The sequence below is a fragment of the Afipia sp. GAS231 genome (genome assembly GCF_900103365.1).
GTDB lineage: Bacteria > Pseudomonadota > Alphaproteobacteria > Rhizobiales > Xanthobacteraceae > Bradyrhizobium.
Genome location: NZ_LT629703.1, coordinates 3758375 through 3815530, shown reverse-complemented (window position 1 = coordinate 3815530; position 57156 = coordinate 3758375). Strand labels below are relative to the sequence as shown.

General features: G+C 63.7%; 50 protein-coding genes, 2 tRNA genes and 1 riboswitch (2 of these 53 only partly in view). Of the genes, 26 read left to right on the top strand and 26 right to left on the bottom strand.

Annotated elements, in window-relative coordinates:
* Positions 1 to 730: the 5' portion of a S9 family peptidase gene (locus BLS26_RS18035; RefSeq protein ID WP_092513313.1), read on the bottom strand. It extends 170 nt beyond the left edge of the window; 730 of the gene's 900 nt are visible here — the first part of the coding sequence; it begins with the start codon at positions 728 to 730; its stop codon lies off the left edge, out of view.
* A gap of 287 nt (positions 731 to 1017) precedes the next feature.
* Here BLS26_RS18035 and BLS26_RS18030 point away from each other — a divergent pair, with 287 nt between their 5' ends.
* The 3 genes from BLS26_RS18030 (at position 1018) to BLS26_RS18020 (ending at position 3794) form a co-directional block, all read left to right on the top strand.
* Positions 1018 to 1527 carry a GNAT family N-acetyltransferase gene (locus BLS26_RS18030; protein WP_074831403.1) on the top strand — a complete coding sequence of 170 codons (510 nt, stop codon included), beginning with the start codon at positions 1018 to 1020 and terminating at the stop codon, positions 1525 to 1527.
* Between the two features lie 99 nt (positions 1528 to 1626).
* Positions 1627 to 2157, top strand: coding sequence for an inorganic diphosphatase (gene ppa / locus BLS26_RS18025; protein WP_092513310.1), 531 nt, complete (start codon positions 1627 to 1629; stop codon positions 2155 to 2157).
* A gap of 143 nt (positions 2158 to 2300) precedes the next feature.
* Entirely contained in the window at positions 2301 to 3794 is a 1494-nt protein-coding gene (locus BLS26_RS18020; protein WP_092513308.1) for a M20 family peptidase, read from the top strand.
* A gap of 118 nt (positions 3795 to 3912) precedes the next feature.
* On the opposite strand, the gene folD is transcribed toward BLS26_RS18020, so the two are convergent.
* Genes folD through BLS26_RS18005 form a run of 3 tightly spaced genes read right to left on the bottom strand, consistent with a single transcriptional unit; the run spans position 3913 to position 5441 of the window.
* Entirely contained in the window at positions 3913 to 4797 is an 885-nt protein-coding gene (gene folD, locus BLS26_RS18015; protein WP_092513306.1) for a bifunctional methylenetetrahydrofolate dehydrogenase/methenyltetrahydrofolate cyclohydrolase FolD, read from the bottom strand.
* A 1-nt stretch (position 4798) separates the two neighbouring features.
* Complete coding sequence (locus tag BLS26_RS18010) at positions 4799 to 5125, bottom strand: DUF167 domain-containing protein (protein ID WP_092513304.1); 327 nt, start codon at positions 5123 to 5125, stop codon at positions 4799 to 4801.
* A 25-nt stretch (positions 5126 to 5150) separates the two neighbouring features.
* Positions 5151 to 5441: a YggT family protein gene (locus BLS26_RS18005; protein WP_092513302.1), complete on the bottom strand. Its 291-nt coding sequence runs from the start codon at positions 5439 to 5441 to the stop codon at positions 5151 to 5153.
* Between the two features lie 195 nt (positions 5442 to 5636).
* On the opposite strand from BLS26_RS18005, the gene BLS26_RS18000 reads away from it, so the two are divergent.
* Positions 5637 to 5712, top strand: a tRNA-Ala gene (locus BLS26_RS18000).
* 133 nt (positions 5713 to 5845) lie between these two features.
* On the opposite strand, the gene BLS26_RS17995 is transcribed toward BLS26_RS18000, so the two are convergent.
* The 7 genes from BLS26_RS17995 to BLS26_RS17965 form a co-directional block, all read right to left on the bottom strand.
* A complete protein-coding gene (locus tag BLS26_RS17995) occupies positions 5846 to 6655 on the bottom strand; it encodes an enoyl-CoA hydratase (RefSeq protein WP_092513300.1) in 810 nt (269 codons plus the stop codon).
* Positions 6656 to 6786: 131 nt separating this feature from the next.
* A complete protein-coding gene (locus tag BLS26_RS17990; protein ID WP_092518196.1) occupies positions 6787 to 7587 on the bottom strand; it encodes a glutamine amidotransferase in 801 nt (266 codons plus the stop codon).
* A gap of 163 nt (positions 7588 to 7750) precedes the next feature.
* Positions 7751 to 8530, bottom strand: a complete 780-nt coding sequence (locus BLS26_RS17985; protein ID WP_092513298.1) for an SDR family oxidoreductase — start codon at positions 8528 to 8530, stop codon at positions 7751 to 7753.
* 210 nt (positions 8531 to 8740) lie between these two features.
* Entirely contained in the window at positions 8741 to 9244 is a 504-nt protein-coding gene (locus BLS26_RS17980) for a TerB family tellurite resistance protein (protein WP_092513296.1), read from the bottom strand.
* A gap of 224 nt (positions 9245 to 9468) precedes the next feature.
* Positions 9469 to 10878 (bottom strand): adenylate/guanylate cyclase domain-containing protein, encoded by a 1410-nt coding sequence (locus tag BLS26_RS17975; protein ID WP_092513294.1) that lies wholly within the window; start codon positions 10876 to 10878, stop codon positions 9469 to 9471.
* A gap of 93 nt (positions 10879 to 10971) precedes the next feature.
* On the bottom strand, positions 10972 to 12357 hold the full coding sequence (locus BLS26_RS17970) for a cytochrome P450 (protein ID WP_092513292.1): 1386 nt from the start codon (positions 12355 to 12357) through the stop codon (positions 10972 to 10974).
* A gap of 102 nt (positions 12358 to 12459) precedes the next feature.
* A complete protein-coding gene (locus BLS26_RS17965; RefSeq protein ID WP_092513290.1) occupies positions 12460 to 13833 on the bottom strand; it encodes a hydrolase in 1374 nt (457 codons plus the stop codon).
* A 149-nt stretch (positions 13834 to 13982) separates the two neighbouring features.
* Here BLS26_RS17965 and BLS26_RS17960 point away from each other — a divergent pair, with 149 nt between their 5' ends.
* Positions 13983 to 15674, top strand: coding sequence for an MFS transporter (locus BLS26_RS17960; protein ID WP_092518194.1), 1692 nt, complete (start codon positions 13983 to 13985; stop codon positions 15672 to 15674).
* 257 nt (positions 15675 to 15931) lie between these two features.
* Here BLS26_RS17960 and BLS26_RS17955 read toward each other — a convergent pair whose 3' ends face one another.
* Positions 15932 to 16144: a hypothetical protein gene (locus tag BLS26_RS17955; protein ID WP_092513288.1), complete on the bottom strand. Its 213-nt coding sequence runs from the start codon at positions 16142 to 16144 to the stop codon at positions 15932 to 15934.
* A 213-nt stretch (positions 16145 to 16357) separates the two neighbouring features.
* Positions 16358 to 16639, bottom strand: a complete 282-nt coding sequence (locus BLS26_RS17950; protein ID WP_092513286.1) for a hypothetical protein — start codon at positions 16637 to 16639, stop codon at positions 16358 to 16360.
* 209 nt (positions 16640 to 16848) lie between these two features.
* Here BLS26_RS17950 and BLS26_RS17945 point away from each other — a divergent pair, with 209 nt between their 5' ends.
* A complete protein-coding gene (locus BLS26_RS17945) occupies positions 16849 to 17868 on the top strand; it encodes a polysaccharide deacetylase family protein (RefSeq protein ID WP_092513284.1) in 1020 nt (339 codons plus the stop codon).
* A 172-nt stretch (positions 17869 to 18040) separates the two neighbouring features.
* On the opposite strand, the gene BLS26_RS17940 is transcribed toward BLS26_RS17945, so the two are convergent.
* Together BLS26_RS17940 and BLS26_RS17935 are read right to left on the bottom strand one after the other, a co-directional pair.
* On the bottom strand, positions 18041 to 18433 hold the full coding sequence (locus BLS26_RS17940; RefSeq protein WP_092513282.1) for a hypothetical protein: 393 nt from the start codon (positions 18431 to 18433) through the stop codon (positions 18041 to 18043).
* A gap of 205 nt (positions 18434 to 18638) precedes the next feature.
* Positions 18639 to 20279: an isocitrate lyase gene (locus BLS26_RS17935; RefSeq protein WP_092518192.1), complete on the bottom strand. Its 1641-nt coding sequence runs from the start codon at positions 20277 to 20279 to the stop codon at positions 18639 to 18641.
* Positions 20280 to 20426: 147 nt separating this feature from the next.
* On the opposite strand from BLS26_RS17935, the gene BLS26_RS17930 reads away from it, so the two are divergent.
* Positions 20427 to 21863 (top strand): short-chain fatty acyl-CoA regulator family protein, encoded by a 1437-nt coding sequence (locus tag BLS26_RS17930; protein ID WP_092513280.1) that lies wholly within the window; start codon positions 20427 to 20429, stop codon positions 21861 to 21863.
* A gap of 176 nt (positions 21864 to 22039) precedes the next feature.
* Complete coding sequence (locus BLS26_RS17925) at positions 22040 to 24940, top strand: DNA methyltransferase (protein WP_092513278.1); 2901 nt, start codon at positions 22040 to 22042, stop codon at positions 24938 to 24940.
* 82 nt (positions 24941 to 25022) lie between these two features.
* On the opposite strand, the gene BLS26_RS17920 is transcribed toward BLS26_RS17925, so the two are convergent.
* From BLS26_RS17920 to BLS26_RS17905, 4 genes are all read right to left on the bottom strand, one after another.
* Positions 25023 to 25098: transfer RNA gene (locus BLS26_RS17920), tRNA-Thr, on the bottom strand.
* 180 nt (positions 25099 to 25278) lie between these two features.
* Entirely contained in the window at positions 25279 to 27018 is a 1740-nt protein-coding gene (locus BLS26_RS17915) for a heme biosynthesis protein HemY (RefSeq protein ID WP_092513276.1), read from the bottom strand.
* An 8-nt stretch (positions 27019 to 27026) separates the two neighbouring features.
* Positions 27027 to 28244: a COG4223 family protein gene (locus BLS26_RS17910; protein ID WP_092513274.1), complete on the bottom strand. Its 1218-nt coding sequence runs from the start codon at positions 28242 to 28244 to the stop codon at positions 27027 to 27029.
* 108 nt (positions 28245 to 28352) lie between these two features.
* A complete protein-coding gene (locus tag BLS26_RS17905) occupies positions 28353 to 29120 on the bottom strand; it encodes a uroporphyrinogen-III synthase (protein ID WP_092513272.1) in 768 nt (255 codons plus the stop codon).
* 139 nt (positions 29121 to 29259) lie between these two features.
* Here BLS26_RS17905 and tsaD point away from each other — a divergent pair, with 139 nt between their 5' ends.
* Both tsaD and BLS26_RS17895 read left to right on the top strand, forming a co-directional pair.
* A complete protein-coding gene (tsaD, locus tag BLS26_RS17900) occupies positions 29260 to 30333 on the top strand; it encodes a tRNA (adenosine(37)-N6)-threonylcarbamoyltransferase complex transferase subunit TsaD (RefSeq protein ID WP_092518191.1) in 1074 nt (357 codons plus the stop codon).
* A 1-nt stretch (position 30334) separates the two neighbouring features.
* Positions 30335 to 31315 carry an NAD(P)H-dependent glycerol-3-phosphate dehydrogenase gene (locus tag BLS26_RS17895; protein WP_092513270.1) on the top strand — a complete coding sequence of 327 codons (981 nt, stop codon included), beginning with the start codon at positions 30335 to 30337 and terminating at the stop codon, positions 31313 to 31315.
* A gap of 66 nt (positions 31316 to 31381) precedes the next feature.
* Here the strand turns inward: BLS26_RS17895 and BLS26_RS17890 are convergent, their stop codons facing one another.
* A complete protein-coding gene (locus BLS26_RS17890; RefSeq protein ID WP_092513268.1) occupies positions 31382 to 32149 on the bottom strand; it encodes a haloacid dehalogenase type II in 768 nt (255 codons plus the stop codon).
* A 209-nt stretch (positions 32150 to 32358) separates the two neighbouring features.
* Here BLS26_RS17890 and BLS26_RS17885 point away from each other — a divergent pair, with 209 nt between their 5' ends.
* On the top strand, positions 32359 to 32772 hold the full coding sequence (locus BLS26_RS17885) for an EVE domain-containing protein (protein WP_092513266.1): 414 nt from the start codon (positions 32359 to 32361) through the stop codon (positions 32770 to 32772).
* A 126-nt stretch (positions 32773 to 32898) separates the two neighbouring features.
* On the top strand, positions 32899 to 34254 hold the full coding sequence (locus BLS26_RS17880; protein WP_157676485.1) for a diguanylate cyclase: 1356 nt from the start codon (positions 32899 to 32901) through the stop codon (positions 34252 to 34254).
* 51 nt (positions 34255 to 34305) lie between these two features.
* Here BLS26_RS17880 and BLS26_RS17875 read toward each other — a convergent pair whose 3' ends face one another.
* Positions 34306 to 35394 (bottom strand): adenylate/guanylate cyclase domain-containing protein, encoded by a 1089-nt coding sequence (locus tag BLS26_RS17875; protein ID WP_092513262.1) that lies wholly within the window; start codon positions 35392 to 35394, stop codon positions 34306 to 34308.
* Between the two features lie 113 nt (positions 35395 to 35507).
* Between BLS26_RS17875 and BLS26_RS17870 the strand changes: the two genes are divergently transcribed.
* Positions 35508 to 35966 (top strand): SRPBCC domain-containing protein, encoded by a 459-nt coding sequence (locus BLS26_RS17870; RefSeq protein ID WP_092513260.1) that lies wholly within the window; start codon positions 35508 to 35510, stop codon positions 35964 to 35966.
* A gap of 62 nt (positions 35967 to 36028) precedes the next feature.
* Here BLS26_RS17870 and BLS26_RS17865 read toward each other — a convergent pair whose 3' ends face one another.
* Positions 36029 to 37204, bottom strand: a complete 1176-nt coding sequence (locus tag BLS26_RS17865; RefSeq protein ID WP_092518189.1) for a DNA topoisomerase IB — start codon at positions 37202 to 37204, stop codon at positions 36029 to 36031.
* A gap of 374 nt (positions 37205 to 37578) precedes the next feature.
* Between BLS26_RS17865 and acs the strand changes: the two genes are divergently transcribed.
* The gene (gene acs / locus BLS26_RS17860) at positions 37579 to 39531 is read left to right on the top strand and encodes an acetate--CoA ligase (RefSeq protein ID WP_172804624.1); all 1953 of its coding nucleotides are present in this window, start codon (positions 37579 to 37581) and stop codon (positions 39529 to 39531) included.
* A gap of 372 nt (positions 39532 to 39903) precedes the next feature.
* The gene (locus tag BLS26_RS17855) at positions 39904 to 40416 is read left to right on the top strand and encodes a L,D-transpeptidase (RefSeq protein ID WP_092513256.1); all 513 of its coding nucleotides are present in this window, start codon (positions 39904 to 39906) and stop codon (positions 40414 to 40416) included.
* Positions 40417 to 40460: 44 nt separating this feature from the next.
* Here the strand turns inward: BLS26_RS17855 and BLS26_RS17850 are convergent, their stop codons facing one another.
* Complete coding sequence (locus tag BLS26_RS17850; RefSeq protein ID WP_172804799.1) at positions 40461 to 41048, bottom strand: thermonuclease family protein; 588 nt, start codon at positions 41046 to 41048, stop codon at positions 40461 to 40463.
* Positions 41049 to 41101: 53 nt separating this feature from the next.
* Positions 41102 to 41308 carry a DUF1674 domain-containing protein gene (locus BLS26_RS17845; RefSeq protein ID WP_092518185.1) on the bottom strand — a complete coding sequence of 69 codons (207 nt, stop codon included), beginning with the start codon at positions 41306 to 41308 and terminating at the stop codon, positions 41102 to 41104.
* A 172-nt stretch (positions 41309 to 41480) separates the two neighbouring features.
* On the opposite strand from BLS26_RS17845, the gene BLS26_RS17840 reads away from it, so the two are divergent.
* The 4 genes from BLS26_RS17840 to BLS26_RS17825 all read left to right on the top strand — a co-directional run bounded on the left by BLS26_RS17840 (position 41481) and on the right by BLS26_RS17825 (position 47701).
* Entirely contained in the window at positions 41481 to 42827 is a 1347-nt protein-coding gene (locus BLS26_RS17840) for an RsmB/NOP family class I SAM-dependent RNA methyltransferase (protein ID WP_092513254.1), read from the top strand.
* 158 nt (positions 42828 to 42985) lie between these two features.
* Positions 42986 to 44701, top strand: a complete 1716-nt coding sequence (locus BLS26_RS17835) for a heparinase II/III family protein (RefSeq protein ID WP_172804623.1) — start codon at positions 42986 to 42988, stop codon at positions 44699 to 44701.
* A 74-nt stretch (positions 44702 to 44775) separates the two neighbouring features.
* A riboswitch (ZMP/ZTP riboswitch) is annotated at positions 44776 to 44856 on the top strand.
* 23 nt (positions 44857 to 44879) lie between these two features.
* Complete coding sequence (purH, locus tag BLS26_RS17830) at positions 44880 to 46472, top strand: bifunctional phosphoribosylaminoimidazolecarboxamide formyltransferase/IMP cyclohydrolase (protein ID WP_092513250.1); 1593 nt, start codon at positions 44880 to 44882, stop codon at positions 46470 to 46472.
* Between the two features lie 284 nt (positions 46473 to 46756).
* A complete protein-coding gene (locus tag BLS26_RS17825) occupies positions 46757 to 47701 on the top strand; it encodes an IS110 family transposase (protein WP_092513248.1) in 945 nt (314 codons plus the stop codon).
* On the opposite strand, the gene BLS26_RS17820 is transcribed toward BLS26_RS17825, so the two are convergent.
* Positions 47677 to 49113 carry an MFS transporter gene (locus BLS26_RS17820; RefSeq protein ID WP_092513244.1) on the bottom strand — a complete coding sequence of 479 codons (1437 nt, stop codon included), beginning with the start codon at positions 49111 to 49113 and terminating at the stop codon, positions 47677 to 47679. The genes BLS26_RS17825 and BLS26_RS17820 overlap by 25 nt on opposite strands.
* Positions 49114 to 49238: 125 nt before the next feature.
* Here BLS26_RS17820 and ggt point away from each other — a divergent pair, with 125 nt between their 5' ends.
* From ggt to BLS26_RS17805, 3 genes are all read left to right on the top strand, one after another.
* Complete coding sequence (gene ggt / locus BLS26_RS17815) at positions 49239 to 50981, top strand: gamma-glutamyltransferase (RefSeq protein WP_092513243.1); 1743 nt, start codon at positions 49239 to 49241, stop codon at positions 50979 to 50981.
* A gap of 127 nt (positions 50982 to 51108) precedes the next feature.
* Positions 51109 to 52407: an MFS transporter gene (locus BLS26_RS17810; RefSeq protein ID WP_092513241.1), complete on the top strand. Its 1299-nt coding sequence runs from the start codon at positions 51109 to 51111 to the stop codon at positions 52405 to 52407.
* A 67-nt stretch (positions 52408 to 52474) separates the two neighbouring features.
* On the top strand, positions 52475 to 53860 hold the full coding sequence (locus BLS26_RS17805) for a serine hydrolase (RefSeq protein ID WP_092513239.1): 1386 nt from the start codon (positions 52475 to 52477) through the stop codon (positions 53858 to 53860).
* Positions 53861 to 53958: 98 nt separating this feature from the next.
* On the opposite strand, the gene BLS26_RS17800 is transcribed toward BLS26_RS17805, so the two are convergent.
* A complete protein-coding gene (locus BLS26_RS17800) occupies positions 53959 to 54624 on the bottom strand; it encodes a glutathione S-transferase family protein (protein WP_092513237.1) in 666 nt (221 codons plus the stop codon).
* Positions 54625 to 54760: 136 nt separating this feature from the next.
* Here BLS26_RS17800 and BLS26_RS17795 point away from each other — a divergent pair, with 136 nt between their 5' ends.
* The 4 genes from BLS26_RS17795 to panE all read left to right on the top strand — a co-directional run.
* Positions 54761 to 55366 carry a DUF2239 family protein gene (locus BLS26_RS17795; protein ID WP_092513235.1) on the top strand — a complete coding sequence of 202 codons (606 nt, stop codon included), beginning with the start codon at positions 54761 to 54763 and terminating at the stop codon, positions 55364 to 55366.
* Positions 55367 to 55469: 103 nt separating this feature from the next.
* The gene (locus BLS26_RS17790) at positions 55470 to 56075 is read left to right on the top strand and encodes a 2-hydroxychromene-2-carboxylate isomerase (RefSeq protein ID WP_092513233.1); all 606 of its coding nucleotides are present in this window, start codon (positions 55470 to 55472) and stop codon (positions 56073 to 56075) included.
* Positions 56076 to 56185: 110 nt separating this feature from the next.
* On the top strand, positions 56186 to 56923 hold the full coding sequence (locus BLS26_RS17785) for an SDR family oxidoreductase (protein ID WP_092513231.1): 738 nt from the start codon (positions 56186 to 56188) through the stop codon (positions 56921 to 56923).
* A gap of 188 nt (positions 56924 to 57111) precedes the next feature.
* On the top strand, positions 57112 to 57156 hold the beginning of the coding sequence (panE, locus tag BLS26_RS17780) for a 2-dehydropantoate 2-reductase (RefSeq protein ID WP_092513229.1). It continues 876 nt past the right edge of the window; only the first 45 of its 921 coding nucleotides appear in the window; the start codon lies at positions 57112 to 57114; its stop codon lies off the right edge, out of view.

The window sequence follows — 57156 nt, the reverse complement described above, 5'->3', positions numbered from 1 at the left end:
GTTGCTTCGACAGCGCCGGCGAGAAGTAGCTGTCATTGGCCGCCACCAGCCACGTCACCTTGACGTGCGCGGCCTTGCCGAACGCGCCCGCCGCGGAAACCAGGGTGTGCGGCGCGCAGACCTGATTGGGAAAATCATTGGCATGGCCGCCGCGGCCGGGCGCGAAGGCGATGATAACAGCGATGTCCCTGGGGTCTTCGCTCGCCAGCGCCAGCGCGCCCCAGGCACCGGCCGAATGGCCGATCACGACCATGCCGCCCGGCCGGATGAAGGGTTGGTTGCGCACAAAGCCTGCGGCCGACGCAATCTCGTCGGCGGTGGCGCGGCCGGATTTGGCGTAGTCGGCATCGTCGCAGCCGCCCTGGTCTTCGAGGTACTTTCCGCCGGTCGCGCCATGGCCCAAACGCTCGGGAACCAGCACGGCATAGCCGCGCGCCACCAGCCATGCTGCCAGCGCCCGGTATTCCGGCTGCGGCATTTGCGCGCGGCGCAGCACGTTCTGGGTGGTGGCGTGCGCGATCAGGACAAGCGGAAACGGACCGTCGCCGGGTGGGCGAAACAGCACGGCATGCGCCGGCGTGGCCGGATCCGGCGACGGCACCAGCCATTGCTGCAGGCGATTTGGCTCTCCCTCGGCACCCTGCGGGCCGAAAGCCGGTTGCGCCGACCCGGTCGTCACGCCGAGCGCGACGACGGCCGCGGCGATAAGAAACACTCTGACTGGATGCATGAACGGGCCTGACGCAGCCAAGGAAGGGGACGCGGATGGACCAACAGAATACCGGCGGCGAATCAAATCCGGTGCATTTTTCCGTGAACGGGATTTCGCGACGGCGTTCCCCGAAGGGATTCCCGGAGGGTTTTGCCCTTCCTCGCATCAGCGAAATGCCGGGCAAAGCAGCGCTTTGTCCTCTTTCGGTACAGAAGGGTTAAGAAACTGATGCAGAAAATCCACAGGTTAACCCATAATTAACGATGGACCTTGAAGCCGGGCCGCTGACTTGCTTTGATTGGATCATGAGCACAACCCTGATCGAGGTTCGACCGGCCAAAGCTGCGGATGCAGCCGCGGTGGCGTCTACCCATGACGAAGCCTGGCGCTCGGCGTATCAGGGCATCATCCCCGGCGCAGAACTTGAGAAGCTGATCAACCGTCGCGGCCCGCAATGGTGGGACTCAGCGATCCGCAAAGGCAGCCGTGTCAGCGTGCTGGTGTTCGGCGACAAGGTTGCCGGCTACGCCAACTATGGCCGTAACCGCGCCCGCAGCCTGCATTTCGAAGGCGAGATCTACGAGCTCTACCTGCGGCCGGAATTCCAGGGCCTCGGCTTCGGCCGCCGCCTGTTCACCGCCGCACGCCGCGACCTGGTGCAGAGCGGGCTCAAGAGCATGGTGATCTGGGCACTGTCCGACAACGATCCGGCGACGGAATTTTATCGCGCCCTTGGCGGCCGCATGGTCGCCCGCTCCTCGGAGAAATTCGGACCGAAGTCGCTCGACAAGGTCGCCTTCGCCTGGACCAACTGAGCCTATTTCAGGCTTTTCCCTGCTTTGCTGCCGGTCTAAACCGGCCCTGACACGCGGCCGATTCAGGGCGCGTCCTTCAACGCAAAGCCGGAGCCCTCCATGCGCATTGACGCCATTTCGATCGGAAAAAATCCGCCGCACGAGGTCAACGTCATCATCGAAGTGCCTGTCGGCGGCGAGCCGATCAAATACGAAATGGACAAGGACGCCGGCACGCTGGTGGTCGACCGCTTCCTCTATACGGCGATGCGCTATCCCGGCAATTACGGCTTCATCCCGCACACGCTGTCGGGCGACGGCGACCCCTGCGACGTGCTGGTGGCCAACACCCGCGCCATCGTCCCGGGCGCGGTCATGAGCGTGCGGCCGGTCGGCGTGCTGCTGATGGAAGACGAAGCCGGCGGCGACGAGAAGATCATCGCGGTTCCCTCATCCAAGCTGACCCAGCGCTACGACAAGGTGAAGAACTACAACGACCTCCCCGACATCACGCTGCAGCAGATCCAGCACTTCTTCGAGCACTACAAGGATCTCGAACCCGGCAAATGGGTGAAGGTGCTGCGCTGGGGCGACGCCGAAGATGCGCACAAACTGATCCTGGAAGGCATCGCGCGCGCCAAGGGGAAGTAGTTCGAAGCACCAATCCCTTATCCTGAGGAGCCCGCGTCAGCGGGCGTCTCGAAGGATGAGAGCCCCGCACGGGCACAAACCGTTGGCCTCATGGTTCGAGACGCGCGAAGACGCGCTCCTCACCATCAGGGGAGATAGTCACCATGCGCCGGCTCATCAAAATCATCCGCAACATCCTGCTGCTCGCGATCGCGGCGATCGTGGTCGTCGCCGGCGTACTGGCGTTCAACGTCGCGACCCACGGCTCGCGGCAGCTTCAGGTGGCGGCGGTACCGCGCGCGGCGGTCGACGCCCAGGCGGCCGCGACGCGACTGAGCGAGGCCATCAGGTTCAAAACCATTTCGAGCTACGAAAAGCCCGAGCAGCACGCCGAAGCGCTGCGCGGCATGCAGGCCCATATCGAAAAGAGCTTTCCGGCGTTCCACGCCGCCGCCAAGCGTGAGGTGGTCGCCAACTACAGCCTGCTCTACACATGGGAGGGCTCCGATCCCAAGAACGACCCAAAGGCGCAGCCGATCGCGCTGCTTGCGCATCAGGACGTGGTGCCGGTCGCACCCGGCACCGAAAAGGACTGGCAACAACCGCCCTACGACGGCGTCATTGCCGACGGCTACATCTGGGGCCGTGGTTCCTGGGACGACAAGGGCAACCTGTATTCGATGCTGGAAGCCGCCGAGGCGATGGCCAAGGCCGGGTTCCGCCCGAAGCGAACCATCTATTTTGCCTTCGGCCATGACGAGGAAACCGCGGGCACATCAGGCGCCAAGTCGATCGCCGCACTATTGGCCTCGCGCGGCGTGCGCCTCGATTTCGTGATCGACGAGGGCCTGTTGATCACCGAAGGCATCATGAAGGGCCTCGACAGACCGGCCGCGCTGATCGGCGTCGCCGAAAAGGGCTACGCCACGGTGGTGCTGAACGCGCATGCGACGCCCGGCCATTCGTCGATGCCGCCGCGCGATACCGCCATCGGCATGATGAGCGCGGCGCTGACGCGGCTGGAAGATCATCGCCTGCCGATGCAGATCCGCAGCACGGTGGCGGAAATGTTCGACACGTTGGCGCCCGAGATGGCCGGCTTCAACCGCGTGGCGCTGTCGAACCTGTGGCTGTTCAAGCCGCTATTATTGCGCGAATTCGAAAAGAGCGGGCCCACCGAAGCGATGGTGCGCACCACCACGGCGTTGACCATCTTCAACGCCGGCGACAAGGACAACGTGCTGCCCGGCAACGCCGAGGCGACCGTCAACTTCCGCCTGATCCCCGGCGACACGCAATCCAGCGTGGTCGATCATGTGCGGACCACGATCGCCAACGAACGCATTTCCATCACGCCGTTTCCCGGCAATACCGACCCGCCGCCGGTAACGGCAACCGCAAACCCGTCGTTCCAGATGCTGAACCGCACGATCCGCGAAATATTTCCGGATGTCGTCGTCGCGCCCGGCCTGATGGTGGCCGCCACCGACTCGCGGCACTATGTCGGCGTCACCGACAGGATTTTCCGCTTCTCGCCGGTGCGCGCGAATTCCGACGACCTGAAGCGCTTTCACGGCACCAACGAACGCCTCAGCGTCGAGGGCTATGCCGACATGATCCGGTTCTACCGGCGGCTGATCGAGAATTGCGCGGGGTGACGACGTAGTCGTCATTCCGGGGCGATGCGAAGCATCGAACCCGGAATCTCGAGATTCCCCGATGCGCAATTGCGCATCTGAGGTCTGGTCCTTCGGACCATCCCGGAATGACAGCCGCCTAAACCCCCGGCGCGGGCAGCTTGTGAATCGCGCAGGCCGCGCGCAGCGTATTCACCAGCAGGCAAGCCACGGTCATCTGCCCGACACCTCCGGGCACCGGCGTGATGGCGCCGGCCACTTCGGCCACTTCCTTGAACGCGACATCGCCGACGAGACGGGTCTTGCCGTCCGATGTCGGAAACCGGTTGATGCCGATATCGATCACGGTGGCGCCCGGCTTGACCCAGTCCGCGCGCACCATTTCGGGTTTGCCGACGGCGGCATAGACCAGATCGGCGCGGGCGCAGAGTTGCGCGAGATCGCGCGAGCGCGAATGCGCGATCGTCACCGTGGCGTTTTCGTTGAGCAGCAGTTGCACCAACGGACGGCCGACCAGGTTGGAGCGGCCGATCACGATCGCGTTCAGGCCCTCGAGCGAGGCATGCACACTCTTGGTCAGGATGATGCAGCCGAGCGGCGTGCACGGCGACAGCGCGGTAAAGCCGCCGGCGAGGCGTCCGGCATTGCTCGGATGCAGCCCGTCGACATCCTTGGCCGGATCGATGGCGTTGATGATGGTTTCGGTGTGGATCGATTTCGGCAGCGGCAACTGCACGAGAATGCCGTGCACATCAGGGTCGCGGTTGAGCTTTGCGATCAGCGCCAGCAGATCGGCTTGCGCGACGTCGTCGGGCAATTTGTGCTCGAACGAGGCCATGCCGGCGGCCTGGGTCTGCTTGTGCTTGCTGCGGACATAGACCTCGCTGGCGGGATCATGGCCGACCAGCACCACCGCCAGGCCCGGCGTCAGCTGATGATCGCGCTTGACCCGCGCGACCTCTGCGGCGACGCGCTCACGAAGCTCCGCTGCAATGACCTTTCCATCGATGATGCTTGCCGTCATCTCAGTCCTTTTCCAGATTTGCTGCGGTCACCTTGCGCAAGGTATCCCCGAGCATTTTCGGATCGCCGTCGACGGCAACCTGCTTCATCCGCGAGGTGGCGCCGGACAGAATCCTGACCCTGGACTTCGGCACACCGAGCGCCTTGGCCAGCAATTCCATGACCGCGCGGTTGGCCTCGCCGCCCTCGGCGATGACGCGAACCCGGACCTTGACCACGCTGCGCCCGTTGGCGAGCGTTTCAATGCCGTCGATGTCGTCGCGGCCGCCGCGCGGGGTTACCCGCAATGCAACGCTGATGCCCTCGGTGGAATAGCGCCAAGGGTCCATCGGCGCGGTCCTTCAGCGCCTTGGATCAGATGACGTTGGGATAGATGTAGTAGGCGATCACCCGCTGGATGAACATGATGATCAGGATCAGGACGATCGGCGAGAGGTCGAGCCCACCCATGCTGGGCAGCACCCGCCTGATCGGCGCCAGCACCGGCTCGGTGATCCGGAACAGGAATTCGGCCACCGCGGCGACGAACTGGTTACGCGTATTCACGACATTGAAGGCGATCAGCCAGGAAAGAATGGCAGACGCGATCAAAAGCCAGACATAGAGGTCGAGGACGATGATGACGATGTCGAGGACGGCGCGCATGTGATGGGGGCTCGCAGGTGGGACACCCAGCTAGATATCGGTTTGGCCCCCGGCAAACAAGGGAAGTTCCCGGCAAAATGGCACCGAAATCGGACACTTTCACCGTTCTTGACTTGACCTTGGGCCAGACTGTAAATGGCGCCGATTGTCACCGTTTCCGGGTCATCCCAAGGGATACCTGAAGGCGGTCGCAACGGGGCCATAGCTCAGCTGGGAGAGCGCGTCGTTCGCAATGACGAGGTCGGCGGTTCGATCCCGCCTGGCTCCACCACGCTTCGCCCTTCGGGCTTCGCGTGGCGCAGCCACGAGATACCCTAAGGGCGAAGCCCTAAGGGCGAAGCGTGGTGCCCGGCGAAGCCCAAAGGGCGAAGACGGGCCTGGGCAAGTGCTAGACCCCCTCCCCCTCACCTCCCCGTAAAGCGTGGCGGCCGCTTCTCCATGAAGCTCGCCACACCCTCTTTGAAATCGCTCCCCTTCAGCGCGATCTGCATTTCGCGGTTGGCGTCGATGGTTGCCTCGGCGAGCGTCTGGAACGGCACGTCGTAGAGCTGGCGTTTGATCACCGAAATCGCGCTGGGCGAGACGAAGTCGGCGAGGTCTCGCGCATAGGCATAGGTCTGCTCACGCAATTGATCCGGCGGATAGATCCGGTTGACGAGGCCAATGCGCAGCGCTTCGTCGCTGGTGACGCGGCGCGCCGACATCAAGAGATCGAGCGCATTGGCGTGGCCGACCAGCAGCGGCAGCATCCAGCTGATGCCGTGTTCGGCGATCAGGCCGCGGCGCGAGAACGCCGTCGTGAACACGGTATTGTCGGCCGCGAACCGCAGGTCGCAATACAGGGCGTGGACGAGGCCGATGCCGGCGGTGGCGCCGTTCAGCATGCCGATCACAGGTTTGGGGATCGCGGGGTAATAAGCGTAGCGCGTCTGCCAGTCGGCGCGGCGGTTCATGTCGAACGGCGTATTCTCGCCGCGCCGGATCTCGCTGGGATCGATCGCCTTCAATCCCTCCATGTCGGCGCCGGCGCAGAACGCGCGCCCGGCACCGGTCAGGACGATGACGCGGACATTGTCGTCGGCAGCGGCCGTTTCCATCGCATGGCGCACGTCGCGCTCCATGATCGCCGTCCACGCATTCATGCGATCCGGACGATTGAGCGTGATGGTCGCGACCTTGTCGCTGACCTCGTAGAGAATATGCTGATAATCCACGGCGATCTCCCTGTCGTTTTTTCTCTTTGGCGGCGCCACGCGTTGACGTGCGTCTGCTTATGCAGGCGACATTAGCACATCCAGAAATTTTGAAAGACGCTCGGACCCGCGACGCAAATTCCGCGTGGCGGCTATTCCGCAGCTTCCGACATGATCGTGCGCGGCATGCGCGCGAGCCAGCCGTCGATGAAGCGTTTCAGCCACGCGCGCTCGGCCACATCGTGCATCGCGCGATCGGCAAAGTGCAGGTGACGCGGATGTGCGCCGGGTGAATCCATCCTTACGCAGCCGCGTGTGGTCCAGCGATGCATCATCGCGTAGGTCACGTCAGGGTGGAACTGCAAGCCGAACGCATGGCCGTGCTGAAACGCCTGCACCGGAAAATCATTGCCTTCGGCGAGCAGTTCGGCTCCCCCCGGCAAATGAAATCCCTCGCCGTGCCAGTGATAGACGCGCTCCGGCCAGTCCGGGCAGATCGCATGGCCCGCTTCGGTCGGACGGATCGGATAGTAGCCACACTCAACCCGGCCCTCGGGATGCGGCGCGACCTGCGCCCTCAATTGTTTGGCGAGCATCTGAGCACCGAGGCAGATGCCCAGGAACGGCCGCTGCTCGCGCAGGGGCACTTCGATCCAGTCGATTTCCCGGCGGACATATTCGTCGGAATCGTTGGCGCTCATCGGGCCGCCGAAAATGACCGCGCCGGCATGCCGATCCAGCGTTTCCGGCAAGGCATCGCCGAACCGCGGGCGCCTGATATCGAGTGGATGGCCGAGCGCGCGGAGCGCATTGCCGACCCGGCCCGGGGTCGAGGTTTCCTGGTGCAGGACGATCAGGACCGGCAGCGACGGTGCCGGCTCGGGCGCAAGCAGCACCCTTCGCCCCGGAAAGGGCAGGATATTGGCGCCATTTTTGCTCGACCCGAACGACATCGACGTTGCCTGGGGCATCTCAAACCGAAACCATACCTAAGTGAGTCTTAATTTCGGGTGAGTTCACCTGAACTTGCAGAAATCTTGGACTTGCAGAAATAATAAGCAAATCGCGGGCCAGATGTGTCTGGCGTCACGCTTTCAGGCCAAAACGACAGGAATTCTAGCGCTGGCGGAGCTGGAGGCGACCGACGGCGCCCAGGATAAATCCGCGCGGGAACAGCCGAAGCAGGAATGGCACCATCTTGATGCCGATACCGGGCAGCACTGCCCGCTGGTTAGCCATCAGACCGCTATAGGCCTGCTGCGCGACATCAGCCGGCGAGACGTTGAGGACGGCCGAGTCAAATCCCGGCGTGAAGCCGGCGCGCGCCTGGAATTCCGACGGCACCGGACCGGGACAGACCACCGTGACGCGAACGCCGTGCGGCGCCAGTTCGGCGCGCAATGCTTCCGTGAACGACAGCACATAAGCCTTGGAGGCGTAGTAAACCGCCATTCCCGGGCCGGGCAGAAAGCCGGCGATCGAACCGACATTGAGGATGCCGCCGCGGTTGCGGATCAATTGTTCGGAAAACCGCAGCGACAGGTCGGTCAGCGCCCGGATGTTGACCGCGATGATGTCCAGCTGGTCGGCGCGGTCGCGCTGAACGGCCCTGCCGAACACGCCGAAGCCTGCATTGTTGACGACGTACTCGACCTCAAGGCCAGCGGCAGCCAAAGCCTCGGCAATCCTGTCGCCGGAATCGGGCTGTGTAAGATCGCAGGGAATGACGACAGGCGCCACGCCACCCGCGGCCGTGATTTCGTCCGCCAACGCGGTCAGGCGATCCGCCCGTCGCGCCACCAGCGCCAAACGATGACCCTTGGCTGCAAACACACGCGCCAGCTCGGTGCCTATGCCCGCCGATGCACCGGTAATCAGCGTCACGCGCTCGGTCACGATTGAAAACTCTTAGTTCAATTTCAGGTTACGCCGCGAATGACAGGACGAGAGCATAGGCATGTGGTGTGACGCAAGCCACCGGCAGGCATGTCGGTATGCAAACGCACAACGCCTGCTGGGAAAACACCGTATTTCCGGGTTTATTGCGCGCCGGCCACACACATTAAAGTTTCGTTATGTTCGATAGACGACACGCTCCGCGGTGTCTCACATCGCGGCGTCCGCAGACGTCGAAGCGTCCTTGGGCGGGACCGATTGCCGCTCCGCCACACGGTGCTTGAGATCGATCCGGTCGCGCGAGGAAACGCCGAGCAGATCCGCGGCACGCCAGACCACATTGTCCTCGAACTCGCTGACCTGACCGTCGGCATAGACCAGCTCCCACATCATCTCGATGATGCGCAGCCGGCCCTCCTCGTTGACCGAGCGCATGATGACGCTGGTGAAATGATAGAGATCGACAGCCTCGCCCTCGACCTTGATCGCGGAGGCGATCAGCCGGTCGGCGGTGCCGGGGTCAAGCTTGAAGCTACTCTCGATCAAACCGTGCAATTTGCGCTTCTCGACCTCGGTCGGTTCGCCATCGAGCGAGACGACGTGGACCAGCAGCGCCGTCGCCGCCAGCCGATAGCCGGTATCGTCGAACGCCCGCTCTTCATCCGCACTGGGGGAGACAATGTCGGCAATGAATTGGCGAAGTCCGTCGAGCATCGGGATCTCTATCGAATGAGGTTTTGATACGGATTATATGGCGTGGAAATCAACCCGGCGCAATTGGCGCGGGTTCCGCGGCGAGCATTACGTTTAGGCAATCTCGTTACATCGTCATTCCGGGGCGATGCGAAGCATCGAACCCGGAATCTCGAGATTCCCCGATGCGCAATTGCGCATCTGAGGTCTGGTGCTAACGCACCATCCCGGAATGACCGCCCACCTCACCGTATTTCGTACACCACCATCTTGTCGGCGATGCCGCGCAACGCCGCTTGTTTCTGGATCGGTTTGATCGCCTCCCGCTCCAGGATCGTGGCAACCGCGGGCGAGTCGATCACCGGGCCGGTGATGTGAATTTCCTGTGACGTCGACAGGCTCTGCACCCTCGCTGCGATATTGACGGTCTGGCCGAAATAATCCTGACGCTCGTTGAGCATCACGGCAAGACACGGCCCTTCGTGAATTCCGATCTTCACCACCAGATCCTCGGTGCCGCGCTGGGTGTTGAGCACGGCCATGGCGGACCGCATGCGCAGTGCGGCGGCCAGCGCGTGTTCGGGCCGGATGAAGGTCGCCATCACCGCGTCACCGATGGTTTTGACCACCGCGCCTTTTTCGGACGAGATGATTTCCAGCAACGCGTGGAAATGCGCGCGCACCAGATCGAAGGCGGCGAGGTCGCCGACCCGCTCGTACAGCGCCGTCGATCCCTTCAGATCGGTGAACAGGAATGTCAGCGACGTGATCTTCAGCCGCTGATCGATATTGAGATTGTCGGCCTTGTAAACGTCTCGGAAGGTCTGGTTGGTCAGCATCCGCTTGGCGGTCAGGAACGGCTTGCGCTTGCCTAGCAGGTGATGGAGCCCGTCGGCGGCGATGAACACCGACGGCAGCACCCGCACACCGGTCTGGTTGTCGAGCGACAGCCGTAACGGACCGGGACGCATGGTGGTGGTTCCGGTCGGGGCATGGACGTTGTTGTACATCAGCGATAGTTGCTGCCGCTCCTTGGTCGGCTCACCCTGAACGTCGATGAATTGCGCGGCATGGGTCACCGGTTCGAACACGATGATGAACTGCGCCGGCAACTGCAGCGACAGCACGGCTTTTTCGCCGGCCGGCAGCTCCAGCGCGTCCAGCGTCACCTCGTCGGTCAGCTCCGCAAACGACTCCTTGTTGAGATCGATGCCGGAACTCCAGAATATCTGTTTGAAGTATTCCCAGATCGGCAACGTATTGGGATCATGCGCGGCGATCCGCCGGACCCGCGGGCTGACGGTGAAGGCAACCTCGACCTGCTCATCGACCGAGGCTTCGTAGCCCGCCGCGCACAGCGCGCAGTTGTAATCGTCATGCCGTAGCGACTTCAGCGTCGAATGCGCATCGAGCACCCCGCCACAGCCGGGGCACAGTACATTCCAGGTCAATTCGAACAGACCAAGCCGCGAGGCATGGAGGAAGCCCGAGATTATCAGCTCCTCGTCGAGCCCTGTTCGCCGCGCGAAATCCAGCACATTGACGCGGTTGAGCTCATGGTCTTCGCCGTCCTCGATCAGGCGCGCGATGGCATCGGCCACCGCCGGATCGGCGGTCTGCTTCAGCACAGAGAACTGGGCCTGGATATCGCTCATGTCAGGCAACCTAAATGGGATCGCCGGAGCATGCCAGCAATGCCCGAAACTTGTTTTGACGCGCTTCTACGAAACCTTTCAACGACGCCTTGGCTACCGCGGCGCAATGACAAACATCGGCGAGCGGTCAGGCTGGGTCGTCACCACGCCGAGCGGTACCACCGGTTCCTTGTCGAGCAGACTGACTCGAAACGCCCCGATCATCTTGGCCAGCGCCAGCGTGGCTTCCACCAAAGCGAAATGCGCCCCGATGCAGACGCGCGCACCGACACCGAACGGCAGATAGGCGAAGCGATCGGGCGATGTGCCGGTCATGAAGCGGGACGGGATAAATGCATTAGGGTCGCGCCAGAGCTTTTCGTGCCGGTGCAACAGCCAGGGCGCGATCAGAATGACGTCGTTTTTCCGGACCGGCCTGCCGGCGATCGTATCCGGCCCCGCCGCCGCCCGCGCGATCAGGAAGGCCGGCGGATAAAGCCGCATGGTCTCGTCGACCACCGCACGGGTGAATTTCAACCGATCGAGATCGAGCGCGCCGTTGACGGTCGCGCCCTTCACCTCGGCCGCAACCTGTTCCTGGGTGGCCGGATCGAGCGCCAGCAAATACAGCGACCAGAACAGCGTCGTGGCCGTGGTCTCGTGGCCGGCGAGAATCATGGTCGCGACCTGATCGCCGAGCTGCTCGTCGGTGAAGGCCTCGCCGGTCTCGGGATCGCGTGCCGCGCCCATCAGGTCGAACAGATCGTTCGGCGGAGCACCCTCGTTCTTGCCGGCGGCGCGGCGTTCGGCCATCAGCATGCCGACGAAGGCGGTCCAGCGCTTGCGGAAGCGGGCGCGCGCGAAATCCTGCGGGCTCGGCCAGTTCAGCGGCAGCAGCAAATCCAGGAAATGCGGCCGCGCCAGCCGATCGCCATACTCCATCACGAAATCGCGCAGCGCCGCGCCGTGACGGTCCATGCCGAACGAGAACATGGTGCGGCCGGCGATCTCGAGCGTCATGCGCTGCATCGCCTCGCGCAAATCCACCGGTGCGTGGCTCGCCGCCTTGAGCTTGACGATGGTCTCGTCGGTCGCCGCCAGCATGTGCGGAATGAGTGTCGCCACCGCGCGCGGCGTGAAGGCGGGCGCCAGCGTCCGGCGCTGATATTTCCAGGCCCGCCCCTCGGCAATGAGCAACCCCTCGCCGAGGATGGGACGCAACACCCGGAAGCCGGCCGGCGTGCGGGTGTAGTTCTCGTAATTGTCGACCAGCACATGCCGGATCGGATCCGGCGCATTCAGGATGAAGCTGCTGCGCCCGAAAAAGCGGCCTTGAAGGATGTCCTCTTCGTACGCGCGCTGGCCCCAGGTGCTGAGAATGCTTTCGCGCATCGCCATCATGCGCCCCAGCGCCGTCATGGTTTCTGGCGCCCGCGGCGGGCTCGGCGGGATCAGCAGCTCGCGCCCGGCGGGCATATCGTAGGATTCGGCTATGCTCATATTCCGGTCCGCCATTTCCCGGCGCGGCTACAGCGCCACGGCTTATCTATGTATCCGATCCGGGCGCGGCAAAGGCCCCGCGCGTCCGGAAAACGTTCTAATCTAGTAGGTCAGTTCCGCGACCGTGATCCGGTTTTCGGACGCCGGCCAGGCCCGGGCCACGATCCGCTCCTGATTGAACACCGCCACCACGGGGCGGCCGGCCTCCGCCGCCGGAAGCCGCAACGTCGTGACGGAATCGGTCGGCACGTCCGGCTTCACATCCGTTGGCTCCTTGCCGTCGATCAACACGATGTCGCGCGGCAGGCCGAAATAGCCGCGCGGCCGCGACATCAACACCACGGCGCCAGCGCCGGCATCGGCCGCTCCAAGCGGGCGCGCCGCGCGCAGGTGCACGATGTCGGAAGAGCGCGGAAACGGCGAGCGGTAGAAATGCGTCGTCGTCGAGCCGGCCGATGTCAGCACGATTTCCAGGTACCAGCTCGGCTCGACCTTGGCCGGCCCCCAACGGCCATCCGCGCCGGTTTGCGACGAATGAACGGGGCCGCCGATGCGCTCGCCGGTATCGGCGGACACGCGATAGACTTCCACCGATGCACCGGACACCGGACGATTGGTTTGAATACCGCCGGGCGTGCCGGTCACAAGTCCGCTCAGTGTGACGGCCGCTTCCGGCACAATCTCGATCCGCGACGGTTCGCGGCCGGCGATGAATTTGTAGATCTCGCGAAACGCGCGCGGATGATACGCGGTCTCGCGATGATCGATCGCGCCGAGCACGAGATTGGTCGCGCCCTTCAGCGCCGGGCCGTCCGCCGTCACGCCGGTCGGCGTGCCCGGCTTGCCGACAAAGCGGCCGTCGGCTTGCGCATATTTGTCCATGCCGTCGCTGCGCAGCGTCAGGAACGCGGTGCCCGGTGTCACTTCGGTATCGCCCTCGTTCAGGTCGCGCAGGAACGGGCCGCCACCGTTGAACTCGGCACCGAGGCCTTGATCCGAGACATAGACGCCATGGTTGGGAACGCCGCACAGCACCGCATGACTGACATCGGCGCCGCCGCCGTTCTTGATATAGGAACGGATCGGATTGCCGCCGCGCGAATTGCCGACCAGCGCGATCCGCGCCGCACCGGTGCGGCGCTTCAGTTCCTTGATCGCTTCGCCGAGTTCGCGGCGCTGGTCCTCGGTCGAGGAGCGATCGGCCTGCTCCACTTTGTCGTCGGTGCGCGCCAGCGGATCGGTGAAATTGATCGCGAACATCCGGTCGCGCGGCACGCCGTTCGATTCCATCCGCCACATCGTGGTGATCCAGAGCGCCGCATGGTCGCCGTTGCCGTGCACGAACAGCACCGGCGGCATTTCCGCCGGCGCAGGTGCTGCCGGAGCGGTCTGGGCAAAGGCTGAAAAGCCGAATGGACCGGCCAGCAAGGGCAACGCCCCGGCGCTCCTGAGAATCAACCGCCGCGACACGCTCATTTTGGAACCTCCCGTTACTTTTCAATACTTTAGCTGTGCTGTAGCACCATCGATAGCGGCGGAACCACTGGACAGGGCAGGGTTTTCGCAGGCATCACTTTAAATTCCAATGGAATCAAGCCGGTGACAGCCGGCCAATGGAACGGGACATGACCGACCAGCCGAAGCGCCCGTCTTTTGCCCCCGACAGCATTACGGCCCCGCTGCGCCATTCGGTGTTCCGGCGCATCTGGCTCGCCAGCCTGGTTTCCAACCTCGGCATCCTGATCCAGGGCGTCGGCGCCGCCTGGGCGATGACGCAAATGACGTCCTCCGCCGACAAGGTAGCCCTGGTGCAAACCGCGCTGATGCTGCCGATCATGCTGATCTCGATGCCGGCCGGCGCCATCGCCGACATGCACGACCGCCGCATCGTGGCGCTGGTCTCGCTCATGATCGCGCTGACAGGCGCGACCGCGCTGACGGTGCTGGCGTGGTTCAACCTCGTCACCCCGAATATCCTGCTGGCGCTGTGCTTCGTGGTCGGCAGCGGCATGGCGCTGTTCGGACCGGCCTGGCAGGCCTCCGTCAGCGAACAGGTGCCGGCGGAAACGCTGCCGTCGGCGGTAGCCCTCAACGGCATCAGCTACAACATCGCGCGCAGCTTTGGCCCCGCGATCGGCGGCATCGTGGTCGCGACCGCGGGCGCGGTGGCGGCGTTTGCGGTGAACGCTGCGCTGTATCTGCCGCTGATGATCGTGCTGTTTCTGTGGAATCGCGCCAGCGAGCCGTCGCGGCTGCCGCGCGAGCGGCTCAATCGCGCCATCGTCTCGGGGGTGCGCTACATCGCCAACTCGCCGTCGATCCGCATCGTGCTGATCCGAACGCTGGTCACCGGCCTGATCGGCGGCTCGGTTTCGGCGCTGATGCCGCTGGTCGCGCGCGATCTGCTGCATGGCGGCGCGCAGACCTACGGCATCATGCTGGGGGCGTTCGGAATGGGCGCGGTGATCGGCGCGCTGAATATCGCCGCGGTACGCCGGCGCATGAGCGGCGAGGCCGCGATCCGCGCCTGCGCGATATCGATGGCGGGCGCGATCGCGTCCGTAGCCCTTAGCAACGAGCCGGTGCTGACCGCGGCGGCTCTGGTGCTGGCCGGCGGCGTCTGGATGCTGGCGGTAGCCCTGTTCAATATCGGCGTGCAGCTCTCGGCGCCGCGCTGGGTCGCCGGCCGATCGCTGGCGGCGTTCCAGGCCTCGATCGCCGGCGGCATCGCGATGGGAAGCTGGGGCTGGGGACACCTGACCGACGCCGCCGGCGTGGAAACCGCGCTGTTGGTTTCCGCCGGCCTGATGCTGCTGTCGCCGCTGCTCGGCATCTGGCTGCGGATGCCGCCGATCGGCGCCCGCAACGAAGCCGCCACCGAAGTGCTCGCCGATCCCGAGGTGCGGTTGTCGCTGACCGGACGCAGCGGGCCATTAGTGGTCGAGATCGAGTATCGCGTCTCGCAGGAGAACGCGCGGCTGTTCCACAACGTGATGCAGGAAGTGCAGCTCAGCCGCCAGCGCAACGGCGCCTATGGCTGGTCGATCGCGCGCGACATCGCCGATCCCGAACTATGGACCGAGCGCTATCACTGCCCGACCTGGCTGGATTATCTGCGCCAGCGCAACCGCGCCACCCAGTCCGAACGCGCGCTGCATCAGCGCGCGATCGATTTTCACGTCGGGCCGGAACCGATACGTGTGCGCCGCATGCTGGAGCGGCCGTTCGGCTCGGTGCGCTGGAAGGAAGACACGCCCGACCGCGCGGCCAACGAGCTGTTGCCGGTGGTCGCGACGGCGGCGGGCAGCAGTACGTAGGTCATCCCCCGATGCGCCATTGCGCATCTGCGGGCGCTACTGTGGGGGTCCCGACACAAAATCGCGAAAACAACCCCATGCAAAGTAGAATGGGGCGGGCACCACTGTCATTCCGGGGCGCCGTGCGCTCCCTCTCCCGCTTGCGGGGGAGGGCTGGGGTGGGGGTGCCTCAGCGTCGGGACTGCCTGCGTGGAGAGAGCCCCCACCCGCCGCGCTACGCGCGTCGGCCTCCCCCGCAAGCGGGAGAGGCGGAGCGACTACTGCCCGTGGCTCGCCAGCATCGCCTGGCACGCCTTGCTGATGCGCGCGCGGTTCTGCTTCAGGCACGCCAGCACGATCTGGTCACCGTCCTGCATCTGTGCCCGGCAAAACCGCGAGACGTCGCGGGCGCAGGCGTCATGACCCTGCTGCTGCGCGTGAGCCGCGGAAGCGATCAGAACCAACGGAATGACGAACAGGATTTTGGTCATTTAACATGCCTTCACACCGAATGGACGCGATGGAGGCGTTCTATAGCGTTTTCGAGCGAAGTGGAAACCGCTTCGCGTCGCGAAAGCGCGCCTCAGCCGGAGGACTGGTGAAGGCTTTGGAAGGTGAAAGCTCGGGAGGGTGAAGGTTTGGGAACCGAAAAAGCGCCTGCGTCTCATCGCCGCAAGCGCTGTTCGAAAATCGGGATCGATCGCTTACTGCGCGGCGAGCTTGCCGGACTTTTGAGCGGCGAGATCGCGGTCCAGAACCGTGCGGCAACCGCTGGAGAGGCTGGCGCGCTGCTTGATCATGCAGGAGGTGATCGCCGGAATATTGGGGATCTCCGAACTGCACAGGCGGAACGCGTCTCCGGTGCACATCGACTGCGCTTCGGCACTGAAAGCAAAGCCCGAAGTCGACGTGACAGCTGAAATCGAGGCGGCGAAAATCAGCGCTAAACCGGCCTTGCGAAAGCTGCTGGTGAAAGTGGCGGTCATGTTCGGCTCCCGTTGGCACCGCACGATGCGGGCCCGTTGTTTGATGACCCGACCATGCTATGGATCGGGGCTATCAGACTGTGACCGACATCACGCTGGCCAAGGGCCTATTTTTATTGGCCGAACGGAAGCGTGTTGGGGAGGCGTTAAGACCTTGTTCGCATTAATGGCGCGTCGCGTGTGTGCCCCTGTATGTGGAAAGAGTAGCGATGCGTAATGCGTTCGGCCTGATGATGGCCAGTATTGTTGCGGCGGTTGCGATCGCCGGAGTTTGGTTCTGGACCTCCTCGCCGCGCGCCGACGCGGCTCCGCCTCAGACCATTGCCGCCCGCAAGGCCGAGCCGCTGCCCGCCACGGCCAAAGCCGCCAGGGACGATGTCGAGGTCACCGCCTCGCTGTCGAAGCCGGCGCCAGCGCCCGCACCGGTTCCGCAGCCCGCCAAAGCCGCCTGCGCCAATCCCGATGCGCTCGGCGTCAGCCGCACGGTCGTGATCGACACCACGGGCGGACCGGGCTTCGGCTTCCTGCAGTATAAGCAGTTCGATTTCCTCGCCGATAAGGAAGTGGTGCTGACCTTCGACGACGGTCCGTGGCCGACCACGCCGACGGTGCTGAAGGCATTGGCAGACGAATGCACCAAGGCGGTGTTCTTCCCGATCGGCCTGCACACCACCTATCACCCTGACATCCTCAAGCAGGTTGCCGCGGCCGGCCACACCATCGGCGCGCACACCTGGTCGCACGCCGATCTCCACAGCAAGAAGATGACCGAGCAGGCGGGCAAGGACGAGATCGAGAAGGGCTTCAGCGCCGTGAAGATGGCGATCAATGCCAATCCGTCGCCGTTCTTCCGCTTCCCCGGGCTGGCCCATACCCAGCCGACGCTGGAATATCTCGCCGGCCGGAACATCTCGATGTTCTCCGTCGATATCGACTCGCTCGACTTCAAGTCCACGTCGTCCGATCAGGTGATCCAGACCGTGATGACCAAGCTCGACAAGCAGGGCAAGGGCATCATCCTGATGCACGATTTGCAGAAGCACACCGCGCAGGCCCTGCCGACGATCCTGCGCCGCCTCAAGGCCGGCGGCTACAAGGTGGTCGAGATGAAGGCCAAGGCGCCGCTGGAAACCCTGCCGGAGTACGATGCGTTGCTGGTCAAGGATTTGAAGGTGCCGGCCGTGAGCGCACGTCCGCTGTCGAGCGTGGTGCAGACGGTTTCGCAGTAAGGGCGAGCGGCGCTGGTTCTGGCTGGCGTTGCATTCGGCACATCGTCACAAGCACCGTCATGCCCGGGCTTGTCCCGGGCATCCACGTTCTTGGGTACGGAAAAGGAAGACGTGGATGGCCGGGTCAAGCCCGGCCATGACGACGTCTGGTAATTCGATCAGTGACCGCGCCCTACCAATAAATCCCGTGGCGATGAAGTTCGCTGATGATGCGGCCTTCGGTCCAGTAACGCTTGTGCCGCGGCTTTTCAGCCCTTGCCGTCTTCGCGGGCTTGGTCGACTCGACGGTTGCCTGTTCAACCTTCGGCGTCTCGGCTTTGGGTTCGACCGCCGCCGGGCGCTCGATGTATTTCGGTGTTTCGGCCTTGGGCGCTTCAGTCTTTGGTGTCTCAGTCTTGGGCACTTCCACAACCTGCGGGGCTTCCGCGGTCTTCGGTGCGTCGGCGATCTTGGCCGGTGCCGGCGCCGCCAGCACATCGCTGCCGGACAGTGACAAACTCCGCGGTTCAGCCTGCGCGGTGGCGGAAGCCAGAACGAACCCTGCGATCAGAATGAATTTGCGCATGTGAGTGTCTCCCCTTGCGATTGGGGAAAAACTAGTCGTGCCCCGCGGGAATTTATGTGAGGTGGATCACGTAGACTCTTGATTTGACGCGTTTTCTTTACGCGAACCGGTACCCACTTCGCTCGAAAACGCTCTCGTCGCAAAAAAGAGAAACGGCGCATCAGCCAATGGCCGATGCGCCGTTCCAGAACGTTAGCGTGGCGAATTAGCCGAACTGGTTCATCGTGTTGTGCGCGCCGCCCGCCTTCAGGGCAGCCTCGCCGGCGAAGTATTCCTTGTGATCGTCGCCGATGTCGGAGCCGGCCATGTTCTGATGCTTGGCGCAGGCGATACCCTGACGGATCTCCTCGCGCTGAATGCTCTTCACATAGCCCAGCATGCCCTGGTCGCCGAAATACGCCTTCGCAAGGTTATCGGTCGACAGCGCCATCGTGTGATAGGTCGGCAACGTGATCAGGTGATGGAAGATGCCGGCGCGCTTGGCCGAATCCGCCTGGAAGGTGCGGATGCGTTCGTCGGCTTCGATCGCCAGCGGCGTACCGTCGTATTCCACCTTCATCAGGTCGGCGCGGTTGTACTTGCTGACGTCCTTGCCGGCTTCCTTCATCGCGTCGTAGACCTGCCAACGGAAGTTGAGCGTCCAGTTGAACGACGGCGAGTTGTTGTAGGCGAGCTTGGCGTTCGGAACGACCTCGCGAATGCGGTCGACCATCTTGGCGATCTGCTCGATATGCGGCTTCTCGGTCTCGATCCACAAGAGATCGGCGCCGTTCTGCAGCGAGGTGATGCTGTCGAGCACGCAACGGTCTTCGCCGGTGCCGGCGCGGAACTGGTAGAGGTTGCTGGGCAGCCGCTTCGGACGCATCATCTTGCCGTTGCGGTTGATGATGACGTCGCCATTGCGGGCATTGTCGGCCGTCACTTCTTCGCAATCGAGGAAGCTGTTGTACTGATCGCCGAGGTCGCCGGGCTTGTGGCTGACGGCGATCTGCTGCGTCAAACCTGCGCCGAGCGAGTCGGTGCGGGTCACGATGACGCCGTCTTCGACGCCGAGTTCAAGGAAGGCGTGGCGGCAGGCGCGGATCTTCGCGAGGAAGACCTCGTGCGGCACCGTGACCTTGCCGTCCTGATGGCCGCACTGCTTTTCGTCGGAGACCTGGTTTTCGATCTGCAGCGCGCAGGCGCCCGCCTCGATCATCTTCTTGGCCAGCAGATAGGTCGCTTCGGCATTGCCGAAGCCGGCGTCGATGTCGGCGATGACGGGCACGACGTGGGTCTGGAAGTTGTCGATCTTCGCGATCAGGTCAGCTTCCTTGGCCTTGTCGCCGGCCTTGCGGGCCGCGTCGAGGCCGCGGAAGATATCGTTGAGCTCGCGCGAGTCGGCCTGGCGCAGGAAGGTGTACAACTCTTCGATCAGAGCCGGCACCGAGGTCTTCTCGTGCATCGACTGATCCGGCAGCGGTCCGAATTCGGAACGCAGCGCCGCGATCATCCAGCCGGAGAGGTACAGGTAACGGCGATCGGTCTTGCCACCGAAATGCTTCTTGATCGAAATCAGCTTCTGCTGCGCGACGAAGCCGTGCCAGCAGCCGAGCGACTGGGTGTACTTGGTGGGATCGGCGTCATAGGCCGCCATGTCGGCGCGCATCAGCGCCGCGGTGTAGCGGGCGATATCGAGACCGGTCTTGAAGCGGTTCTGCAGGCGCATCCGGGCCACGGCCTCGGCCTTGACGCCGTTCCAGGTCGGCTGGTTCTTGAGCAGAGCTTCGGCCGCTTCGAGTTCGCTCTGATAGGAAGCGGGGCCCTGAATGCCCTGATCGCTGATTCCGCGTGGCTGGAAATTCATGTTCGTGATCCCTTCGGTGACGACAAATCCTGCAGCCACTTGAACGCACGGCAGCGCAAATCGCTAGACTTCGCGATGCAAACTTGTCATACTTTACAATATCTCATTGTATAGTTGTAAGTCTCTTACAATTGCCGGTGACCGATCATGACGACCTCGAATGCCCGCTCGATCTTCATGGGACCGCGGCTGCGACGGCTGCGGCGCGACCTCGGGCTGACCCAGGCCGACATGGCGGCCGATCTCGATATCTCCGCCCCCTATGTCGCGCTCTTGGAACGCAATCAGCGGCCGGTGACGGCCGACATGCTGCTGCGTCTGGCCCGCACCTACAAGATCGATCTCGCCGCGCTGGCGGGCGACGGCGGCGCCGACAACACGGCACGGCTGCAATCGATCCTGAAGGAGCCGATGTTTTCCGACATCGACATCCCCGCGCTCGAAATCTCTGACCTCGCCATCAGCTATTCCGGCATGGCCGAAGCGTTTCTGCGGCTCTACACCGCCTATCGCGAGGAACAGCTCGCGCTGGCGGACCGGCGCTCTCCCGCATTCACCGGCGCCGCATCGGCCGCGGATCCGAACGGCTTTGACGCCAACGATTCGGTCGAAGAAGTCCGGCGCTTTCTCGCCGCGCGCCGCAATAATTTCCCGGCGCTCGACGATGCCGCCGAACGCATTGCCCAGACAGCTTCCGGCCCGAGCGGATTCATCGAGCTGCTGAAGGATCGCCACAACCTGCAAGTCCGCTATCTGCCGCCCGACGTCATGCTCGGCTCGATCCGGCGGCTCGACCTGCATCGCAAGCAATTGCTGCTGGAGGACTCGCTCGACACCGCAAGCCTGCATTTTCAGTTGGCCAAGCAGCTCGCTTATCTCGAAATGGAAGACGAGATCGGTGCGGCCCTCGAAGCCGGCCAGTTCGCCAGCAAGAGCGCCGAGCTGCTGGCACGCCGGGCGCTGGCCGGTTACGCCGCCGGCGCGATCATCATGCCGTATTCGGCGTTCGCGAAAGCCGCCGAGACGCGTCATTACGATCTGGAGGCGCTGGCCCGTCAATTCGGCACCAGCTTCGAACAAACAGCGCATCGCATCACGACCTTGCAGCGGCCCGGCCAGGAGAAAGTGCCGTTCTTCCTGATCCGTGTCGATCCGGCCGGCAATATTTCAAAACTTCTCGACGGCGCCGGATTCCCGTTTGCGAAACACGGCGGCGCCTGCCCGCTATGGTCGGTGCACGGCGTTTTCAAAACGCCGCGCCAGATCGTCACGCAATGGCTGGAATTGCCTGATGGACAGCGCTTCTTTTCGATCGCCCGCACCGTCACCGCCGGCGGCGGTTCGTTCGACGCCGTGCGCGTCGAGCGCGCCATCGCCGTCGGCTGCGCCGCCGAACATGCCAAACATCTGATTTATACCAACGGCGGAGACCCGCGCGCGGAAGAGCCCACACCGGTCGGCGTCGCCTGCCGCGTCTGTCACCGCCCCCGCTGCGCCGCGCGCTCGGCGCTTCCGATCGGCCGCGAACTGTTGCCGGATGATTTCAGGACGTTGAGCGTGCCGTTTGGGTTTTCGGCGGATTGAGGGGTTGGGGGAGTTGATGCACCTGTGGCCGAAGGCGATGGGTGTGCGTCATCCATATTTGGCCAAATCTGGTGGCCCGCTAATCACTCAGAGCACTTTTTGAGCATGCAACTACTTTTTGCACTACAAGGAACTGGCCCGATTGATTTGCGTGGGCTGCACGAAAGGTTGGCCGCGTGTCGAAGATTGCTGATGATTTGAACCAGTTCGTAGCGTATGCGAAGCTACTGAAGGGCGACGAAAAGGGCGAGGCGCAAGTCTTCTGCGACCGACTTTTTCAAGCTTTCGGCCATAAGGGCTACAAAGAAGCGGGCGCTACCCTCGAAGAGCGGATAAAGAAGGCCTCTGGAAAGGGGACATCTTTTGCTGACCTCGTCTGGAAGCCCCGCGTACTAATTGAAATGAAGAAGGCCGGCGAGAAGCTGCATCTTCATTACAATCAAGCATTTGACTATTGGCTCAACGCGGTCCCCGACAGGCCCCGATACGTCATCCTTTGCAACTTCTCCGAATTCTGGATCTACGACTTTGACCGCCAACTGAATGACCCTGTTGATGTGGTGAAGCTGCAAGAACTTCCCACTCGCTACACCGCCTTAAACTTCTTATTCGCGGATGAGCGAAAGCCGATATTTAACAATGACAGAGAAGACGTTTCCCGCAGAACCGCCGACAATATGGCATCGCTGTTCAAAGCACTGACCCGGCGACCAAAAAATCCTATTCCGCGCACCCAGGCTCAACGGTTTATATTGCAGTTGATGGTGGCAATGTTCGCCGAAGACATTGACCTTCTCCCGTCTGGGACCGTCGTAACTTTGGTCGATGATTGTTTGAACAAGGGCCAGTCGTCTTACGACCTTTTCAATGGCCTATTTCAGCAGATGAACACGCCCAAGCGCGCTTCCGCCGGAAGATTCAGAGACGTTCGCTATTTCAATGGAGGCCTGTTCGCTGAAATTGAAGCTGTCGAACTAAGCCGCGATGAATTGGAATTGATTGGCGGCAAGAAGGGCGCCGCTACCGAGAATTGGGCTAAAATCAATCCGATCATTTTCGGCACGCTGTTCCAACAAAGCATGGATGCAGAAGAGAGGCACGCATTAGGTGCTCATTTCACATCTGAGGCCGACATTCAAAGAATTATCGGACCGACTATCGTAAAGCCGTGGGTTGAGCGCATTGATAGCGCAGTGCGCTTGCAAGATCTCGTTGATTTGCGTCGTCAATTAATGGAGTACCGTGTTTTTGATCCGGCATGCGGAAGTGGCAACTTTCTTTATATGGCCTACCGCGAACTAGCACGGCTTGATCTTCGCCTTCTCGCTCGCATGGAAGAGAATTTTTCAGCGAGATCGGTTGTCAAGCAGTCGCTTACTGCCAGCATCATTAGTCCAAAGAAGTTTTTCGGTTTCGACGTGGATGCTTTTGGCGTCGAACTCACCAAAGTTACGCTGATGCTCGCCAAGAAACTTGCGCTAAACGAAGCGTTGGCGGCGCTGGGACGTGATGAAGTTGAGTTAGGTTTCTACGATGGCCTACCTCTAGATAATCTCGATGACAACATCAAAAAAGTGGATGCGTTGTTTACGCCCTGGCCAGAGGTCGACACCGTGATCGGCAACCCTCCGTTCCAAAGCAAAAATAAGATGCAAGAAGAACTTGGAGCGCCCTATTTACACAGGTTGCGTGAAGCCCATCCAGACGTGCCGGGACACGCCGACTATTGTGTCTACTGGTTGAGATTGACGCACGACCATCTCAAAGATGGGCAGCGTGCGGGACTTGTCGGCACCAATACCGTGCGTCAGAACTACTCGCGAGAAGGAGGGCTTGATTATATCGTATCCGAGGGTGGTACGATTACTGAAGCAGTCTCGAGTATGCCTTGGTCTGGCGACGCAGACGTTCACGTGTCCATTATCAATTGGGTGAAAGGAGCTCAACCTGGGGCGAAAAGGCTTTATATACAAGAGGGTTCCGATCCGAGTGCCGGTTGGCACCACGAAGACCGAGAGATCATTTCGTCGGCCCTTTCTTACGGCTTCGATGTAACCAAGGCGACATCACTTTTAATAAATTCGCAGAGTGACGCTTGCTCACAAGGGCAGACACACGGTCACAAAGCATTTCTTCTAAAACCAGCGGAAGCCAAAACTTGGTTGGCGAGTGATAAAAAGTACGCAGATGTTATTTTTCCTTTTCTAATCGCGAATACCTTATTCGCATCGAAGGATGGCCTGCCTGATCGCTACGTTATCGACTTCGGCGACCTCGACGTTTTGTCTGCGAAGAAATATCCGCTGGCTTATGAACGAATTGAGGCATCTGTGCTGCCTGAGCGCAAAAAGAAAGCGGCAGAAGAAAGCGAAAGAAACAAGAAAACATTAGAAGAAAATGCTTCAGCCAGGGTGAACCGGCACCATGGAAACTTCCTCAATCAGTGGTGGCGAATGTCTTATCGACGCGCCGATCTGATGAAGACTATAAGCAGAATTGATCGCTATATCGCGTGTGGACAAGTAACAAAGCGACCGATCTTCGAATTCATCTCAAATAAAATTCATCCCAATGCTCAGCTCATTGTATTTCCAAGAGATGACGACTACTCCTTCGGCATCCTTCAATCGTCCGTCCATTGGAGCTGGTTCACCGAACGCTGCTCTACGTTGACAGAGCGATACCGCTACACATCAAACTCCGTGTTTGATAGTTTTCCCTGGCCCCAATCACCCACGATTGAGAGTGTAAAAGCGGTCGCGACAGCCGCGCGAAAATTGCGCGCTGTTCGCCGCGACCTGTGCAGTAAGCACGAGCTGTCTCTGCGGGAGCTGTATCGCTCTGTCGAATTGCCGGGCAACCATCCGCTAGATGTGGCGCAAGACGCATTAGACGCTGCAGTTCGCAAAGCTTATGGGATGAAGCCGAAAGCAAACCCGCTGAAGTTTCTTTTTGACCTGAACCAGCAGTTGGCTGAGCTTGAGAGGCAGGCAGCGCCCATAGTGGGCCCCGGTCTTCCAGCAGCGTTTGAAAAGGTTAAGGAGCTTCGTTCGGACGATTGTTTATCGATGACTTAAACGCCGGTGCCCAAAGTGGGGCGTAGGCCGAGCTTGTGGCTTTGAGCGCCCGACGATAACGAGCTAAGTATTTGAAAAAGGCTGGTGCCGCAAACAGGACTCGAACCTGTGACCCCGTCATTACGAATGACGTGCTCTACCAACTGAGCTATTGCGGCGGACCGAACGCTAGCGTCGGGCAACCGCCCGAAACGCCCGCACCTGATATCGGGCACGGCCCCGATTGGCAAGAAAAACGCAGTCATTTTTAGTTTTGACGCGTTTTCCTGGCGCGGACCGGAAGCCCACCCACGGATCAAGTCCGAGGGCATGCTTCGCTTGAAAACGCTATGGAGTTCCTAGTTACCGCCCCAGCGTGACAAAAATCCGCGCCAGCCGCCGGCCTGGGCCTTGGGCGGGCCGATTTGTTCCGCGAATTCGTCCGCCACGCCGTCCTCGTCGATTCCGGGGTCGTCGGGGGCCCGGATGATCGGAATTACGGCCGGAATCGGCGCAGGCGCGGCTTTCGGAATATCCTGACGGGCCCGGAACAAGGGAGCGGACGCCATCGGAGCCGATTCGGCGGATCGCGGCGGCGGCGGGGCCGGTGTCGCGACCGGGGCCGCTACGACGGGCGCCGCATCGATGGGGGCCGGTTCGACGGTGGCGGGTGGCGCATTGTCCTGGGCGGCGGCCGCGAGCTCGGATTCCGGCTCGCTCCCGGCGGCCGGCGGTTCGAGCACGACCGCCCGGCGCGGGGTCGCCAGCATGGCTTCCTCGAACGGCGACGGTTCGATCGCCGCACCCTTGTCGGACGGCAGGCTCGCGACCGGCGTCAGCCACTGGAACGCGTCGAGCCGCCCGGTCACCGGCGATACCGGACGCCAGCGATCGCTGACATAGCCATCGGCGGTCCAGGCCGGATCGTGCAGCGCGCGCACCGCGCGCAGGGTCCATGCCCGCGCCCGGCCGCTGTCGCCATGTTCGGTGCGCTCGAGTTCCGCCATCAGCATCGCGACCCGCTGCGTCGGCGCCGAGATGAACGGCTCCAGCGCCGCGCGGGCCTTGCCGAATTCGGCGGCGTCGATCGCGGCGCGCGCAATCGCCAGCGCGCCTTCGATATGTCCCGGCGCTTTCGCGGCCAAAGTCTCGACCCGCACCAGCCGCTGCCGCGCGGCGTCGCCGAGTTTGACATGCGCATAGGCGTCGGCGAGATCGGGATGCGGCTGCGCCAGCCACGCGGCCTCGACCAGCCGCATCGAACGCCGCACCTGATGCGCCTCGCTTTCATATTTGCTGGCCAGCACCGCGGCCGGCACCAGGGTCGGGGCCAGCTTGACCGCTTCCATCACGCTCTCGCGCGACAGGTCGCGATCGACATTCTGCAATTCCAGCGCGCGGGCCGTCAGCAGCACGCCGCGCTGGCGGCGATAGGTCGCCTTGTCGATCAGTCCGGCAGACTGGTTGTTGTCGAGGATCGTCAGCGCGCCGGTCCAGTCGCCCTTGGCGCAGCAGAAGCCGAGCACCGCATGCGACGCCCATGACGACGACGGCGACAGTTTCAGCGCTTCCTCGGCGACCATCACGGCGGCGACGGGATCGTCGGCGCGCTGCGCCTCGATGAACAGGCCGCGCAGGCCGAGCAGCCGTGTATCCTCGCGTTCGGCCATGGCGCGAAAGGCGCGCTGCGCGCCGTCGCGGTCGCCGTCGAGCTGCGCCGATTGCGCATGCAGCAGCAGCGCCAGCGGATCATGCGCGGCCAATTTGCGCGCCACTTCGGCGTGGCCGCGCGCGGCCGAGGAATCGCCATGTCCGATCGCCAGCAATCCTTGCGTGATCGCGTGCCGGCCGCGGGCGTGACGGCGTTCGCGGCGGCCACGCCTGATATGGCCGGGCATCCGCCAGAAGCCGCGCAGAATCGACCACAGCATGATCGCCGCAACAACCACGACGCCTGACATCAGCACGAACACCGGAAAGGTGGTCGTCATGCGCACGGTGCCCCACGTCAGCACGAAGTCGCCCGTCTGCTCGGCAACCCAGGCAGCACCCGCCGCGCCCAGCGCGATCAACAACAGAAACAGAATGATCCGGATCATCGGAATCCTTATGGCGCCGGTTTGGCGAGCACGGCCATGGCATCAGCGGCGAACTGGCGCGACGCGGCCAGCGCGACGTCGCGCGCGTCGGCCTTGTCCAGCCAGGCCTGTGCCGCGGCACGGTCGGCAGGCTCCAGCGTCTTCAACTCGCGCCGCGCTTCGTTGGAATCGTTGCGCAGCGCCGCCGCGGTGATCCGCGCCACCACGGCGCCGCGATCGTTGCCGACGGTGTCGGTACGCTCGATCTTGACCAGCTTCGACGCCCCGGCCTGCAGCCGTTCGATGACGCCGGAACCGGCCGCGCCGCCCTGCTGCGCCGGCAGCAGTTTCGGCACCAGCGCCAGCAATTCGGTGCTGAGCTTGTTGGGGTTAGGCACGCCCTTGTCGGCAAATTGGTCAAGCGGCTTCAAGACGTCGGCGTTCGGCGCCAGCGCTTTCGCCGCCGCCAGCGCCGCCGGGTAGGGATCGCCGATCCGCACCAGCACTTCAAGCAGTGCGCCCGCCACGACGCGACGCAGCGGCAGATCATCGGCGGGCTTGGCGTCGGTTGCCCTGGTATCGGCAATCTTGCTGTCCTGCTGCGCGATTTCCGCGCTCTGCGTTCGCAGCAAACTTTCGATTTTGGCGATCCGTTCGTTGACGGCATTCAGATCCGGCGCAACAGCACCGTCAGCGCGCGGCGCGGACTTCACGTCATTGAGCACGGAGGCAAGCTTGTCGCCTTGCGTGCGCAACGCGGCGAGCGATTTTTCCAGACCTTCGACGCGCGCCGCGGCCGCGGGATCGGCCACCGGCTTGCCGACCTTCGACTCCAGTCCCGCGATACGCGCGGTGAGATCGTCGATGGCGGCGGCATTGACCGCGGGCACAGGTGGCGTCGTGACGGGCTGAACCGCAGGCCAACCCAGCATCCAGCCGACGCCGATCACCAGCGCCGCCGCGACCGCGCCGGAGACCGGCGCAATGATCCACGGAGAAATCGGAGCAGAATTCGGAGCCGCCGCCGAAGGCGTCGCCGGCTGCTCCGAAGCTGGCTCGGCGGCGGGCTCGGCAGCCGGTTCAGCAAGCGGTTCAGAATGCGCGGCGCCGTCGGCATGGGCGGCGCCGTCGGCATGCGATGTCGCGGTCGACACATCAGTCGCCTCGAGGTCGATCGTCGGCGGCGCTCGCTTGGGCCGTTCCGAATCGGGCAGCGATCCGGTTTCATCACGCCTGTCTTCGACCATCACAACGGTCCCTTCAGCAGTTAGGTGCCGGAACTTAGCAGAATCGGGATGTATAGAGCACGATCCCGGAGCGCAGGCACCGGTTTTCCGGTAACGCGCTGCTCAGACTTATAGATTAGAGCCGGATCGTGGTCGCAAAGCATGGCCCAAGGCGCGGTCCAGGGCCTCGAACAAGGCATTTTCGTCGGCCTGGGCCGCCGCCGTGACCTGGGTCGCACCGGCGTCCCGCAGAACGGCGGCGACGGCGGACGAGATACAGCATTGCGGCAGCGCCAATGCCGATATTTCGACGCCGCCGGCGCGGGCCGCTTCGAGAAACGCGCGCGCGCTACGGCGTGAGTAGTGCAGCACCGCCTCGACCTGATGCGCCACGAAAGCGTCACAAATTTCCCGCGGCAGGTGAGAGGCCGGAACCATCCGGTAGGTGGTGTGCGTCACCACGGTAAAACCCTTCTCGCCGAGCTCGCCGGCCAGATCGCGCGCCAGATCGGCGCCGGCCAGATACAACAGCGTGCTCGCCTTCTTCAGTTGCCTGGCCTTGACGCCGGCCAGCACCAGATCGCGCAAGGCGCTGGCATCGCCCTTGGCTGCAATCACTTGCGTAAACCCGGCCTCGCGGGCCGCCGCCGCGGTATGTTCCCCGACCGCAAACAATGGCAATTTGACCAGCCGGCTACCTGCCAGCTGTGACGCGATGGCCCGCAGCGCGTTGGCCGAGGTGACGATGACGGCGCCATAGGCCGCATCCTCGTCATCGCGAAACACCACCGGCTCGAACCGCAGCATCGGCGCCCGCAACACCTCAAAACCCCGGGCGCGCAGTGCCGATGCCGTCGCCTCATCGTCCGGATGCGGGCGGGTCACGAGAACGGCCATGGAAGATCTCCGCTAAAGCCACATCAGTGCAAGGCGACGATTGCACCTTGAGACCTCGTAATGCTACCCGGTTACGGAAGCGTTGTGACGGCCGTAGCACAAGGGCTCAGATTGCAGGACCTGAAATCAGGACATGCCGATGCTGGTATTGGGGATCGAAACCACCTGCGATGAAACCGCGGCCGCCGTGGTCGCGCGCGGCGACGACGGCAGCGGCCAGATTCTGTCCAATATCGTCCACTCGCAAACATCCGAGCACGCCCGCTTCGGCGGCGTGGTGCCGGAGATCGCCGCCCGCGCCCATGTCGACCTGCTCGACGGCATCGTCGGCCGCGCCATGCAGGAAGCCGGTGTCGGCTTCGCGCAATTGTCGGCGGTGGCGGCCGCGGCCGGCCCCGGCCTGATCGGCGGCGTGATCGTCGGCCTCACCACCGCAAAAGCCATCGCGATGGTGCATGACACGCCGCTGATTGCGGTCAACCACCTCGAGGCCCATGCGCTGACGCCGCGGCTGACCGACGCGCTCGCGTTTCCCTATTGCCTGTTCCTCGCCTCCGGCGGTCATACCCAGATCGTGGCCGTGGTCGGCGTCGGCGAGTATGTCCGGCTCGGCACCACCGTCGACGACGCGATGGGCGAAGCCTTCGACAAGGTCGCGAAGATGCTGTCGCTGCCCTATCCCGGCGGACCCGAGGTCGAACGTGCTGCGGCCAGCGGCGACCCGAAGCGATTTGCGTTTCCGCGGCCGATGCTCGGACGGCCGGATGCGAATTTCTCGCTGTCGGGATTGAAGACCGCGGTTCGCAGCGAAGCCAGCCGGATGACGCCACTGGAGCCGCAGGACATCTGCGATCTCTGCGCCGGTTTCCAGGCTGCCGTGCTGGAAGCGACCGCCGATCGGCTGAGCGTCGGCCTGCGGTTGTTCCACGAACGGTTCGGCTCGCCCCGCGCGCTGGTGGCCGCGGGCGGCGTCGCCGCCAACCATGCCATCCGCGACGCCTTGCAGGAGGTTGCCGCCAAGGCCGGCACCACGCTGATCATGCCGCCGCCGGAGCTCTGCACCGACAATGGCGCGATGATCGCCTGGGCCGGCGCGGAACGGATGGCGCTTGGACTGATCGACGGCATGGACGCGCCGCCGCGAGCGCGCTGGCTGCTCGACGCCAATGCATCAGCACCGGCGGGCTTCACCAACACCCGCGCGGGATACTGAGATGGTTTCCGGCAACGCGGTCGGCGTGATCGGCGCCGGTGCTTACGGCACCGCGCTGGCCTGTGCGGCCGCGCGTGCCGGCCGCGACGTCGTGCTTTACGTGCGCGGCGCCGAGAACGCCGCGCAGATGAAAGCGACGCGCAAGAATCCAAAACTGCCCGGCGTCAGCGTCGATGCGCGGATCGCGATCGTCAATGATCTTGCCGCAGCCGCCCGCGCGGACATCATCCTGATCGCAACACCCGCGCAAAACCTGCGCGAGGCGGCGATGGCGCTGGCGCCACTTCTCAAGCCGCGAACGCCGGTTGTCGCCTGCGCCAAGGGCATCGAGCGCGGCACGCATCTGTTCATGACCGAGGTCATCACTGAGGTGATCCCGCAGGCAATGGCGGCGATCCTGTCGGGCCCGAACTTCGCCGACGACGTGGCGCGCGGCCTTCCGACCGCGGTGACGCTCGCGGCAAGGGATGAAACGCTGGCGAGCGATCTGGTGCAGATGCTGGGCTCGTCCACGTTCCGGCCCTATCACACCACGGATGTGCGCGGCGTCGAGATCGGCGGCGCCGCCAAGAACGTGCTGGCGATCGCGGCCGGCATCGTCGTCGGCCGCAAACTCGGCGCCTCGGCGCAGGCGGCGTTGACAACGCGGGGCTTCAGCGAACTGGCCCGGCTCGGTCGCGCCTGCGGCGCGCGCGGCGAAACGCTGGCTGGGCTATCGGGCCTCGGCGACCTGATCCTGAGTTGCTCGAGCCTTCAATCGCGCAATTTCGCATTCGGTATCGCGCTCGGCCGCGGCGAAAAGCCGGCGCCGGGAAAACTCGCCGAAGGCGAATTCACTGCACCGGTTCTGATCGAACTGGCGGCATCGCGAAACGTCGACATGCCGGTATCGAAGGCGGTCGCAGCGATCCTGAGCGGCAAGGTCACGATCGACGCCGCGATCGAAGGTCTGCTGACGCGGCCGTTCAAGGCGGAAGAATGATTGACCATAGCGTTTTCGAGCGAAGTGGGTACCGGTTCGCGTAAAGAAAACGCGTCAAACAAAAGACTACACGCCCGCAAAGGCAACGAGCTCCTGAAGGCCGGCGCCGGTCCCATCGGGGGCCACGTCAAGTTCTTCAAGCGGCGCATTGGCGCGATTGACCCAGAACGTCGGATACCCAAACCGTTTGGCGCCGGCGGCATCCCAGCCGGCAAACGCGGCGAAGGCGATTTCTTCCTTCGCCATCCCGAAGGCATCGACACCCATCCGGTAAGCGCGCGGATCCGGCTTGAACGCCTGCACGCGGTCGGTGCTGAGATGCGGTTCGAATATCCCCTCGAGCCCCGAATTCCTGACCGCCGCATCGAGCATCTCGGCGGTAAAGTTGGACAGGAACGCCATCCGGATGCCGGCGTCCTTCAATTGCTTCAGCGCCGCCGCCACATCGGGCCAAGCCTTCAGTCTGAGATAGGATTCCATCAACTGGTCGCGCTGCGTCGGCGACATTTCCAGCTTCACCAGCCTGGCGGCAAACACCAGCGCCTGTTCGGTGACCTGCCAGAAGTCGACATAGCTGCCGCTCATGGTCCGCAACCATGTGTACTCGAACTGCCGCGTGCGCCAGGCATTGCTCAACTCCCCGCCTTTGCCGGGAAACATCGCTTCGGCCCTGGCGAATACCGGACGCGGATCGATGATCGGAAAGCCGTCGAAGGCGATCGCCCTGATTTTCTTTGGCCCCGGCGCTTGCGCCCTGACGGACGGCGTGGCGATCGCCGCGGCAGCGACGCCTGCTGCGACCAGATGGAGAAAATCCCGGCGATGCGCTGACATGTGACGACCTCTCGACATCGGCAACGGATGTCATCCGCGGCGAACGCATTCAATGCGGCCGGCGGTCAAAACATCTTGTTCTGGGGCCTGGAATAAATCGGCGCGAGGCTTGGGCGCTAGCCTGCCGCCGTTGCGATCGGACGGACGTAACGATATCGTCAACGGCGACGCGCCGGCGGAATTGCCGCCGTGCCACAGAGGAAGATGCAATGGCGTACTGGCTGGTGAAATCCGAACCCTCAACCTGGTCGTGGGACCAGCAGGTCGCCAAAGGCGCCAAGGGCGAGGCCTGGACCGGCGTACGCAATTTCACCGCACGCCAAAATCTCGTGGCCATGAAGAAGGGCGACCGCGCCTTCTTCTACCACTCCAACGAAGGCAAGGAGATCGTCGGCATCGCCGAGATCGTCAAGGAGGCCTATCCCGATCCGACCGACAAGACCGGAAAATTCGTCTGCGTCGACATCAAGGCGGACAAGCCCCTGAAAACACCGGTGACGATGGCCGCGATCAAGGCCGACAAGAAACTGTCTGACATGGCGCTGGTGAAATATTCGCGGCTGTCGGTTCAGCCGGTCACGGCCGACGAATGGAAAATGGTCTGCAAGATGGGCGGCCTGTAGATTCGTCGTCGATAGGTATTATAACACCCCTACTTCCTGCTTTGCCCCTCCGCCTCAGGGAAATTTAGCATTTTGGGCGCTTACTCTGGACCCTGCGGCAAGAATGACGCCGGGGAGGAACAGCTCTTGAAATCGGGTGCCAGCAACCTGAGCCCGGCAGCGCTCGAGGACACCGCAAGCCTGTCCATGACTTCAGCGCTCGAAGCCGAGGCGGAGCGGCTGCTGTCGCAACGCACCCGTGACATCCGGTTTTCTCCCGAGATGGTTCTGGCCTATCGCACGAAGGACTGGTCGCAACGAAGCAAGATTGCGCGCGCATGGATGGTCTGGGTCGCGCTGATCAGCATGGCCTTCGTGCCGATCAGCTATCTTCTCGCTCCCGAATTCCTCATCCTCACCACCGCCATCAGCGGGCTGCTGGTTCCGGCGCTGCACGGCTGTGCCTACCTGGTCTGGCGAAAGCCCCGCAGCGCCGCGGTCGAAGGCCTGTCGCTGCTGCTGCTGATGATCACCGTCATGATCGCCTACGGCTACCTCGCCGTCGCGGCCGGCGGCACCGACTATGAGCGCTTCCTCACCTGCATCATGTACGCCAACACCATCGCGATCGTGGTGTTCAATGTCGACTATGTCTGGACGCTGGCCCTGATGGTCTGCTCCACGGCGACCTTTTTCGGCTTCGAAATCTTCAATCCCGCGATCAACCTCGAGGAAGCGATCGGGACCTCGGTGTTCTACGCCATGGGAATCTACGCGGCGACGATCGCGCGGAAAACCCAGTCGATCCTCGGTCAAAAAGCCTTCCTGATGTCGCTGCGCAGCCAGTTTCGCAGCGACGCGCTGAAACGAGCCAATGATCAGTTGGAAATACTGGCGACATGCGACCCGCTCACCGGGCTCGGCAACCGCCGCTCGGCGACCGATCTGATCGAGAAGCTGTGGCGCGACCCGGCGATCCCGAGAGCCTGTATCGCGTTCATCATGGCCGACATCGACTGGTTCAAGCGACTGAACGACACCGCCGGCCATGCCGCCGGCGACGAATGCATCAGACGGGTCGCGAAGACGATCGCGGAATCGGTGCGGTTAGGCGAAGACGCCGTCTTTCGCTATGGCGGCGAGGAATTCCTTGTCGTTCTCGCGCACGCCTCGCCCGATCTCGCCTGGACGATCGCGGAACGCATCCGCCGCTCGGTAGAAGCGCTCAGCATCGTCAATCCCGGAATCGATCCCGCGGACGGCGCCGCCAATGTGGTGACGATCAGCCTCGGCGTCGCATTCGCGCAGGAAGATGCCGCGCCGGAGATCGTCGCAAAATGGGCCGATGACGCCCTTTACGACGCCAAGCGTGGCGGCAGGAACCTGGTGTTCCTGTCGAATGCGCATGCCGCAGAGGACGCGTGTCGTTTGCAGCCGCTGTCGCCGGGCCCGGAAAGTTCGGCGGCGAATTCCGTCAGGGTGGTGGCCTCGTCGGCCAGGTAGACGATCAACCGTGGATGGGGTCACGCCGGCGCTCGATGCCGGCGATCCGGCTCAACCCTCCGGCAGGGTGAAGACCGCGCAGGGCGAAGCGATACCGCGGAGAGAATGCGTCCCAAGCGGCATCAACGGGATGTCGGTCTCGGCCGCCAGCGCACCGGAAACAAGGACCGTCTTGCCGAGTGGCCGGCACAACCCCTCGAGTCTGCTCACCAGGTTAACGGCCGGACCGATCGCGGTGAAATCGAGCCGGTTGGCGGCGCCAATATTGCCCCAGAGCATCTCGCCGAGATGCAACGCGGCACCAAACGACAGCGGCGGCAGCCCTTGTCGGCGCCGCTCGTCATCCAGATGCGCCATCCCGGCCTGCGCGGCGGACGCTGCGCGCAATGCCGCCTCGGAGGCGCGCCGCGGCGCCTCGTTGACCACCGGAAAGATCGCCAGCACACCGTCACCGATGAACTTCAGCACCTCGCCGCCGAACGCATGAACCGCGCCGGCGATACGATCGAACCAGGCGTCGAGTGCGGCGATGACAGTCGCTGGAGGATTGCTCTCCGAGAGCGCGGTAAAGTTACGCAGATCGGCATAGAGCAGCGCGGCCTGAATGGTCTCGCCGCGGTCGCGTCGCAACGGCGCTGCCAGCACACGCGCCGCGCTGCGCCGGCCGAGATAGGCTTCGAGCGTTGCCGTCAACGTGGCGCGTACGGCGAGGACCGCAAGCGGCGAAGCCGCGAAGCGTGCCGCCTGGCGGAGTTCGTTCGTCTCTTTGGGGGTGAAGGGACGCGGCCCGATCCAGCCGAGCGACGGTCCGTCCGGACCCGGCCCGATGACGTCCTCGTAAGCGCGGCCTTCCGCGATTTCACTCAACCAGCGGCGGCCGGCATGGTTGGGCGCCTCCGGTACCAACGCCGTCGCGCCCGGCGCAAAGTCCACGGCTTCGATGACCGCTCCGGTTTCGGCGCGCCACAGCCAGGTGCGTCTGGCAATCAGCGGGTGCGGCACGTCGAGCGTCAGCGCGCCCGCCACGAGCGGCAATCCGTCGGCGACCAGATGCGCACCAAGCTCCGCGAGCAGCCGGTCGGCGCCCGCGGTCTCGGCGGCCGTATCGACGAGCCAGGCGAGTGTCGAGGAGAGCTGCATGGCGCGATCATGGGTTGGCGCGCCATCCTTGTCACGACCTAACCTTGACGACCGGCCCCGGCGCTGCCATCTGCCCCATTCAGGTCTTGGAGCAGCTTCTTGGAGCAGCATGGATGACTGAGCCTCTCATCGTTCGACGCGAGACCCAGATCGCGGCCCCGCGTGCCACGGTTTTCGCCTTCCTGACAGATCCTGACAAAATCCTGAGCTGGATGGGCACGGAGGCCGCGACCGAGCCGCATCCGGACGGGCTCTACCTCGTCAAGGGAATCGGTGAGCGCGGCAATACCGCCCGCGGCGCGTTCCGCGAAGTCGTCCCGGTCCACCGTCTGGCCTACAGTTTCGGTTGGGACGGCAACGAGGAGGTGCCGCCGGGCTCGAGCCTGATCGAGATCGATCTGATTGATCGCGACGGCGGCACCCTGCTGTGCATGACCCATAGCGGCTTGCCGAACGCTGTGCAGTGCGCCAACCACGAAAAGGGTTGGATGCATTATTTTGCACGGCTGGCGATTGCGGCCACGGGACGGGATCCCGGACCGGATGCGCGCCAGCCACCTGGCAAGATGTAATCCGAGGTCGGCTCACGCGGCTTCCAGGCGGAGCAGAAAAACGACGCGCGCGTTTGTGCGTCTTACGCCGCCGCCGCCGTCACCACCTGCGCCAGCAGCGCTTCGCGCTTGGCCTGGGTGCGGTAGCCCTTCATCGTCGCGGCAAAGCGTTCGAGGATGCCGTCTTCGAACGCGGTGACGATGGTGTCGTGGACATAGCTCTTGCGGCAGATCGCCGGTGTGTTCGACAGTTCGTCGGCTGCGGCGCGCACGGCGTCGAGCACCTGCTTGCGACGGCCGCGCTCGCTGGCCGCCGGCGAAATCCGCGACAGCGATTCCAGCACCACGGCCGATGCCATCAGGGTGCGGAAATCCTTCAGCGAAATCTTGATGCCGGCGATCTCGCGCAGGAACGCGTTCACCGACGTGGTCGAGACGGCGCGCACGGTGCCGGATTTATCGCGGTACTGGAACATGCGCTTGCCCGGAACGGTGCGCAGGATGCCGATGGCGCGCACCAGCTTGGCCGCGTCGCATTCCTTGCGCGTGGCCTTGCCGCCCTTGGCCTTGAAGGTCAGGACCAGGCTGTCGTCTTCCAGGGTGACATTGGACTTCAATAGCGTGGTGGCGCCGCGGGTGCCGTTGAGACGGGCATAGGACTCGTTGCCAGGCCGGATCGCGGTGCGCGCGATCAGTTCGATCACGGCCGAGAGCGCGAATTCACGCGTCGGCTCATTGCCCGACAGGTGCATCGAGACGTTGCGGCGGATCTTCGGCAGTGCTGCGACCAGCCGCGCCAGGCGATGCGCCTTGCGGTGCTCGCGGACCTTTTCCCAATCGGCGTGATAGCGGTACTGCAACCGGCCCGCAGCATCGAGGCCGACGGCTTGCAGATGCGACGCCGGATCCGCCGAATAGCGGACTTCGCGATAGGCCGGCGGAACCGCCATCGAGTGCAGGCGCTTGATGGTGCCGGCATGTCGGATCGGCGTGCCATTGGCGCGAATGAATGAATATCCCTTTCCGCGCTTGATGCGGCGGATGGTCAGCCCGTTCTGATCGCCGAGCTTCAGCCCGTGGCCCTGCGCCAGTGACTCCACCGTCGCGCGGGTTTCGATCTTGGCCTTCGGCGCCGGAATTCTCGCCGGCGCCTTCAAGGAGGGGGTTGTTTTGGGCAATTGCCCGAGCGCTTCTGCCAAAGCAACGGCAGGATCGGCGGAAACGGGCCGCGTAGCCTCGAAATTCTGCTGATCCATCATCGTCGTCGTTGCCTTGCTCCGCTGGTTCTTCCGGTAATGCCTCTTGATGGGCTTGGTTCCGGGGGAGCCGTCCGGCCCCGGGAAAGCCATTTAAGGGGTAAGGATGGCCATTGCGAGTCCCGATTCCGTTATTTGCGGTTACTGGATACCGGTCATGGGAGCCATTCGCGCGATAACGTTGATTTCAACCTCCTCCAAACCGCGAAAATGATCGCCGTTTTGACTTGGGGTGGGGTCAGCGGGCCGCCCAACCGACCAAGGTCGCAGACGTTTCCGCCTTGTCCGGGGATCGCCCCGCGACGCATAATCGTGGCAATGAAATCGGGTTTGCGGCCGCCAGATTTGGTACGGCGCCGCGATGAGTGGAGGGAACGATGTCCGAGAAGATTTACGACGTGTCCGCGGAATGGACCAAGCGCGCCTTCGTCGACGCCGCCAAATACCGCGAGATGTATGCCCGCTCGGTCTCCGACCCCAACGGATTTTGGGCCGATCAGGCCAAGCGCGTCGACTGGATCAAGCCGTTCCACAAGGTCGAGAACGTCTCCTTTGCCCCCGGCAACATCTCGATCAAATGGTTCGAGGATGGCGTCCTCAACGTCGCCTGGAACTGCATCGACCGCCACCTCGAGAAGCGCGCCGACCAGACCGCCATCATCTGGGAAGGCGACGATCCCTCGCAGTCGAAGCACATCACGTACCGGCAGCTGCACGACGAAGTCTGCAAGATGGCCAACATCCTGCGCACAAGGAACGTCAAGAAGGGCGATCGCGTCACGATCTACCTGCCGATGATTCCGGAAGCCGCCTACGCCATGCTGGCCTGCGCGCGGATCGGCGCGATCCATTCGGTGGTGTTCGCCGGCTTCTCGCCGGATAGCCTCGCCCAGCGCATCACCGACTGCCAGTCCAGGATCGTCATCACCGCCGACGAAGGTCTGCGCGGCGGCAAGAAGGTGCCGCTGAAGGCCAATGTCGATGCCGCGATCCAAAAAAGTGGAGGCGTCGACTGGGTCGTCGTGGTCAAGCGCACCGGCTCCCCGGTCGACATGAACCCGACGCGCGACCTCTGGTACCACGACGCCGCCGCCATGGTGACGACGGAGTGCCCGTGCGAGCCGATGCATGCGGAAGATCCGCTGTTCATTCTCTATACGTCGGGCTCGACCGGCCAGCCCAAGGGCGTGCTGCACACCTCGGGCGGCTATCTCGTATTCGCGGCGATGACGCATCAATACGTGTTCGACTACCACGACGGCGACATCTACTGGTGCACCGCCGACGTCGGCTGGGTCACCGGCCACAGCTACATTCTCTACGGGCCGCTGGCGAACGGCGCCACCACGCTGATGTTCGAGGGCGTGCCGAACTATCCGGACAATTCGCGGTTCTGGAACGTCATCGACAAGCACAAGGTCAACATCTTCTACACCGCGCCGACAGCGATCCGCGCGCTGATGCAGTCGGGCGACGATCCGGTGAAGAAGACCTCGCGCGCCAGTCTGCGCCTGCTCGGCTCGGTCGGCGAGCCGATCAATCCGGAAGCCTGGGAATGGTATCACCGCGTGGTCGGCGACGACCGTTGCCCGATCGTCGATACCTGGTGGCAGACCGAGACCGGCGGTATTTTGATCACGCCGCTGCCGGGCGCGACCAAACTCAAGCCGGGTTCGGCGACGCAGCCGTTCTTCGGCGTGGTGCCTGAAATCGTCGACGCCGACGGCAAGGTGCTGGAAGGCGAAACTAGCGGCAATCTCTGCATCGCCAAGTCCTGGCCGGGGCAGATGCGCACGGTCTATGGCGATCACGCCCGCTTCGAGCAGACCTATTTCTCGACCTACAAGGGCAAATACTTCACCGGCGACGGCTGCCGCCGCGACGCCGACGGCTATTACTGGATCACCGGCCGCGTCGACGACGTCATCAACGTGTCGGGCCACCGCATGGGCACCGCCGAAGTCGAAAGCTCGCTGGTGGCGCATGAGGCGGTGTCGGAAGCCGCCGTGGTCGGCTATCCCCACGACATCAAGGGCCAGGGCATCTACGCCTATGTGACCTTGATGGCCGGCACCCAGCCCAGCGACGCACTTCGCAAGGAGCTGGTCGCCTGGGTCCGCAAGGACATCGGTCCGATCGCCTCGCCCGACCAGATCCAGTTCGCGCCGGGCCTGCCCAAAACCCGTTCCGGCAAGATCATGCGTCGCATCCTGCGCAAGATTGCCGAAGACGAACCGGGCAGCCTCGGCGATACCTCGACGCTGGCCGATCCCGCCGTGGTCGACGACCTCGTCGAGAACCGGCAGAACAAGAAGGGCGCGACGGCCTGAGCGACCGTCGATTGCATCCGCCTCGCGCCCAAACAGGGCGCGGGGCGCGCGCGGTAGCTGCCCACCCTTCGCGGCGGTAAATCCGTCATCCGGGCTCTTGCTTGCCCCCTTGCCTTGACCCGGTCACGCCTTTGTCAGCCGCGTGGCGGCCTTGTGCGCATTTCGCGGCCAAGTGTTGTTTTCAAGTCATTTACTTTGATTCGAACATTCCGTTTCTTCCCCTCATCGAAATTCACCACCGGCCCGGCGTGGAAACCATCCGGTTAAGGCACGCGGTTAATATTGGGTGGGTAGGACGGCAAACCGGCAACGCGCTGGATTTGCAGGCAATTTGAGGGCCCCTCGCACGGGCGCGCGGAAGTGGAGATTGGAATGTCGATCAAAGTAGCGATGGCGCTGGCCGCCACCATTGGGGCAGGCGTTTTGATGTCGTCGGCAGCGCAAGCGCGGCCGGAGATGGTCGGCATCCGCGGCGATTACACGCCGGGCACGATCGTGGTGAAGACCAACGAGCGCCGGCTGTATCTCATTCTCGATTCCGGCCACGCCATGCGTTACCCGGTCGGCGTCGGCAAGTCCGGCAAGCAGTGGGCCGGCACCACCCGGATCGACGGCAAGTACCGCAACCCGGCCTGGGCTCCGCCGAAGGAAGTCAAGCGCGACAAGCCGAACATTCCGGACCTGATTGAAGGTGGCTCGCCGCGCAACCCGATGGGCGTCGCGGCGATGACCCTGGCCGGCGGCGAATACGCCATCCACGGCACCAACATGCCGGGCTCGGTCGGCGGCTTCGTCTCCTACGGCTGCATCCGCATGCTGAACGCCGATATCACCGACCTCTATCAACGCGTCTCGGTCGGCACCAGCGTGACCGTCACGCGCTGATCCGCGACATCTCAATACGAAAGCCGCGCAGCCGCGCGGCTTTTTCATTTCGGAAGCAATTGATCGGCATTCGCACACCAGCCGCTGCGGTGGCCGCCGTTGTAACTGCGCGCATGACCGGCCGCGAGCATCGCGCTCGATACGTTTGGAGTCTTCCTGGTCGCAACATCCGCGTCGACCCGGCCGCTATATTTGTCCGGGCCGATATTTGAGATCGTGACCTCGCCCTCGCCGAGCAAGGCGCGCAAGGCATCCGTCGCGGCTTCGGCCATTTGCAATTCCTGCGGACAGGCCGCTTTCAACTCCGGCGCGTCGATGCCGCGCAGGCGGACCCGCGTGGTCAGGTCGAGGCCGGGCGACACATGCACGCGCGCCAGAAACGTGTCGCCGTCAATCGTTCGCAGCACGTCGACGGGATAGTGCAGGTCCGGATGGCCGGCCTGTCGCCAGATGGTTTCCGCGTCTCGCGCCGCCTGACTATCCGCCGGGTGCTGCCACAGGTCACGCACCCAGTGACGCACAGGCAGCATCGTCCCCGCCGCCACGGCGATCACGAACAGCCACGGCAGCGCCGCCGCAAACCAGCGGTTTCGGGCGGACCGGTAAGGACGAATCCTCTCGTATGGGGGCATTTGTCCGACTAGGGGGTGAGTCGGGGCAATCGGCAAGCCCTGCAAAGACAGCCTCAGAAATCCGAGGCGATGCCCTTCCGCTCCCAATCGCCATATCGTGTCGGTTCCGGGCCTTTCGGGCCCTGAAATTCCTTCGGATGCGGCGTGGCGGCGGCCGCAGCGGCTTTGCGGCGCGCCTCGGCCTCGGCGAGGGCGCGCTCGGCAGCCGGTGTCAACGGCTTGCGTTCTGGCGCAGAGGGTGGTGAAGGATCGTCGGTCATCTCAAACTCTTCGGCGGCACGCTTCGTATCCAAAATAGGGACGCCGGGATGACATCACAATCGTGAAATCGTCGTGGCGATTCTTACATTTGGCATATTCGCCTGCCAAAGGAGTTTTTGTTTTCAAAGGCATACGCCGAAACCTTTCCGCCTCCCGAGACGTTCCTGATTCATGCCCCCTTCAAGATTCGCAGTACCTTCCGAAGTGCCTGGTCTCGCGGCGCGGCGGATCGCTGCGGATATTCTCGACGGCGTCCTGCACAAGCACCGCACGCTCGATGACCAGCTCGACGGCGCCGGCGCGCATCCCGGCCTGAAGTCGCTGGCCGATCGCGACCGCGCGCTGATGCGGCGTCTTGTGGCGACGATCCTGCGGCGGCTCGGCACCCTCGGCCATTTGCTTTCGCGCCTGCTCGATCGCGGCATCCCGACCGACGCGCCGCGCGCGCAAAGCGCGCTGTTGATCGGCGCGGCGCAAATTCTCTGGATGGATGTGCCCGATCATGCCGCCGTCGACCTCAGCGTCCGGCTGGTGCAATCGGACCGGCGGGCCGCGAAATATGCCGGGCTCGTCAATGCCGTGCTGCGCCGTTGCGCCCGCGAAGGCCAGCCCCTGATCGACGAGGTCAAGGCACAGACGCTGGATATTCCGCCCTGGCTGTCGGCACGCTGGATTGCCGCCTATGGCGAAGCCAACGCGCGCGCGATGGCGCTGGCGATCAGCCATGAGCCCTCGCTCGACATCACCGTGAAAACAGACGCAGCCCAATGGGCGACGCGGCTGCATGGCGAAACGCTGCCAACCGGAACCGTCCGCACCCTGCTGCAGGGTTCGGTGATGATGCTGCCCGGCTTTACCGAAGGCCAATGGTGGGTGCAGGACGCCGCCGCAGCACTTCCGGCAAAGCTTTTTGGCGACGTCAGCGGCAAACGCATCGTCGACCTCTGCGCGGCGCCCGGCGGCAAAACCGCGCAATTGGCGCTTGCGGGCGCTGACGTCACAGCGGTCGATCGGTCGCCGGCGCGGATGTCGCGGCTGCGCGACAATCTGGCCCGGCTGGACCTCAAAGCCAGTGACGTGGTGACCGACGCCGCCGAATGGACCGGCGGCGACGGCACCTTCGACGGCGTCCTGGTCGACGCACCCTGCACCTCGACCGGGACCATCCGCCGTCACCCTGATGTCGCCTGGTTGCGACAGGAAGCCGACATCGCGGCACTGGCAACCCTGCAGAAGCGGTTGCTGCACAAGGCCGTCGCCCTGCTCAAGCCGGGCGGCACGCTGGTCTATTGCACCTGCTCGCTCGAACCCGAGGAAGGCGAGCAGGCGGTCGCGGCGCTTTTGGCCACCGAATCCGCCGTCCGCCGTGCGCCGGTTGAGGCCGGCGAGGTCGCGGGCCTCAGCGAAATCATCACCGCAGACGGCGATTTGCGCACCCTGCCCTGCCATTTGCCCCACGAAGACCCCCGGCTTGGCGGGTTGGATGGATTTTACGCGGCACGACTGGTTAAATCCTGATTTTAAGCCGGAATCCCATACCCTTCGGGTGATTCGCGCGGTTTCAAGATGGTGTCATGCTGGCGTTTCCGGATTAAAAGGATTCGCCACAATTCCCTCCCTCCCTTCCAAGGCACGGCGTGTCGGTCGCTCAACGCAGACGCATCTCGACGCTTATCATGGGCCGCTTTGCGCGGAGCATGGCGGCGCGCGCCAGCGGCGGGACGGTGGCGCTGTCGCGGCTGTGGCCGGGCCGGGCCGACCGCCTGATCATCGCGCCGCATGACCTGCGGACCGCGGACGCCACCCGCGCCGCCGAAATCTATGCCGGCCGCTTCGTCTTCGCCGGCAAGATCGTGACCTGCCACGGCCGCTCGATCTTCGATCTCGAGCCGCCGTCGGAAGACTGGGAAGTGGCGCTGCTCGGCTTCGGATGGCTGCGGCACTTGCGCGCCGCCGATACCGCGCTGACCCGCGCCAACGCCCGCTCGCTGGTCGACGACTGGATCTCGAATCCGGGGCGGCGGCGGCCGCTCGAACGCCGCGCCGACGTGCTGGCGCGCCGGGTGATCTCGCTGTTGTCGCAGGCGCCTTTGGTGCTCGGCGACACCGACAACAAGTTCTATCGCAAATATCTGCGCGGACTGACCCGCGAGATTCGCTACCTGCGCTACACCATGATCGACATCGCCGACGGCGTCCCGCGGCTGCAGGTGCTGATCGCGCTGTGCTACGCCTCGCTGTGCCTGGCCAACCAGGCCAAGCACATCCGCTCGGCAACAAGGCGGCTGTCCGACGAACTGCAACGGCAGATCCTGCCCGACGGCGGGCACATTTCGCGCAATCCCGGCGCGCTGGTCGAACTGCTCAGCGACATGCTGCCGCTGCGCCAGACATTTGCAGCGCGCAACATCGCGCCGCCGGCGGCGCTGCTGAACGCGATCGATCGCATGATGCCGATGCTGCGCTTCTTCCGCCACGGCGACGGCAGCTTTGCGCTGTTCAACGGCATGAGCAACGCGCCGTCCGACCTGGTCGCGACCCTGCTCGCCTACGACGACACCCACGGCGTGCCGATGTCGAGCATGCCGCATACCGGATTTCAGCGCCTCGATGCCGGCGCCACCACCGTCATCATCGACACCGGCCCGCCGCCGCCGCCAAATGTCAGCCAGGACGCGCATGCCGGCTGCCTGGCGTTCGAACTGTCCTCGGGGCCGAGCCGGATCGTCGTCAATTGCGGCATGCCCTCGACCGGCCGCGACAACTGGCGCGCCTTCGCGCGCTCGACCGCGGCGCATTCGACCCTGACCTATCACGAGACTTCGTCGTGCCAGTTCGTCGAACTGTCGGCGATGAAGCGCCTGTTGCAGGGCGCGCCTGTTGTCAGCGGTCCGTCCAATGTGGAGAGCTATCGCGAGGCGGTCGCGAACGGCGACCTGCTGCACACCTCGCACGACGGCTATCTCGCGCGATTTGGCATCGTGCATCGCCGGGTACTGATGATTGCCCAGGACGGCGCCCGGCTCGACGGCGAGGACACGGTGTCGCCGGCGCCGGGCGCGCGCATTAAAGGTAACGAGACCGACTTTGCCGTGCGGTTTCATCTGCATCCCGCTGTCAAGGCGAGCCGCCTCAGCGACGCCCGCGGCGTCATGCTGGTATTGCCGAACCGCGACGTCTGGACCTTTGAAGCGCTCGACGACAAGGTCGACCTCGAGGACAGCGTGTTCCTGGCCGGCAATGACGGCCCCCGCCGCACCGCCCAGATCGTGATCCGGCAGGATTCGCGGACCGCCCCGTCGATCCGCTGGAGCTTTGTGCGCTCGACGACCTCGCCCTCGGCCACCACCGCAAGGCGCAACGCCCGCCGCGAGCCGGAATTGCCGTTGTAGTAAAATGTCGCGCAGGGGTGCCGGCACGAACCGGATCTGGCCGTTGTTACCGCCGTCGAAATCTGCTAACCACCCGCCGTTCGCGCGACTGGCGACTTTGGATGGAGCACCATCGGGAAGCGCGGGCATAGCTGCCGCGCGCCTGGGCAATAGCACCCTTTAACCGAGGAACTTGCCCATGACCGACCATCCGCGACGCGTCACCCGCGCTCTGTTGTCCGTTTCCGACAAGACCGGCCTGATTGAATTTGCCAAGGCGCTGGCCGGCCACGGCATCGATCTCGTCTCCACCGGCGGCACCGCCAAGGCGATCGCGGCAGCGGGGCTGAAGGTCTCCGACGTTTCCGACCTCACGGGCTTTCCGGAAATGATGGATGGACGGGTCAAGACCCTGCATCCGAAGGTGCATGGCGGCCTGCTCGCGATCCGCGACAACAAGGAACACGCCGACGCCATGAAGACGCACGGCATCGCGCCGATCGATCTCCTGGTCGTGAACCTCTATCCGTTCGAGGCCACCGTCGACAACGGCGCCGGTTACGAGGATTGCATCGAGAACATCGACATCGGCGGCCCGGCGATGATCCGCGCGGCGGCGAAGAATCACGACGATGTCGCCGTCGTGGTGGAAGCTTCCGATTATCAGGCCGTGCTCGACGAACTCGCCGCCAACAAGGGTGCCACCACGCTTGGGCTGCGCCGCCGCCTCGCCGCCAAGGCCTATGCGCGCACCGCGGCCTATGACGCTGCGATCTCGAACTGGTTTGCGGTTCAGCTCAAGAACGATGCGCCTGATTACCGCGCCTTCGGCGGCCGCTTGATCCAGTCGCTGCGTTACGGCGAGAACCCGCACCAGACCGCGGCCTTCTATGCCACGCCGGACAAGCGCCCGGGCGTCGCCAGCGCGCGGCAGTTGCAGGGCAAGGAACTGTCCTACAACAACATCAACGACACCGATGCGGCCTATGAATGCATCGGCGAATTCGATCCGAAGCGCACCGCGGCCTGCGTCATCGTCAAGCACGCCAACCCCTGCGGCGTCGCCGAGGGCGCCGATCTCGTCGAGGCCTACCGCAAGGCACTGGCTTGCGATTCGACCTCGGCCTATGGCGGCATCATCGCGTTGAACCGAACGCTCGATGCCGAAACCGCGCGCGCCATCATCGGCATCTTCACCGAAGTCATCATCGCGCCCGATGCGACCGAAGAAGCGATCGCCATCATCGGCGGACGGCGGAACTTGCGCCTGCTGCTGGCCGACGGGTTGCCCGATCCGCGCACCGTGGGCCTGACCGCGAAGACGGTGGCCGGCGGCATGCTGGTGCAGAGTCGCGACAATGCCGTGGTCGAGGACATGGCGCTGAAGGTCGCGACCAAGCGCGCGCCGTCAGATGCCGAACTGCGCGATCTCAAGTTTGCGTTCCGGGTCGCCAAGCACGTCAAGTCGAACACCATCATCTATGCCAAGGATCTCGCCACCGTCGGCATCGGTGCCGGCCAGATGAGCCGGGTCGATTCCGCGCGCATCGCCGCCCGCAAGGCGCTGGATGCCGCCGCCGAACTGAAGCTGGCAGAGCCGCTGACCAAGGGTTCGGTGGTCGCCTCCGACGCATTCTTCCCGTTCGCCGACGGCATGCTGGCCTGCATCGAGGCCGGCGCCACCGCGGTGATCCAGCCCGGCGGATCGCTCCGCGACGAGGAAGTGATCAAGGCCGCCGATGAACACGGCATCGCGATGGTGTTTACTGGGGTAAGGCATTTCAGGCATTGATTATCCATCGTCGTCCCCGCCTAGTGCGCAATTGCGCACGGGCGCGGGGACCCATAACCACAGGCCGTTGTTGAAGAAGCGACCGGCCTCAACGAACTAACGATAGATCACGCGGTATGGGTCCCTGTGTGTGCAGGGTCTGTCATGATGGGGTGGGCGGGAAGCCGTTGGGTCCCTGGCGCATGACGCCGTAAACCGGCTCGGTCTCCCGCCCGTTTCGACCATTAACCTGAACAGTTGCACGAGGCTGCGCCAACAGACCTCGCATCACAGGGACAGGCCCCATGATCTTATCCCTTCGCTGCGTCGGAATCGACGTCTCCAAGCATACGCTCGACATTTTTGATGATGCCGTCGGCAAACCCGAGCGCATCGCCAACGCGCTACAGGCCATCACGGAGCAGGTGGCGCGTTGGCGATGCGGCAATGTCTTTGTCGTATTCGAAGCCACAGGCGTCTACGACCGAGAACTTGCCGAAGCGTTGCATCGGGCCAGGATCCGGTTTGCCCGCATCAATCCCGCCCGCGCTCGCGACTTTGCCCGCGCGCGAGGACGGCTGGCTAAAACCGATGCGATTGACGCCCACATGCTCGCCGGCTTTGCGCGGACGATGGCGCCGGCTTCCGAACAGGCGCCAGATCCAGCCCGGAACGCCCTGTCACTCCTCGCAAAACGCCGCGATCAACTGGTCCACATGCGGGCTCAGGAGAAGAACCGGCGCAGCGAGACGCGTGATCCCGCCATGATCGAAAGCATTGCGCGCCTCATCGACTTCCTCAACGGCGAGGTCAAGGCGATCGAGGCCAGGATCAAAACCCTCATCAAGGCCGAGCCGACGATATCCGACGACGCGCGTCTGATACGATCGGCACCAGGCGTCGGGCCTGTCGCCTGTATGCAGCTCATCGCCCAGATGCCCGAACTCGGTCGCGTCGGGCCTAAGCAGGTGGCTGCGTTGGCTGGTCTGGCTCCGCTTAACGTCGATAGCGGCCTATATCGCGGCAAACGAGCCATCGGTGGCGGCCGCAAGCGGGTCCGCGACGCTCTCTACATGGCCGCTCTCAACGCCGTACGCCGCGATGGTTCGGTTAAAGCTTTTTACCAAAAGCTCCGCACCGCCGGTAAACCCGCCAAACTTGCCCTGATCGCCGTAGCCCGAAAACTCCTCACGACCCTCAACGCCATGGTGCGAGACCGGAAAGCCTACCTCGCACCACGGCCTTCATAACAGTTGCCGGCGTTCGCCGGGACGACGGGCAATTCCCTCACCCGCACCAACAGCCCCAACCCCGCGACAAAGAACAGCACCAGCGTCGCCATGCCCGCCTTCTGGCTTGCGGTGGCCGCGGTGATCGCGCCGATCAGCAGCGGGCCAATGAAAGAAGTGACTTTTCCGGTCAGCGCGAACAGTCCGAAATATTGCGCGATGCGATCCTTTGGCGCCAGGCGAATCAAAAGCGTGCGCGATGCCGCTTGCAGCGGACCGCCGGCCGCGCCGATCAGGCAACCGAGCACGAGATAGGCGCGCTCGGCCGCGCCGGAGAACAATGGCGCGCCCGGTACCGGCGGCGCAACTTTCACCAAGAAGATCGAATCCTTGTCGACCAAGAGGATCGCGGTGATGGCGAACAGCAGCACCAGCATGCTGCCTGATATGACCTGCTTCGGTCCCAAACGATCGTCCAGCTTGCCGCCGAGCCAGGCGCCGAAAGTTCCGGCGATGGCGAGAATGATGCCGAAGGTACCGATCTGGATCGTATGCCAGCCGAAGGTGCCGGCCGCATAGATGCCGCCGAAGGCGAACAGCGACACCAGGCCGTCGGTGTAGATCATGTTGGCGAGCAGGAACGTCGCCATCGCTTTCTGCTTCGGCAGTTCGCCGAGCGTTTGCCTCAAGCCTGTCAAGCCTTCGCGCAGCGCCGCACGCAGCGGTCGTCGCGCCGGATAGTCCGGCGTCAGCAGAAACATCGGCAGCACGAAGATGATGAACCAGATGCCGGTCAAAGGACCGGTGATGCGGTCGCCCTCGTGCGTGGCCGGATCGAGACCGAATAGCGGCGAGAAGCCGAACAGCGTGCGCCCGGTATCGGGATTGGCGGCGAGAAAGCCCAGCACCAGGATCAGGCTGAGGATGCCGCCGATATAACCGGTGGCCCAGCCGGTGCCGGACAATCGCCCGATCTTGTCCGGCGGCACCAAGGTCGGCATCATAGCGTTGTTGAACACGGTGGCGAATTCGACGCCGACGCTCGCGATCGCATAGGCGAGCAGCAATGGCGGAATCACCGCGGGATCGCCGGGCCTGCCGATCCACATGAACGCGGAGCCGATCACAAGCAATACGCCAAAACCCGCGATCCACGGCTTGCGCCGGCCGCTGGCATCGGCAATCGCGCCCAGCACCGGCGACATCAGCGCGATCATCAGGCCGGCGGCTGCAGTGGCAAAGCCCCACAGCGCTTGTCCGCTGGCCGGATCCGGCGCCACGAAGCTGGCGAAATAGGGCGCAAACACGAAGGTCGTGATCAGCGTGAAATAAGGCTGCGCCGCCCAGTCGAAGAAAATCCAGCTGATGACGGCGGACCGGCGCGGGTATTGCTGCGGGATTTCGCCGCCAATGGTCTCGGAAGCGACCGCCATGCCTCGAATTCCTTCAAAATTCACGCGAAGGCGTTTTGCCGAGCGCCTGCGAACCCATATAGCATGCGTCACCCACGCTTGCGCGTTCGCCAAGCGTCACAGACTCCAACTGCGGCGGATTTTTGATGACGATATTTTCATCTGGGTGGCGCGCGAGAATTTCAGCCCTCGTGCTGCTGTCCGCCTGCAGTGTTACGGCCGTTGCGCAGGAGCGTCAGGTCTATTCGCCGCCGGTCCTCACCACTGTTCATGCCGTTCCCGCCGAACACGGCATGGTGGTTGCACAGGAGAAACTCGCCGCAGAAGTTGGCGCCGGCATCCTGCGGCAGGGCGGCAATGCCATTGATGCCGCGGTCGCGACCGGCTTTGCGATGGCCGTCACCTATCCGCGTGCCGGAAACATCGGCGGCGGTGGTTTCATGGTGATCCATTCGGCCGAGCGCCATGAAGACATCGCGATCGATTATCGCGAGACCGCGCCGGCGGCGATGAAGAGCGACAGCTTTCTCGGCGCGGATGGCAAACCCGATGCCGACAAGTCGCGCAACTCGGCGCTCGGCATCGGCGTACCCGGCACGGTTGCGGGATTGACGCTGGCGCTGGAAAAATACGGCTCCGGCCGTTTCACGCTGGCGCAAATTCTCAAGCCTGCCATCGAGCTCGCCCGCGACGGTTTTGTGGTCACCGACGACATGGCCGACACCTTGCCGGACATGTACCGCCGGATGGCGCGCTGGCCGAATTCCGCAAAGATCTTTTCTCACGTCGACGGCACGCCGCTGCATGATGGCGACCGGTTGATCCAGGCCGACCTTGCGGCGACGTTGTCGGCGATTGCCGAAAAGGGATCGCGCGCCTTTTACGAAGGGCCGATCGCCGAGCGGCTGGCCAAGGCCGTCAGCAATGCCGGCGGCATCATAGCGCCGGAAGACCTGAAATCATATCAGGCGGTGATCCGAAACCCCGTGCGCGGCAATTATCGCGGCTACGACATCGTGTCGATGCCGCTGCCGTCGTCCGGCGGCACGGTGTTGCTGGAAACGTTGAACATCCTCGAAGGGTTTCCGATGTCCGACATGAAGCAGGGCTCGGCGCCCTCGTTGCATGTCATCGTCGAAGCCATGAAGCGCGCTTACGCCGACCGCGCGCGCTATCTCGGCGATCCCGCTTTCGTCAACGCGCCAGCCGACATCCTGATCTCGAAGGAGTACGCCGCCAAACAGCGCGACGGCATCGACCTCGCGCGCGCGACGCCGGCCGACGCATTGGCGTTGAAACCGCCGCGCGAAGGCAGCAACACCACGCATTATTCCGTGGTCGACAGCAGCGGCAACGCGGTCAGCAACACCTACACCCTGAATTTTCCCTATGGCGTCGGCCTGGTCGCCGACGGCATCGGCGTGCTCCTCAACAACGAACTCGATGATTTCACCGCGGCGCCAGGCGCGTCGAACGCTTTTGGGCTCGTCGGCTATGAGGCCAACCTGCCCGGCCCCGGCAAGCGGCCGCTATCGTCGATGTCGCCGACCATCGTGCTGAAGGACGGCAGACCGGTGCTGGTCACGGGGACGCCGGGCGGCAGCCGCATCATCTCGGCAGTGGTTCAGATCGTCGTCGACGTCATCGACTACAAGATGGACGTCGCCGCCGCCGTGGCGGCCCCGCGTGTGCACCATCAATGGATGCCGGACGAGGTCCGGGTCGAGCGCGGCTTCCCCACAGAAGTCCTCGATGACCTGAAGGCCAGGGGTCATCAGGTGATCGAGCCAGTCGGCCAGACCTCGGCCAACTCGATTGCGGTGACGCCCAACGGCCTGCTCGGCGCGCCCGATCCGCGCACCCGCGGTGCTGCCGCGGCGGGACAATAGCGGCTCCGGATTTAGAGGGCTTGGGATTTGCCCGGCCACGGCATCGGCGTATGGTGCCCGCGCCTCACGTCAACCGGCCGGCGTGGGGTGGCGCAAAGGCCGGCTAAGAACTTCCGGGGGAAACATCATGAGCACGGCCGAACCATCGGGCGCGATCGAAGTCGCTGCCATCGAGGACACCAGCCTTCTCGCTTTTTATCGCGATATGAATCAGCCGGAACGGCGGACGTTCTGGGCCTGCGCGGCGGGCTGGGCGCTCGACGGCATGGACTTCATGATCTATCCGCTCGTGATCGGCACCATCATCGCGATGTGGAAGGTCGATCCGGGCAGCGCCGGACTTGCCGGAACCGTGACGCTGTTGGCCTCCGCGGTCGGTGGCTGGCTCGGCGGCTATCTCGCCGATCGCATCGGCCGGGTCAGGACGCTTCAACTCACCATCCTGTGGTTCTCGTTCTTCTCGCTGGTCTGCGCCTTCGTGCAGAATTTCGATCAGTTGATCATTGCACGCGCGCTGCTGGGCCTGGGCTTCGGCGGCGAATGGGCCGCGGGCGCGGTGCTGATGGGCGAGGCGATCCGGGCGCAATATCGCGGCCGCGCGGTTGGTTCGGTTCAGTCAGGCTGGGCGGTCGGATGGGGCCTGGCGGTGCTTTCGCAGGCGATCCTGTTCTCGTATCTGCCGCCCGAACTCGCCTGGCGCTGGATGTTCGCGATCGGCGCATTGCCGGCGCTCCTGGTGTTCTATCTGCGCCGCTACGTCACCGAGCCGGAGATCGCCGCGGCGACGCGGGTCAAGCAGGCCGCCTCGGGTGACCGGCCGGCACTGTGGGAGATCTTCTCAGGCCCGATCCTGAAGACCACTATCCTGGCGTCGCTGATGGTCACGGGCTGTCAGGGCGGCTACTACGCCATCACCTTCTGGGTGCCGCGTTTTCTCACCGTCGAGCGCAAGCTCTCGGTGGTCTCTTCGACCGGCTACCTCTCGGCGCTGATCATTGGCTCGTTCGCCGGCTATCTCGTCGGCGCCTGGCTCGCCGACCGCATCGGACGGCGCAACCTGTTCCTGACCTTCTCGCTCGGCGCCATCGCCATCGTCATCCTCTACACGCAGTTGCAACTGACCAACGAGATGCTGTGGCTGCTGGGCTTCCCGCTCGGCTTCTTCGCCTCCGGCTACTTCTCCGGCGTCGGCGCGTTCCTCACCGAACTGTTTCCGACCAGGCTGCGCGGATCGGGGCAAGGCTTCTGCTACAATTTCGGCCGTGGTATCGGCGCGCTGTTTCCGTTCCTGGTCGGATCGCTCTCGACCTCGACGACGCTCGCCAACGCGATCGCCATCTTTGCTGTCGCCGCCTATGGCGTATTCTTCATTGCCGCCTTCGCGCTGCCGGAAACCCGTGGCAGGGTATTGCATGCGGACGCCTGATTGAGGATAGCCCGCGGTCGCACCATACGTGACCGCGGCGCCGTGTGACCGTCTGCAGGAGAGGCGTGTGGGTTGGGCAAAGTGGATCGTCGCCGGTTTGGTACTGGCCATTCTGGCTGCTGCCGGCGTGATCTTCCGCCCGGATCGCGCCATTCGTGTCGCTACCGGCTATGTCGCCCATAACATCTGCGTCAAAACATTCGTCTCGGGCCTCGATCCGCAGACGATCTTCACGGAAGCTTCCGACCGCTCCGGGATTCGTCTGCTGCGCCCTGTGCTCGGCTTCCAGCTCGATCGCACCGGCAAAACCGTCGACACCTCGACGCTCGGCCTGTTCCGCAGCCGTGCTGTGTTTCACGATGGGCTTGGTTGCGTCGAGCAACACGGATCGAAGCCGCCTTATCTTGTGCGAAGCGACCTCGAAGCGCTCAAGACCCCGAAGACGCCGCCGCTGTTGCCTGAGATCGCAGGACCCGCTGTGGTCGAGCCTTCAAATCCGGCCTTGAAGGCCGCGCTCGATCACGCCTTCGAAGAGCCGCCCGATCCACCGTTTCGGCGCACCAAGGCGGTCGTCGTGGTGCACAACGGCCAGGTGATCGCCGAGCGCTACGCCACAGGCATCGGCGTCGACACCCCGCTGCTCGGTTTTTCCATAACCAAGTCGGTGGTCAATGCGCTGATCGGCATCCTGACGCAGCAGGGCCTGGTGACGCCCTCGATGCCGGCGCCGATTCCGGAATGGCACGGTGCCGACGATCCGCGCCGCGAGATCGAAGTCGAGCATCTCATGCGCATGACCTCGGGCCTTGATCTCGATGAAACCAATTCCGGCTTCGATCGCTCGAGCCAAATGTTCCTGCACGACGACACCGCCGCCTATGCCGTCAACGCCAGAATGATCGCACCGCCGGGCACGCGGTGGCATTACTCGAGCCCGACCACGCAAATCCTGGCGCGCATCGTGCGTGATGCCGTCGGCGGACCGGAGCAGACCTTGGCGTTCGCGTGGCGCGAATTGTTCAATCCGCTGGGCATGCGCAACGTGACGCTGGAATTCGATGGCGCGGGCACCCTGCAAGGCTCGACTTACATGCTGGCGAGCGCGCGCGACTGGGCGAGGTTCGGCCTGCTCTATCTCAACGACGGCATCGTCGGCGGCAAACGCATCCTGCACGAGGACTGGGTCGATTTTTGTGCCGCCGCAACGCTCGACACGGATTATGCCGCGGGCTTCTGGACCAATCGCAGCGAATATCCCAGCGCCAAGGGGCGCGAGCGGCTCGGCATTCCCCGCGATGCGTTCTTCGCATCCGGCGATCTCGGCCAGCGCATCGTGATCATGCCGTCGCAGCATCTGGTCGTGGTGCGTCTCGGCGACAGCGTCGATCCAACGGGAGATATCAGGGGGCTCGGACGGCTGGTGAAGGAAGTGATTGGGGCGGTGCAGCCCTAGCCGTTGTCGTCATTCCGGGGCGATGCGCAGCATCGAACCCGGAAGCTCGAGATTCCGGGTCTGGTGCTAGCGCACCATCCCGGAATGACAGAGCTTAGCTACCTTCCAACCACATACGGCCCGCCCTTTTCCAACGCCCGCGCATAGGCCGGCCGCGCATGAATGCGTTCGAGGAACGCCATCGCCTTGGGATGGCCCTGCTCCAGTCCGCCACGCGCCGCAGCGGCTTCCAACGGAAAGCTCATCTGAATGTCGGCGCCGGTGAATTCTTGGCCGGCGAACCATTCGCTTTTCGCCAGTTCGTCTTCCCAATAATCCATGTGCTGCTTGAGCTGCGGATTGACCAGCGTGGTCAGCGCCTGGTTCGAAACCTTGCGCACCAGCGGCCGCAGCAAAGCCGGCGCCCGCTTTGGCATCAGTGTGAACAGCAGCTTCAGCAGCAGCGGCGACATCGCGGAGCCTTCCGCGTAATGCAGCCAATACGTATAGCGCAGCCGTTCCGGCGTCTTCGCTGATGGAATCAGGCGGCCGTTGCCATAGGTATCGATGAGGTACTCGCAGATCGCGCCAGACTCGGCGATGGTATTGCCGTTGTCGGTGATGACCGGCGACTTGCCGAGCGGGTGGATGGCGCGCAATTCCTTTGGCGCACGCATGTCCGGCTGGCGCTGATAGCGAACGATCTCGTAGGGCACGCCGAGTTCTTCGAGCAGCCACAGCACGCGCTGCGAGCGGGAATTGTTGAGATGATGCACCGTCAGCATGACCGTCCCCCGGATTGATGGCGCGTTGGTGCCAGCCGGCCGCGCGAAAGTCGAGACACCCGTTCGGGTGATGACTCGGGTTCTTTGACAGCGACAATTTACCCGGGTAATATACGCCCCAAACCTGAGGAATTGTATGACCCCGGCCGCTGACCCCGCCTACGTCGCCTTCGACGGCGATCGCTGTATTGGATCGGGCAGTCTCCGCGACGTCGCGCGCGCCGGCCGCGACGCGCTCGACCGGCATTCGCACGCCTCGATCCTGGTTTTTGACGCCCAAACCAGCGCGCCGGTCGACCTCGACTTTCGCGGCTCGGTCGACGACGTGCTGGCGCGAATTCCACCGGCCACAACGCCGTCGGCCGACGAAGATGTTGTGGTCACCCCACCGCGCGGTCCCGGCCGCCCGAAACTCGGCGTGGTCGCCCGCGAAATCACGCTGCTGCCGCGGCACTGGGACTGGCTGGCGCAGCAAAAGGGCGGCGCCTCGGTGGCGATCCGAAAACTGGTCGACGAGGCGCGGCGCGTGAACGAGGACGCCGACCGTATCCGCCTCGGGCAGGAAGCGACCTACCGCTTCATGTCCGTTATGGCCGGCAACCGGCCGCATTACGAGGAGGCGATCCGTGCGCTGTTCGCCGCCGACCCGCGCCGTTTCGAAAAATTGATCGCCGAATGGCCGGCGGATATACGCGACCACGCCGCACGTCTGGCGGAACGGGCGTTTCTACGCCAAATCTGAGCCAAGAAACCCGGGCAGCTCCGGTTGATCCCGCCAATCCGAGCCGCTACGCTAATTGGAATGATAGCGATCATATAAGAAGCGCCGTTTCGGGGAGACCGCCGTGAGCTCAAATCCGCAATTCCTGTTCGATTTCGGCAGCCCCAACGCCTTCCTCAGCCATGAGGCGATCCCGGCGATCGAAAAGCGCACGGGCGTGAAATTCGAATATGTCCCGGTGCTGCTCGGCGGCATCTTCAAGGCCACCAACAACAAGTCGCCCGCCGAAACGCTCGCCGGCATCAAGAACAAGCGCGAGTTTCACGCGCTGGAGACCGAGCGCTTCGTCAAGCGTTTTGACGTCAAGCCCTATGTCATGAATCCATTTTTCCCGGTCAACACGCTGAACCTGATGCGGGCGGCCGTAGCCGCGCAATTGGAGGGCGTGTTCGAGAAGTATGTCGACGCGGCCTACCATCACATGTGGGTCGAGCCGAAGAAGATGGACGACCCGGAAGTCGCCGTGAAGGCGCTCACGTCGTCAGGCATCGACGCGGCAAAGCTGCTCGCCCGCTCGCAGGAGCCCGAGGTGAAGGCAAAGCTGATCGAGAACACCCAGGCCGCGGTCGAACGCGGCGCGTTCGGATCGCCGACGTTCTTTGTCGGCAAGGAGATGTTCTTCGGCAAGGAGCAGTTGCGCGAAGTCGAGGAAATGGTTTCGGGGAAATAACCCTCGCCGTCATTGCGAGCGAAGCGAAGCAATCCATCTTACTACGAAGGAAGTGTGGATTGCTTCGTCGCTTCGCTCCTCGCAATGACGGAGGCCCAAGGAACACTACAATGCAAAAGCGAAACGCATCCGTGGCCGTGATCGGCGCCGGCGACTACATCGGCGGCGAGATCGCCAAGAAATTTGCCGCCGAGGGATTTACCGTGTTCGCCGGCCGACGCGACGGCGCCAAGCTGGAACCGCTGGTCAAGGAGATCGAAGCGGCCGGCGGATCGATCGTGGCGCGCACGCTCGATGCGCGGAAGGAGGACGAGGTCGCGGCCTTCCTCAACGACGCCGACGCGCATGCCCCGCTCGAAGTCTGCATCTTCAATGTCGGCGCCAATGTCAATTTTCCGATCCTGGAAACCACCGATCGTGTGTTCCGAAAGGTCTGGGAAATGGCCTGCTGGGCCGGCTTCCTGGCCGGGCGCGAGTCGGCCCGGCTGATGCTGCCGCGCGGCAAGGGCAACATCTTCTTCACGGGTGCGACCGCGTCCTTGCGCGGCGGCAGCGGCTTTGCGGCTTTCGCCAGCGCCAAGTTCGGGTTGCGTGCGGTCGCGCAATCGATGGCGCGCGAACTGGGGCCGCAGAACATCCATGTCGCCCATCTCATCATCGATTCCGGCGTCGATACCGCCTGGGTACGCGAGCGCCGCGAGCAGCTCTGGGGCAAGGAAGCGCTCAACAATCCCGATCTGCTGATGCCGCCCGCCTCGGTCGCCGCGTCCTATTGGCAACTCTACCAGCAGCCGCGCAGCGCCTGGACGTTCGAGCTGGAGATTCGACCGTTCGGAGAGAAATGGTGACGCGCATATCAATCATGCATTGACGCGTCATGGCCGGGCTTGACCCGGCCATCCGCGTCTTCATCTATCGAAGTGAAAAGGCGTGGATGCCCGGGATCGCAGACAAGTTTACGTAGTCTGCGCAAAAGCAAGACTACTATGCCCGGGCATGACAAGCCGGGTACAACAACAACAAAAGGAAGTTATCCATGCGCGTTCTCGTGGTCGGCGCCGGAGCCATCGGCGGATACTTT

What these genes read in the sequence shown, in the direction of transcription:
- BLS26_RS18020 (WP_092513308.1), top strand. Translation starts at nt 2,301, where the DNA reads ATGCGCCGGCTCATCAAAATCATCCGCAACATCCTGCTGCTCGCGATC.
- BLS26_RS17820 (WP_092513244.1), bottom strand. Translation starts at nt 49,113, where the DNA reads ATGGCGGTCGCTTCCGAGACCATTGGCGGCGAAATCCCGCAGCAATAC.
- BLS26_RS17980 (WP_092513296.1), bottom strand. Translation starts at nt 9,244, where the DNA reads ATGCTCGACGGACTTCGCCAATTCATTGCCGACATTGTCTCCCCCAGT.
- BLS26_RS17945 (WP_092513284.1), top strand. Translation starts at nt 16,849, where the DNA reads ATGCGTAATGCGTTCGGCCTGATGATGGCCAGTATTGTTGCGGCGGTT.
- BLS26_RS17810 (WP_092513241.1), top strand. Translation starts at nt 51,109, where the DNA reads ATGAGCACGGCCGAACCATCGGGCGCGATCGAAGTCGCTGCCATCGAG.
- BLS26_RS17905 (WP_092513272.1), bottom strand. Translation starts at nt 29,120, where the DNA reads ATGGCCGTTCTCGTGACCCGCCCGCATCCGGACGATGAGGCGACGGCA.
- BLS26_RS17840 (WP_092513254.1), top strand. Translation starts at nt 41,481, where the DNA reads ATGCCCCCTTCAAGATTCGCAGTACCTTCCGAAGTGCCTGGTCTCGCG.
- BLS26_RS17890 (WP_092513268.1), bottom strand. Translation starts at nt 32,149, where the DNA reads ATGTCAGCGCATCGCCGGGATTTTCTCCATCTGGTCGCAGCAGGCGTC.
- BLS26_RS17955 (WP_092513288.1), bottom strand. Translation starts at nt 16,144, where the DNA reads ATGACCAAAATCCTGTTCGTCATTCCGTTGGTTCTGATCGCTTCCGCG.
- ppa (WP_092513310.1), top strand. Translation starts at nt 1,627, where the DNA reads ATGCGCATTGACGCCATTTCGATCGGAAAAAATCCGCCGCACGAGGTC.
- BLS26_RS17885 (WP_092513266.1), top strand. Translation starts at nt 32,359, where the DNA reads ATGGCGTACTGGCTGGTGAAATCCGAACCCTCAACCTGGTCGTGGGAC.
- BLS26_RS17870 (WP_092513260.1), top strand. Translation starts at nt 35,508, where the DNA reads ATGACTGAGCCTCTCATCGTTCGACGCGAGACCCAGATCGCGGCCCCG.
- BLS26_RS17785 (WP_092513231.1), top strand. Translation starts at nt 56,186, where the DNA reads ATGCAAAAGCGAAACGCATCCGTGGCCGTGATCGGCGCCGGCGACTAC.
- BLS26_RS18005 (WP_092513302.1), bottom strand. Translation starts at nt 5,441, where the DNA reads ATGCGCGCCGTCCTCGACATCGTCATCATCGTCCTCGACCTCTATGTC.
- BLS26_RS17930 (WP_092513280.1), top strand. Translation starts at nt 20,427, where the DNA reads ATGACGACCTCGAATGCCCGCTCGATCTTCATGGGACCGCGGCTGCGA.
- BLS26_RS17855 (WP_092513256.1), top strand. Translation starts at nt 39,904, where the DNA reads ATGTCGATCAAAGTAGCGATGGCGCTGGCCGCCACCATTGGGGCAGGC.
- BLS26_RS17825 (WP_092513248.1), top strand. Translation starts at nt 46,757, where the DNA reads ATGATCTTATCCCTTCGCTGCGTCGGAATCGACGTCTCCAAGCATACG.
- BLS26_RS17940 (WP_092513282.1), bottom strand. Translation starts at nt 18,433, where the DNA reads ATGCGCAAATTCATTCTGATCGCAGGGTTCGTTCTGGCTTCCGCCACC.
- BLS26_RS18030 (WP_074831403.1), top strand. Translation starts at nt 1,018, where the DNA reads ATGAGCACAACCCTGATCGAGGTTCGACCGGCCAAAGCTGCGGATGCA.
- BLS26_RS17915 (WP_092513276.1), bottom strand. Translation starts at nt 27,018, where the DNA reads ATGATCCGGATCATTCTGTTTCTGTTGTTGATCGCGCTGGGCGCGGCG.
- acs (WP_172804624.1), top strand. Translation starts at nt 37,579, where the DNA reads ATGTCCGAGAAGATTTACGACGTGTCCGCGGAATGGACCAAGCGCGCC.
- BLS26_RS17950 (WP_092513286.1), bottom strand. Translation starts at nt 16,639, where the DNA reads ATGACCGCCACTTTCACCAGCAGCTTTCGCAAGGCCGGTTTAGCGCTG.
- ggt (WP_092513243.1), top strand. Translation starts at nt 49,239, where the DNA reads ATGACGATATTTTCATCTGGGTGGCGCGCGAGAATTTCAGCCCTCGTG.
- BLS26_RS17990 (WP_092518196.1), bottom strand. Translation starts at nt 7,587, where the DNA reads ATGTCGTTCGGGTCGAGCAAAAATGGCGCCAATATCCTGCCCTTTCCG.
- BLS26_RS17910 (WP_092513274.1), bottom strand. Translation starts at nt 28,244, where the DNA reads ATGGTCGAAGACAGGCGTGATGAAACCGGATCGCTGCCCGATTCGGAA.
- BLS26_RS17865 (WP_092518189.1), bottom strand. Translation starts at nt 37,204, where the DNA reads ATGATGGATCAGCAGAATTTCGAGGCTACGCGGCCCGTTTCCGCCGAT.
- BLS26_RS17965 (WP_092513290.1), bottom strand. Translation starts at nt 13,833, where the DNA reads ATGAGCGTGTCGCGGCGGTTGATTCTCAGGAGCGCCGGGGCGTTGCCC.
- BLS26_RS17845 (WP_092518185.1), bottom strand. Translation starts at nt 41,308, where the DNA reads ATGACCGACGATCCTTCACCACCCTCTGCGCCAGAACGCAAGCCGTTG.
- BLS26_RS17975 (WP_092513294.1), bottom strand. Translation starts at nt 10,878, where the DNA reads ATGAGCGATATCCAGGCCCAGTTCTCTGTGCTGAAGCAGACCGCCGAT.
- BLS26_RS17970 (WP_092513292.1), bottom strand. Translation starts at nt 12,357, where the DNA reads ATGAGCATAGCCGAATCCTACGATATGCCCGCCGGGCGCGAGCTGCTG.
- BLS26_RS17835 (WP_172804623.1), top strand. Translation starts at nt 42,986, where the DNA reads ATGGGCCGCTTTGCGCGGAGCATGGCGGCGCGCGCCAGCGGCGGGACG.
- BLS26_RS17875 (WP_092513262.1), bottom strand. Translation starts at nt 35,394, where the DNA reads ATGCAGCTCTCCTCGACACTCGCCTGGCTCGTCGATACGGCCGCCGAG.
- BLS26_RS17935 (WP_092518192.1), bottom strand. Translation starts at nt 20,279, where the DNA reads ATGAATTTCCAGCCACGCGGAATCAGCGATCAGGGCATTCAGGGCCCC.
- BLS26_RS18010 (WP_092513304.1), bottom strand. Translation starts at nt 5,125, where the DNA reads ATGGACCCTTGGCGCTATTCCACCGAGGGCATCAGCGTTGCATTGCGG.
- purH (WP_092513250.1), top strand. Translation starts at nt 44,880, where the DNA reads ATGACCGACCATCCGCGACGCGTCACCCGCGCTCTGTTGTCCGTTTCC.
- BLS26_RS17850 (WP_172804799.1), bottom strand. Translation starts at nt 41,048, where the DNA reads ATGCCCCCATACGAGAGGATTCGTCCTTACCGGTCCGCCCGAAACCGC.
- folD (WP_092513306.1), bottom strand. Translation starts at nt 4,797, where the DNA reads ATGACGGCAAGCATCATCGATGGAAAGGTCATTGCAGCGGAGCTTCGT.
- tsaD (WP_092518191.1), top strand. Translation starts at nt 29,260, where the DNA reads ATGCTGGTATTGGGGATCGAAACCACCTGCGATGAAACCGCGGCCGCC.
- BLS26_RS17795 (WP_092513235.1), top strand. Translation starts at nt 54,761, where the DNA reads ATGACCCCGGCCGCTGACCCCGCCTACGTCGCCTTCGACGGCGATCGC.
- BLS26_RS17960 (WP_092518194.1), top strand. Translation starts at nt 13,983, where the DNA reads ATGACCGACCAGCCGAAGCGCCCGTCTTTTGCCCCCGACAGCATTACG.
- BLS26_RS17800 (WP_092513237.1), bottom strand. Translation starts at nt 54,624, where the DNA reads ATGCTGACGGTGCATCATCTCAACAATTCCCGCTCGCAGCGCGTGCTG.
- BLS26_RS17895 (WP_092513270.1), top strand. Translation starts at nt 30,335, where the DNA reads ATGGTTTCCGGCAACGCGGTCGGCGTGATCGGCGCCGGTGCTTACGGC.